The sequence below is a fragment of the Actinocorallia sp. B10E7 genome (assembly GCF_039871655.1).
Lineage (GTDB): Bacteria > Actinomycetota > Actinomycetes > Streptosporangiales > Streptosporangiaceae > Actinocorallia.
On the sequence record NZ_JBDPLZ010000011.1, the window covers coordinates 1 to 54655 of the forward strand.

Genomic DNA, 54655 nt, shown 5'->3' on the forward strand with positions numbered 1-54655 from the left:
TGAAGCATTTCAACACGGCCGGCCGCTGCCGGGAGGAGCTGCACTACATGCTTCCCCCGGAACCCCGGCTGCCCGAGGCGAGGGAGTACATCGAGCGGGGCTTCTACTTCGTTCTTCACGCGCCGCGACAGTCGGGGAAGACCACGGTGCTGGAGACCCTGGCCCGCGCGCTCAACGCCGAGGGCAGGTACGCCGCCGTCTGGTTCTCCTGCGAACAGGTGCGCATCGCGCAGACCGTCGAGGCCGCGGAGAACCAGCTCCTGGAGATCATCGCGGATGCGGCCGAGGAGCAGCTCGCACCGGAGCGCCGACCGCTGCTCCCGTGGCTGGACGCCAGACCCGGCAACCGGCTTCACAGGGCGCTCCAGGCTTGGGCGGTCCACTGTCCGCTCCCGCTGGTGCTGTTCTTCGATGAGATCGACTCCCTGCAGGGCGACGTCCTGGTCAGCGTGCTCAGCCAACTGCGCAACGGCTACCAGAGCGGAGAACGGAACGGGTTCCCGCACTCGGTGGTGCTGTGCGGGATGCGGGACGTCCGCGACTACAAGGCCGCCTCGGGCGGTGACCCGAACCGGCTCGGCACCTCGAGCCCGTTCAACATCAAAGCCGCATCCCTCCGCCTCGACGACTTCACCCACGCACAAGTGGCGGAGCTGTACGAGCAGCACACGCTGGCCACCGGCCAGAAGTTCTCACCCGAAGCGATCCAGCGGGCCTTCGAAGCCAGCCAGGGCCAGCCGTGGCTGGTCAACGCCCTGGCCCGCGAGGTCATCGACGAGATGCGGGTGCCGGTGTCCGAGCCGGTCACCGACGGGCACATGGACGAGGCGGTGGAACGCCTGATCGTCTCCCGGGCGACGCATCTGGACTCCCTGGTCGCCCGCTTGCACGAACCCCGAGTCAAACGCGTCATCGAACCCATGCTCGCCGGCATCGAGACCACGGCCGACCCCGCCTACGAGGAGGACCTGTCCTACGTGCGGGACCTCGGACTGATCGGGCAGGGCCGCTACATCCAGATCGCCAACCCGATCTACCAGGAGGTCATCGCCAGAGTCCTCACCGGCCACGTCGAGAGCAACATCGACGTCGATCCCTGCTCGTTCGTCACCCCGCAGGGCCGCCTGGACTTCCACAAGCTCCTCACGGAGTTCCTCGACTTCTGGCGGCTGAACGGCGAGATCCTCGCCCGACAGCAGACCTATTCCGAGGCGGCCTGCCAGCTGGTGTTCATGGGCTGGCTGCACCGCGTCGTCAATGGCGGCGGCCGCATCGACCGCGAGTACGCCGTCGGCAGCGGCCGCATCGACATCCTGGTGCGCTGGCCGCTTCCTGACCTCACCGAACAGTGGGAGGCCGTCGAACTGAAAGTCCACCGTCCCGGCCGCCCCGACCCCATCCCGCAAGGCCTAGTCCAGTTGGACGGCTACCTCGACCGCCTGGGCCTGAGCCAAGGCACCCTCGTCGTGTTCGACCAGCGCTGCGGGCCCCCGTCCCTCACCGAGACCTCCAGCCCGTCCGGCCGCACCATCGCCCTGCTCCGCATCTGAGTTCGCACCACCGGACGCTGAACGACATCACCACTGTCCGAGCCCCGCACGACACTCCCAAAGCGGTCGGCCTTTGGCGGCCGGTAGCGGCGTCGTCCAGCAGCAGGAGCAGTCTTCTTGCCCCCGCCACGCTCCGCCACAACCCATGATGTTCGGCGAGGCCGAGAGAAGGGACCTCGGCGGCTTAGCGGTGCGCGAGGTGAAGGGCGAGCGTGGTCTTGCGGACACCGGCCATGCCCGAGATCGTCTGGACGCCCGCGCGCCGAGCGCCGGCGGGCGTCGTTCCGTGGACGCGGCCGGGGCGGCCGAGGGGTATCGGCCGCCCCGGTGGGCGTCAGAGGCGCGTGTAGTAGAACTCGGAGGCCAGGGCGCCTTCGGGGCCTTCGGCTTCCATCAGAAGGCCCATGGCCTTGGCGCTGCAGGAGAACTGGGCGTAAACCGGGATGAAGGGGTCGATTTCCCCTTTGCGGTAGTACTTCGCGATCTTGGTGGTGCCCGCGGGGACGCCGTTCAGAGTGGTGGTGAAGGTGGCGTTGCCGGTGGCGGACTTCGGCTTGAGGGACAGGCTGCCCTTCTTCGCGCCGGTCAGCGTGGAGTTGAACGTCACCTTCTTCTTGTAGACGTCCACCATGCGGTATGCCTTGCCGTCGGCCGTCTTGCCCTTGGTGACGACCCGCTCGGAGCGCGCGAAGTCGTAGACGACCGACTTCTTCTTGATCGTCAGCCGGGTGCCTCCGCCGCCCTGGGAGTTGATGATCTCTCCCCCGATGTTGCCGTTCATCTTGTACTTGGTGAGCTTCCACTTGCCGACCAGGCAGGACTTGGGCGCGGCCGAGGCGGAGGCGGGAAGGGAGAGGGCGCCGCCGGTCGCCAGGGCGGCGGCCAGCATCAGACGGGCGGGGACCGAGAACAAGTCAACCTCCGAGAGGGGAAAGATCAACTCAAGGTACCGGTCACCGACAGAGCACGTGGGCGAAAGGGTGAACTTGCGCCCCAAAGTTCCCTGAACCGTTCCACTACGTCCGATCCTCGCGCCGCTTAACGATACGGACGAGCAGCCCGCCGACCCCGGCACGAGCGGATGCCCGGCGAGACGGCGGTGAATTTCGCGAAATTTCCCCCATCTGAGGGCCATCTCCCCTAGATTGGCAAGCCCATTACTGTTGTGAACAGGAGTAACATGCGATCCACTGTGATGTCAGTCATCATGATCGCGATGGTCTTCGGGAGTTCCGGGACCGCTGCCGCCGCGGCCAAGCCGACGCTGAAGTTCACGAAGATCCAGTACGACGCCCCCGGGCCGGACACACGAGACAACGACCAGCTCAACAAGGAGTTCGTCGTCATCAAGAACACCGGGCGCAAGGCCGTCCGGCTCAAGAACTGGACGCTGCGCGACGTGCAGCGACACGTCTACAAGTTCCCGGCCTTCACCCTGAAGCCCGGCAAGAGCGTCAAGATCCACACGGGCAGGGGCAAGAACACCGCGACGCACCTGTACATGAACCGCGGCTGGTACATCTGGAACAACGACCGGGACACCGCGACGCTCCGCGACGCCAGGGGCGTCAAGGTCCTCTCCCGGTCCTGGAAGAAGTCCGCCCCGTCCACTCCCCCGGAGCCCTCGACCGACCCGCGCTTCAGCACCTGCACCGAGGCCAAGTCGAACGGTTACGGCCCCTACTACCAGGGCCAGGACCCGGAGTACTACTGGTACACCGACCGCGACGGCGACGGCGTCGTCTGCGAGTAGGCCCGTGTGACGCCGGTCGGCATCGCCGGGGCATGACGACCGGACCCGGCGCCCATCGACGGTCCGCACCGCGAGGGCGCCGGGCGGCCGGCGAGGAGGGTCAGGGCTTCCTCGCCAGGCCGCAACTCGCGTCGATCTTCTCGGGGATGCCCGAGGAGGGGTCGGGGCGCCACCGTGAGGTGGACACGACGCCCGGCTCGAGGAGGTCCAGGCCGTCGAAGAAGGCGGCGATCTCCTCGGAGGTGCGGGCGGTGTAGGGCGTGGAGCCCTTCTCCACGGCGATCCGGACCGCTTCCTCGCGGCCCTCGCGGTCCACCTCGCCGGTGCCGTCGTTGACCGCCACGAAGCTTCCCGGCGGCAGCGCGTCGACCAGGTGGCGGACGATCGCGGTCGCCTCGTCGTCGTCGATCACGTTGCCCATGATCCCGAAGAGGATCAGCGCGACCGGGCGGGTGAAGTCCAGGACGTCCCGGGCGGCCTCGAGGATCCGGGCGGGCTCCCTGACGTCGTGCTGGAGATAGGAAGTCCTCCCCTCGGGACGGCCTGCCAGCAGGGCCGAGGCGTGCGCGAGCACCATCGGGTCGCTGTCGACATAGACGACCCGGGACTCGGGCGCGATCCGCTGGGCCATCTCGTGGGTGTTGTCGTGGGTCGGAAGACCGGAGCCGATGTCCAGGAACTGCCGGATCCCCTCCTCCTCCGCCAGGTACCGGACCATGCGCCCCAGGCAGGCGCGGGACTGGCGGGCGACCTCGCGGGCGGCCGGGAACGCCGCGATGACCTGGTCGCCGACCTGCCGGTCGATGGGAAAGTTGTCCGTGCCGCCGAGCCAGTAGTTCCACATCCGCGCCGGATGCGGTCGTGTCGTGTCGATCTCCACCTGCGGATCACCCCATCAGTGAATTTCACCATGAAATCGCTAAAGATCATCGTTGATGACGCGCATGCCGTCCGGCAAGCCCCCGCCCGGCCCGTCGCTGGACATACAGCCTGCATGTGGCACATACTGCCTGCATGTCCAGTGGCCGACGCCCTTCCGGGGCGCCCAGAACCACCCGGGCGGCCGACGTCGCCGACCGGGCCGAGGCGACCCGTGCGGCGCTGATCAGCGCCGCACGCCGCCTGTTCGTCGCCAACGGCTACCACGCCACCGGCACCGAGGAGATCGTGGCGGTCTCCGGAGTCGGCACCCGGGGTGCGCTCTACCACCACTTCAAGGACAAGAAGGCGCTGTTCCAGGCCGTGTTCGAGCAGGTGCAGGAGGACATGCTCGCCAACGCCGCGACGGCCGAGAGGCCGGACGACGCGCTGGGACGGCTGCGGGCCGGGCTGTCGGGATTCCTGGACGCCTCGCTCAACGCGGAGGTCCAGCGGATCCTGCTGATCGACGGCCCCGCCGTCCTGGGCTGGCGGACCTGGCGCGCGATGGAGGAACGGTACGGCCTCGGCGCCATCCGCGCCTTCCTCAAAGCCGCGGTCGCGGAGAAGACCCTGCCCGACCGGCCCGTGGACGCCCTCGCGCACATCCTGCTCGCCGCCATCGCCGAGGCCGCCCTCTTCATCGCCAACGCCGACGACCCGGCCGCGGCCAGGCAGGAGACCGCGGCCGCCATGGACCGACTCCTGTCGGGGCTGACCTACCAGAAGGAGAACGATTGAACACGAGCCTGGACCTCACCGAGCCCCGGCCGGTCCACTTCACCGGCGCCGACGGGATCACCCTGGCCGGTGAGGAACGCGGCCCCGCCGACGGGTCACTCGTCGTGATGCTGCACGGAGGCGGACAGAACCGGCACTCCTGGAGACGCGCCGGACAGGCCCTCGCCCGGACCGGGCACCGGGTCGTGGCGCTGGACGCCCGCGGCCACGGCGACAGCCAGTGGGCCGGACCCGGCGGATACCACCCCGACCTGCTGATCGGGGACGTGACCGCGGTCCTCGACCAGCTCGACCGGCCCGCCGTCCTGGTCGGGGCGAGCATGGGCGGGCTCATCGGCATCGCCGCCGCCTCCCACGCCGGACCCGAACAGGTCACCTCCCTGCTGCTGGTCGACGTGGTGCCCCGGATCGAACGGCAGGGCAGCGACCGCATCTTCACCTTCATGTCCGGCCACCCCGAAGGCTTCGCCACCCTGGACGAGGCGGCCGACGCCGTCGCCGCCTACCTGCCTTCCTCCGGCAGGGGCCGCAACCCCGACGGCCTGCGCCGCAACCTGCGTCAGCGCCCCGACGGACGCTGGTACTGGCACTGGGACCCCGCCTTCCTCACCGACGTCTCCAACGCCCTTGACCAGCGTGCCGCCGACCTCGAAGCCGCCGCGGCCCGCCTGCGCATCCCCGTGCTGCTCCTGCACGGCGGACGCTCCGACGTCGTCACCGCCGACAGCGTCCGCGCCTTCGCCGCCCTCCTTCCCACCGCCCAGGTCGTCACCCTCCCCCAGGCGGCCCACACCGCCGCCGGCGACGACAACGACGCCTTCACCCAAGCCGTCCTCGACTTCATCCTCACCTGACCGTCGGACGGAACCCGAAGAAACGGCGAAGCCCGTCCGGTGGACGGAAGTCCACCGGACGGGCTCGAGGGGGTTACCGGGTCACTGGGTGATGGTCACGTTGCCCGCGGCCTCGTAGGCCAGGCGCTCTTCGTCGCCCAGGTGGTTGCCCACGATGTTGGGGCCGAGGAGCCAGCCGGCGGGAGTCGCGTTGTTGGGGTCGTCGAAGCGGCTGGCGACGCCCATCTGGACGCCCGTGCCGGTCGCCTCGTTGAAGTTGTAGAAGAAGGGGCCGCCGCTGGTGCCGGGCGACAGGGCGCTCGGCAGCATGTTGTCGACGTAGAGGGAACCGGTGGTGCTCTGGCCCTTGGCGAAGAACATCCGGCGGCCGTCGTACAGCCGCTGGAGGGCGGGGGCCACCTTGTTCTGGGTCGGCGAGTACCAACTCCGCTCGTTGTTGGCCGGGTATCCGAGCGCGTGCACGTAGGCGTTCTGCGGCCGGGTGAAGGTGATCTGCTGCGCCCCGGTGACGTCCTCGATCCGCTGGGAGTCCCCCGGCCGCTGGACGACCAGCGTCCCGACGTCGTGGCCGAGCACCCAGTTCGGCGAGAAGTTCCATCCCCAGGTGATGTAAGCGCGGGTCGCGACCCAGATGCCGTACGGGGCGATGTCGGCGACGGACCTGGTGGTGCTGCTCCGCCGCAGCACGTCGCCGTCGAAGCCGGGAACGAAGGCCACATTGGTGGCCGTCACGTTGGAGAGCAGCGGGACGTTGACCCGCAGGCAGTGCCCCGCCGTCATGACGACGCTCTTGTTCGCGCTGGTGACGACGTTGGCCGAGCAGGTGGTGACGTAGTCGACGCCGTCCCCCTGCATCCGGACGAACAGCTTGCCCACGGTGCGCGAGGCCAAGCCCTGCGCCTCGGGCCAGGGCCGGCTCAGATCGTCCCAGTCCGCGTTGGGATCCGTCATGTCGGCGTCCGGGACGACGCTGTTGGGGTCGGTGGAGGTGTGGTCGTAGACCACCGCCTCGTTGATCTTCCCGAGGTTGTCGGCCGTCCAGTAGGAGAGGGCGTTCTGCATGGCCTGCTGCTTGCCCGGGCCGTCCGCGATGCTCAGTATCTGCGTCGGGTTCGAGGCCGCGTGGGCCGCCGTCGGCGCCACCAGAAGACCGGTGGCGACGGCGACCGCGAACGCGGCACCGGCGAGACGTTTCATCGAAACTCCTTGCACCTGGGGAGTACGTCGGCACCAAACGCTAGGTCGACGCCACGGCTCCCGGTTGGTGAAGAGTTCCGAATCGGCTTCACATTCTTGTGAGATTCTCTGATCCACGGCCCCGCTCCGCCCGGCGCGCGCCGGAAACGACCTGATCGTCGCCCGGAGTCAGGCGAAGAGGAGTTCGACGTCCTTCTCCACGCAGAACCGTAGGACGACCAGCAGTTGACGGCCGTATTCGATGTGCTGCCGGAGAAGCGGATCATCGGCCTCGTTCCTCCATTGGAGGAAGATCTCCTCCATCCTGGGCAGGAGCGCCGCACACTCGGCGGGCGAGAGCTCACCATCACAGTCCGAGTGGTTGAGAAAGGGCTCCAGCGTGGTGGCGACGTCGCTCCACTGACGTTCTCCACCGAACCCGCACATCTCAGAAAGAACGATCCCTTCCGCCTGGGCCCAACGCTCCCGGAATCTGCCGAAGCCGGTACAGGGCATGGAGAGGTCAGGGCTCGTGACCTCTCCATCATTGGGGCACAGGCACAGTCCCATGAAGCCTCCAAGCTCAGGTCGGCCGCCCGCGACCGGTACGCGGAGACCGGCGCTCACGCCGCACGCGCGTAGCGGCGGGGTCTTCGTCCGGTCGGTCCACGTTCCAGGCGTCCGGCAGCGGCGCTTCACAGACGGCACAGACAAAATGACCGTCTTTGACGATATTGCGCTGGTGACATCGGGGACAGCGGCGGAAGACGATCACGTAGGTGAAGGCGTGTGGGCGCGTGAGACCGGCACGGTCGAGCGCGGCCTCGACAGCCGTCCAGGAAGTGACGTCAGGGCAATAGCCGGTGGATTGGTTGCTGATCTCATGGACCGACCATCGGTCGCCGTCTCGGGTGAAGGCGATTTCGCCGGCGCCCAGGACGGGGTCACCTCCCGCGCAGGCGACGTGCTCGCTTCGCCGCGGTGCGAGCAGAAGCATCCCCCTCACATCGATGACGAAGGTGAACGGATCCTCCCTCTCCTCCTCGGCCTGCACTTTCAGCCAGGCGTCGAGATCGTCGCGAGAAGTGATCAAGAACCCTCGGCTACCGGGCCGAACCTGCTCGCGGATCTCAGCGGGGCCGACGTAGTGGTAATGCCTGTTCATAAAGAAAGCCTGCCCTCTCGGGGAGGGGCTGGAGTGAAGTGCACCGGCCCGGCGAAAGGTCTGGTGCTGGACCGCCCGACGGCACGCCCTCGACCCAGCCGAAGAGGGCGACCCCGACGGCGTGCGCATCCGCCTCCGGCACACGCGCCGCCGACCACTCGACCTCGTCCTCACTGATCTGGAACTTCCACCTGCCCGAACGCAGCACCTGCACCATCCTCGTAGCCTCGCGACCAGAATCTCGCGCTCCATGGGGCCGGGCACGGCCGCCCGCGCGGCTCCTGCGGGGCGTCGCGGCCTCTTTCTTCGCCCCGGCCGCTCCTTTAGGCTGCCGATCATGGCCTGTCGCATTTCCGAGCTGGTGATCGATTGCCGGGACCCGCAGACGCTGGCGGCTTTCTGGTGCCGGGTACTGGGGTTCAGCGTGCTGGACACCGACGACGACGGCGCGGTGGAGATCGGGCCGCCGGAAGGGTTCGGCGGCTTGCAGCCGACCCTGGTCTTCAGCCCCGGCGCCGAGCCCAAGACGGGCAAGCTGCGGCTGCACATCGACGTCAGCGCCACCGACCGCGACCAGGACGCCGAACTCCAGCGCCTGCTGGCCCTCGGCGCACGCCCCGTCGACGTCGGCCAAAGCGGCCAGGAGAGCTGGCATGTCCTGGCCGACCCCGAGGGCAACGAGTTCTGCCTCCTGCGAGCCCGCCTGACCTGAGCACGACCGCCGAAGACGAGCAAGGTGACGAGGGTCGGCAAGGCCAAGGCGGTTCTACCCGCTCGCGGCTTATGCCGACCTGGCCTCCGAAGGCTCCGCGGCGTCGCCGAGCGGGTCATGCGGTCTCGGCCACCCGCGGTGTAGCAGGCCGGGAAGGCCTCCGGACCAGCCGGTGACCTTCGACCGGCCGGGATCGCCGATCCTGAGGAGATCGCCCGCAACGACGAGGTCGGCGGTCAGACCCGCGTGGAACTCCATCAGGTGCTCCTGGGCCAGGACGACTTCGGCACGGGCGTCGCCCCTGACCACCGTCCGTCCGCGGCCCCGGATACCGGCGATCGTCTGCGACGCTTCCAGGCCGCCTTCGATCCAGACCTCGCTGCCCGCGGCGGCGAAGTTCCGCACCCGGACATCACCGCGCACCCACAGGAACGGGCCGGAGTCCCGTTCTCCGTTGATGATCCAGTTCGAGACGGTGAGGTCTCCGTAGACGGCCACGCCCAGGAACGCGTCCGGCTTCGTCTTCGAGATCCCCGTCCAGGCGTCGAGGGCGGAGAAATCCAGCACCAGGTTCTCCAGCCTGGTGTCGCCCACGCAGACGATGACCGCCGCGTCGTCGGCGGCCTCGTCCAGAGAGAACAACGACCGTAGACCGAAATCCCGATCGGCGTCGCGCAGTGCGACGACTCTGATGTCGTTCATGGCAACCGGTACTCCTTTCGTTTCGTCGATGACGGACCTGCCAGCGGCCAGGTCAGTCCCACCAGCGGGACAGGCGGAAGACGGCGCCAGTGCGCTTCACCTCGGCGACGGCGCACTCACCGTCTTCGGCACGGGCTTGCAGGCGGTACAGGCGGACCCCGCCGGGGGCCTGCCAGACGTCCAGGACGCGGACGCGGTAGCGGCGGCCTCGGCGGACGATGCGTCTGGGCGTCCCGGACGGGTCGGTCTCTGCGGTGATCGGTTCGTCTCTCAGCACGCCCGGGAACCTACCCAACGAACTCGATCACATGTTCGAATGACACAGGACATGCCGCACCCTTACCCGATCCTTACCTGCGGACGGCCGCCGAAGGCGGACATCCGGTTATTCCCATCGCGTTCATCGGATTACTCAAAAAGGCACTGAGGGGCCAATGTCTCTCGCTTTTCACGGCATGTGTAAAGTGGTCGGAGGGAAACAAAGAATGACCTGAAAGGCGGATCGGTGAGCTCCACGCCCGGAGCGGAACTCCAGGAGCCGGACTACCGTTTCTCGCTCGCCAACGAGCGGACCTTCCTCGCGTACGTGCGCACGGCGCTGGCGATGGAGGCCGGGGCCCTGGCGGTCGTGCAGCTCCTGCCCGACGTGGCGAACGAGCAGTGGCGGCGGGCCGCCGCCGTGGTGCTGGCGATCCTGGGCCTAGTGGTCGTCGTCTCGGGATACAGGCGGTGGGCGTTGAACCAGCGCGCCATGCGCCGCGGTCAGCCGCTTCCCGACACCTGGCTGATACCGATCCTCACCACCGCCGTCACCATCGCCTCCGCGGTGGTCATCCTGCTGGTGAGCCGGTGACCTCCCGATCCGAACCTCCCGGCATCTCCGATCCGGGGGCCCCGTTCGAACGCACCGCGCTGGCCTGGCAGCGGACGGCCCTGCTGATCGCGGTGAACGGGGCGCTGCTCGCCAGGGCGACGCCGGCCCTGGGCGCCCAGGCGATCGTCCTCGGCGGCGCCACAGTCGCCGCCGCCGTGCTGATCTGGGTCCTGGCCTCCCTGAGCTACCGCCGGGGCCGGGGCAAGCCGACCTCCAGCGTGCTGACCGCGCACGCCCGCGCCACCAGGGCCCTGACCGTCCTCATCGTCGCGATCGCCGTCTGCGATCTCCTCGCCATCCTGCTCTACCGCTGAGCCCCCGGCGGGCGGCGGCTTTCCCCGGCGCGGACCCGCAAGCGATCCCGCGCGGCCTTCGTCCGGGTTCGGAGCATCCGGGAGACGCCGGGAGGTGTCGTAGGGTGCGCGCATGAGGCTTCGGCAGCTGGAGTACGTGATCGCCGTGGCCGACGAGGGCTCGTTCACGGAGGCGGCGCGGTCGGCGCGGGTGTCGCAGCCCGCGTTGTCCCACCAGGTCAAAGCGCTGGAGGTGGAGCTGGGGAACGCGCTCTTCGCGCGGCTGCCCGGGGAGGTGCGGCTGACCGGGCACGGGGAGCGGTTCCTGCCCCACGCGCGGGCGGCCGTCGCCTCGGCCCGGGCCGCCGCGGAGGCGGCGCGGGACACCGCGCGGCTGAAGGGCGGGGAGCTCCGGGTGGCCGCGCTGCACTCGATGGCCATGGGCATCGTGCCGCCCGCGATCGGGGCGTGGCGGCGCGCCCATCCCGCCGTGCACGTGGAGCTGACCGAGTTCTCCCACATGGACCTGCTGGCCGAGGCCATGGAACGCGGGGAGGCCGACATCGCGGTAGGGACGGAGCCGCACGGCTGGGCGGGGCCGCAGCAGGTGCTGGGCGAGGAGGAGCTGCTGGTCGTGCTGCCGGTGGACGATCCGCTGATCGAGCGGTACCGGCGGGACGGGATTCCCCTGGACGCGCTGGCGGACCGGCCCTGGGTGCTGTACGCCTCGGACTTCGGGCTGGCCCCGCTGGTCGTCCAGGCCTGCGCGAAGGCCGGGTTCGCGCCCCGGGCCGCGGCGCGGGTGCACCACACGGCGACCGCCGTCGAACTCGCCGCCGCCGGGCTCGGCCCGGCCCTGGTGCCCGGCGACGTGATCGTGCCGCGCTATGCCGGGTGCGCGTTGAGACCGGCCACCCCGATCCGGCGGCGGATCGTGGCGTTCACCCGCTCCGGCCCTCCGCCTTCCGCGCTCGTCTTCACCGGTCTGCTCGCCGAGCACGCCGCGCCCGGCGCTCGAGCCACGGACCTCCTGCACGGCAAGGTCACGGCGAAGCCCGACGCCGCCGGCGAAAACGGATCGCCCGGATAGGCCGATGGGGCGGACCCCGCCGCACGGTCCGGCGCGCGGTCGCGGCGCTCGTCCGCTTCGGCGCTCAGTCCGCGGACGTCCAGCGGCGCAGGGCGGTGATGAAACCCGACACCGCGGGTGAGGGCGGGCCGGCCAGGTAGGCGGCCAGCATCCGGCGGATGGGAGGGTCGGGGCGCAGGACCGTCACCGGCAGACCCGGCTCCAGGACGCTCTCGGGGATCAGGGCGGGGCCCAGGCCCGCCGCCGCGAGTTGCAGGGCGGTCGCGGCGTGCCGGGTGCGGACCGCCGCGCGGGGCGTGAACCCGGCCTTCGCGCAGGCCTGGACGACCAGCGGGGCCAGCGCGTTGCGCTCGTCGTACAGCACCCAGGGACGGCCGGAGAGTTCTCCCAGGTCGAGGGAGACGCGCTCCTCCACGGCGAGCGGATCGCCCTCGGGGAGCACCAGTACGAGGTTCTCCTCGCCGAGTTCGTACACCGGGCCGTCCCAGCGGCCGGGCATCGGGCCCACTCCCAGGTCTGCCGAACCCGCCGCCACGTGGTTCTCCAGGTCGCCGCTCGAGACGAACTCCGAGACCTCCACCTCGGCTCCGGGCTCGGACGCCAGCCAGGCCCGGACCGCCGGGGGCACGATGCCCAGGGCGAGCGAGTACATGGTCCCGACCCGCAGCGGCACCGGGCTCCCGGCTCCGGCGCCGGCGCGGCGGGCGCTCCGCGCGCTGCGCAGGGCCGCCTCGGCGTGGGGCAGGTACTCCCGTCCCATCGGGGTGAGCAGGACCCGTCCGGACGCCCGTTCCAGCAGCGGCACCCCGACGTCCCGTTCCAGGACGCGGATCTGGTGGGACAGCGTCGGCTGGGTGACCCCGAGGCGCTGGGCGGCCGCGGTGAACGACCCCTCCTCCACCACCGCGACGAGGTACTCCATCTGCCGGAAGCTCATCCCGTCATCCTAAATCCGGCCTCATGCATGTCTTCTATGGGAAGAAGTCAAGTTATGTCTTTGACGAATAGTCCCAGCCAGGTTCATCTTTGAGACATGACGGCCTTCTCCGACAGCCTCCAAGCCCGGACCGGACGGCTGCGCACCATGGCGCTGCCGATCGTCCAGTGCGCGCTCGCCGCGGCACTCGCCTGGATCGTCGCGACGCAGGTCCTCGGCCACGCGCGGCCCTTCTTCGCACCCATCGCCGTGGTGCTGTGCATCGGCGTGGGGCTCGGCCGCAGGTGGCGCCGGGTCCTGGAACTCGTCGCCGGGGTCGGCGTCGGCGTGGGCGTGGGAGATCTGCTGGTCTCGGCGATCGGCGGCGGCCCCTGGCAGATCGCCCTCGTCGTCGCCCTCGCGATGACGGTCTCGGTGCTGCTCGACGGCGGCACGCTGACCTCCCTGCAGGCGGGCTCCTCGGCCGTCCTGGTGGCCACGCTGCTCCCGCCCGGGGACGGCGCCGGATTCGACCGGATGGTCGACGCACTCACCGGCGGGCTGATCGGCCTGACCGCGATCGCCCTTCTGCCCGCCAACCCGTCCGGGCTGGCCGCCAAGCACGTCCGGGGGCTCCTGGAGGAACTGTCCGCGGCACTCGAAACGGCCGCCGCCGCGCTGCGCGACCACGACCCTTCCCTCGCGGCCGCCGCCCTGGAACGCGCCCGGGGCTCCCAAGGCACCGTCGACGGCTACCGGGACGCACTCCAGACCGCCCGCGAGATCACCTCGCTGTCCCCCGTGCACCGCCACCGCCGCGACCGGCTCGACGCCTACCTCACCGCGACCGAGCCCCTCGACCACGCCCTGCGCAACACCCGGGTCCTGCTACGGCACACCGCCGCCGTGATCGAGAAGAACGAGCCCGTCCCCGCCCTCCTCTCCGAGGCCATGGAGGACCTCGCCCGCTCGGTGACCCGGCTGCGCGAGGAGCTCTCCGAAGGACACGACCCCGCCCTGACCCGCAAGGCCCTCCGCCGCACCGCCGCCCGCCTCGACCCCGCCGTCCTCCCCGCCCTCGGCTTCTCCGCCCACGTCGTCCTCGCCCAGCTCCGCTCCCTCACCGTCGACCTTCTGGAAGCCACCGGCACCTCCCACACCCAGGCCCTGGCGTTCCTCCCTCCGTCCCCGACGAGCCACGCCGCCCCTTCCGGCCACGACCAGGCGGCCTGACCGGGTCTCCGGGCAGAACCGGAACGCGGCGTCGACGCGAGCGCGAGGCGTTCCAAGGCTCCGCCGCCCTGAACCCGGACGGGGGCGGTGATCCGGTGTGGATCGCCGCCCCCGTCCCGTACCGCCGGTTACCGCTCGGCCGGACGGTAGGTGCAGACGTTCACACCCGTGGGGCTGGTGACGGTGGAGACGAGTTCGAGGACGTGCTTCGCTCCGTCGGTGGGGAAGATGGACTTTCCGCCGCCCAGGAGGACCGGACTCACGATGAGGCGGAGCTCGTCCACGAGGCCCTCGTGCAGGAGGGTCCGGGCGAGGGTGGGGCTGCCCATGACGACCAGGTCGCCGCCGTCGGCGTCATGCAGTTCCCGGATACGGGCGACCGCCCCGGCCGGGGGGATGAGCGTGGTGTTCCAGGTCAGGTCGGACTCGGACAGAGTGCCGGAGACGACGTGCTTGGGGATGGCGTTCATGTGGTCGGCGAAGGGGTCCCCGGCGCGCTCGGGCCAGGCCTGGGCCATCACCTGCCAAGTGCGGCGGCCGAACAGGAGCGCCTCGGCGCCGTTGAGAGCGGAGTCGAAGGCGCCCCCGGCGATCTCCGGGTCGAAGAACTGGTTGGACCAGCCGCCGTGGGCGAAGCCGCCGTCGGTGTCCTCCTGAGGGCCGCCGGGAGCCTGCACGACGCCGTCCAGGCTGATGAACTCGATGATGACGATACGCATGGAGGTTCTCCTTCGAAATTCGTGCGGCGGTCAGGCGAAGTGCTCGGTGGTCCAGGACTCCCAGGCGGACTGCTCGTCTCGTCCCGCGAAGTTCTGGTGGCCGAGGACGAGGACGTCGCCGCGGTCGATGCCGGAGTGGATGAAGCGGTACAGGCCCTCGGAGGTGCGGACACCCAGGTTGACGGGCAGGTTCGCGTAGTAGACGACGCCGGCGGAGCCGTCGGGGAGGCGGACTTCGTCGCCCTCGGAGACGTCGGGGGTGGTGCCCAGTGACTCGGTGACGGTCTTCCAGAGTGCTTCGGGGCCGCCGACGCCGGGGCGGAAGACCGTGGTGACCGACGGGGTCCGGCCCGCGAAGCGCGCGAGGTACTGCCTGAGGGTCTCCAGGTAGATGGGCCAGCCGGCCTTCATCGCCTCGAACTCGGTCTCCCAGTCGTCGCCGAGCATGCCGCTCTGCACGATCCGCAGCACGGTGGCGCCTCCGTCGCGGCCCTCGACGAGGTACTCGATCGCCATGAACCGGCCGTCAGCGGCTTCCTCGCTGCGGGTCGCGAGGCGGGCGCCCGGCTCGTAGCCGGTGATCACGGCCTGTTCGGTGTGGCCCGGCATCGTCAAGGAGGCGGGGCCGCCGACGGACGCGCCCAGCTCGGTGCGGCCCATGAACCAGGAGTCGACTCCCGGTCCGGTCGCGATCGCCTCCCAGACCTGCTCGGGGGTGGCGGCGAGCTCGATCTCCTGGTTCAGCTCGAACGGGTGTGTCATCGGTTCTCCTTCACGCTCGGGTGGACGGCGACGACGATCCGGTGGTCGCGGCCCTTCTCGGCGGACTCGTCGTGGTATTTGGAGACCAGGGCGGTGACGGCCCCGGCGAGCTCCTCGGCGAACGCGGCGCGGTCGGCGGCCGAGGCGAAGCGCACCTCGCCGTCGATCGCGAAGGTCGCGACGCGTTTGCGGGCCCGTTCGGCCCCGGTGATGAGCGTCCCGACGTCGCGGACCAGCCGGGCCGCGACGGCCAGCAGCCAGCTCGCCGACAGCCGGTCGGGGGAACGGCCCGGGTCGGGCGCGACCGAGGCCAGCGCCGCCGGGGAGATCACGTAGGACGCCGCGGTGGCCCGCATGATGCGTTCGTTGACGTTGCCCTTGCGCCGCTCCTCGACCATTTCGACGAGTCCGTGCGCTTCGAGCGTCTTCAGGTGGTAGTTGACCTTCTGCCGGGGCAGCCCGACCTTGGCGGCCAGCATGGCCGCGGAGCCGGGCTCGCTCAGCTCGGCCAGCAGCCGGGCCCTGATGGGGTCCAGCGAGACCTCGGCCGCGGCCGGGTCCTCGATCACGACGACGTCCTGCATGCCTCGAAACTAGGACCGACAACTTTTTTTGTCAAGGCCATCTTATTTGTCGGAGGTTGGACATGAAGGACCCCGGGCACCTTGGAACCGGAGGGATGGGCCGCGCCCGGGCGTCAGAGAGCCGGCGGCTCGTAGTACCCCTCGGCGTACCGCCGCGCCACCACATCCGCCTTCGCATTCGCGGCCTCGACCAGGTCGACGCCGAGCACGTCCGCGAGTTCCAGCAGGTAACTGAAGACGTCCGCCAGCTCCGAACGCACCGCTTCGGCCTTCCGGGGCGAACCCATGACCTGGAACGACTCCTCGGGCGTCAACCACTGGAATTCCGCCAGCAGCTCCCCGACCTCTCCCGCCAACGCCATCGCGAGGTTCTTGGGCGTGTGGAACGACGTCCAGCCCCGTTCCTCCGCTGCCCTCCGCAACCGTTCGATCAGCTCGTCCAGCTCCGTCGCCATCCGACGATTCAAACATCCCGTCTACCGCAGGGAAGACCGATCGTCATGGTCGCCACGTGCGCTTCGTGAGCCTTCCAGAACACGAGCATGGCCGCCTGTACGGCGCGTTCAGGGGTGGGCGAGAGGGGTGGTGAGCGGGGTGTCCGTCAGGGAGTGGCCGGTGTGGAGGAGGTAGTCGCCGGGGATCGGATGCCAGGCGTCGTCGTGCCAGATGGCGAAGGCGCGGTCCGGGATGTCCAGGGTGACGGTGGCGGATTCGCCGGGGGCGGCTTCGGCCACGGCGAAGGCCGCCAGCCAGCGGGACGGGCGGTTCTCGTCGCGGCGAGCGGGGGCCAGATACGTCTGGACGATCTCGCGGCCGGGGCGGGGGCCGGTGTTGCGGAGGGTCACGGTCAGGACGCCGTCGGCGTAGGAGGCGTTCTCATAGGACCAGGTGGTGTAGCCGAGGCCGGAGCCGAACTCGTAGGCCGGCGGGATGTTCGTGCGCTGCCAGGCGCGGTAGCCGATGAAGACGCCCTCGTCGTAGCGCATGACGCCGTCGACCGGGGTCACCTCGGTGACGGGGCAGTCCTCCAGCCTCGCGGGCCAGGTGGTGGGGAGGCGTCCGCCGGGCTCGGCGGTGCCGGTGAGGACGTCGGCGAGGGCGTGGCCGGCCTCCTGGCCGGGGAACCAGGTGAGCAGGACGGCGGAGACGTCCTCGCGCCACGGCATCTCGACGGGCGAACCGGCGTTGACCACGACGATCGTGCGCGGGTTGGCGGCGGCGACGCGACGGACCAGCTCGTCCTGGCGGCCGGGCAGCTTCAGGGAGGTGCGGTCGAAGCCCTCGCTCTCGACCTCCTTGGACGTGCCGACGACCACGACCGCCACGTCCGCGGCGGTGGCGACGGCTTCCGCCTCGGACAGCAGTGTGTCGGGGTCGGCGGTCGGTTCGCGGTGCATCAGGCCGAAGCCGACGAACGGCAGGGGCATCCCGTCCTTCACAAGGCGGTGCACCAGCTCGACCTCGACCTCCATGCCTTGCTTCAGGTCGACGGGGAAGACCGTCTGGGGTGCGAAGAAGAACGCGGCGAACGGGTCGTCGCTCTCGGGGGCGACGGTCCCGTCGAACAGGACGTCGTCGCCGACCGTGAGCTTGAAGGCGCCGACGCCTTCGATCGCGATCCGGTGTTCGCCGCTCGTCTGAGGGACGAAGGTGCCGCGTATCGCGACGGATCCGAGTTCGCCGTAGTCGACGCCTTCGGGCATCTGGCCGATCCACTGCAATGAGCCGTCGGGCTGGGCGTACTCGCCGAGAAGCCTCCCTTCGGTGTCGTAGGCGATGGCCCGCAGCGGGAAGGCGGCGGGGTTGAGGCGTCGGCTCGGGTCGGCTCCACGCGCGTACACCACGTCGAGACCGGCGCTCTCCAGTCCCTCCAGCGGGGAGACGACGTGGGACGGGAAGACCCGGGCGCTGCCTCCGCCCATCACGCGCGCTTCCTTGGCCAGGCCGCCGATCAAGGCGACGCGGGGAGTGCCGGTGAGCGGCAGGACGCCGTCGTTGCGCAGCAGGGTGAACGAGCGGGACGCCACTTCGCGGGCGAGCGCCCGCCCGTCCACGGGCGGGGTCTCGGCCGGGGACGACGTGCGCCGCGCCAGCTCCAGGACTCGCCGGACGTGCTCATCGAGCACCTTCTCCGGCACCGCGCCCTCGCGTACGGCCTCGGCCAGCGCCGGACCGTAGACCGTCGTGGGGCCGGGCATCGCGACGTCCAGGCCGCCGAGCGCCGCCCTGACGGTGTCGCGCGCACCGAACCAGTCGGACACGACGAATCCGTCGAATCCCCACTCGTCCCGCAGGACGCCGTTGAGCAGTTCGCCGTGCTCGCTCATGGCGGTGCCGTTGACCCCGTTGTAGGCGGCCATGATCCCGTAGGGGGCGGCCTCGCGGACGACGATCTCGAACGGCAGCAGGTACAGCTCGCGCAGCGCGCGTTCCGACACCACGACGTCCGCCGTCATGCGCTCGGTCTCGAAATCGTTGGCGACGAAGTGCTTGACGGTCACCGCCACACCGCCCGACTGCACGCCCTGGACGTAGGCCGCGGCCAGTTCGCCGGTGAGCAGCGGGTCTTCGGAGAAGCACTCGAAGTGCCGCCCTCCGAGGGGTGAACGGTGCAGGTTGACGGTCGGGGCCAGCAGCACGTGCACCCCTTTGCGGCGGGCCTCCTGGGCCAGGAGGCTCCCGACGCGGCGGGCGAGGCCGGCGTCCCAGGTGGCGGCCAGGGCGGTGGGGCTGGGCAGCGCGATCGACGGGTCGCCGGACGTCCACCGGGTGCCGCGTACGCCGATGGGCCCGTCGGACATGACGAGGCCGTGGAAGCCGAGTTCCGGCACGGCGGGCAGGGTCCACATGTCCTGTCCGGCCAGCAGGCGGGCTCTGGCTTCGACCGGGGCGTGCTGGTCCATCGGCGGGCTCCTCGTCGATGTCGTCTCTCCCAGACCATACAGGCGGCCCCTCCGCGCCGGGCGTGCCGTCGGCCCGAGGCCCTGACCGTGCCCGAGGCTCCGGTTTTCTCGTGAATCCCCTGTGAACAAAGGTGATTCCCCACTAGGCTCCCGTCGCCCAGCAGAAGCGCCGAGGATTCCGGAGTACCCGGCGCTCCTGCCGATCACTCCGCGCAGGAAGAAGAGCGCCATGAACCGACGCAAGCTGATCGGCACCATCACCGCCGCCGGAGTGGGGTTGGTCGCCGGGGTGGCGCCCGGCCTGTGGCGCTCCGCCGCCGAGGGCCGTCCGGGACCGCCTCTCGGTCCGCATTGGAGGCCGACTCCGAAGCCCACGAAGAAACCGACCAAGAAGCCGACCAAGAAGCCGACTCCGGCGGTTCCCCGGGATCCCGGCTACGTCCCCGCGGACCAGCTGAGGGCCCGCACCAACCCGATCGACTCGTTGCGCGACCTGACCCCGGCGGCGCCCGCCACCGCGGTGGCGCTCACCATCGACGACGGACCAGACCCCTACTGGACGCCGATGGTGCTGGACGTGCTCGCCGAGTTCGGCGTCCCCGCCACCTTCAACATGATCGGCTCGCAGGTGTCGCAGCACGCCGGGCTCGTCCGGCGGATCGTGGCGGCCGGGCACCAGATCGCCGACCACACCATGACCCACCCGATGAACCTGCCCGACCTGTCCGCCCGGGAGATCGAGCGGGAGATCGCCGAGGCCCACGACCGGATCGCCCAGGCCTGCTCGGTGGCGCCCCGCTTCTTCCGCGCCCCCGGAGGCGCCTGGTCGCAGCGGATCGTGGACACCGCCTCCGCCCACCGGATGATCTGCGTCGACTGGAACGTCGACCCCCGCGACTGGGCGCGCCCCGGCGTCCCCCAGATCACCGCCACCCTGGAGAGCGCCGGGCCCGGCGACATCCTCCTCGTCCACGACGGCGGCGGCGACCGCGCCCAGACGGTCGCGGCCCTGCGCGCTGCCCTCCCCGCCCTCAAACGACGCGGCATCACCTTCGTCGCGCTCTGACCCGTCGGTCTCCCTTACGCCTCCATTCGCTCCGATCTTTCTTCCGGGCGGCGGCGTCGTATCCGGAAACGAGGTATCACCGCTTGTCTCGCCCAGGAGAGCTCCATGGACCGCCGCCAACTGCTCAGCACGATCGTCGCCGCCGGGCTGGGGGTGGCCGCCGGGGTCGTGCCCGACGTGTGGCATTCCGTCTCCGGGAACCTGCCCGGTAAGCCCTCCGAGCCGATGGCGGCGCCCACTCCGACGCCTCCGCCGGACCCCGGTTACGTCCCCGCGGACCAGCTGAAGGCCGCCGTCAACCCGATCAAGTCCCTGCGCGACCTGACCCCGGCGGCGCCTCCCAACGCGGTGGCGCTCACCATCGACGACGGGCCGCACCCCTACTGGACGCCGATGGTGCTGGACGTGCTCGCCGAGTTCGAGATCCCGGCCACCTTCAACATGATCGGCGAGCAGGTGCCCGAGAACACCCAGGTCGTCCAGCGGATCGTCGCGGCCGGGCACCAGATCGCCAACCACACCATGACCCATCCGCTGAACCTGCCGAACCTGTCCGCCCAGGAGATCGAGCGGGAGATCACCGAGACGCACGACCGGATCGCCCAGGCCTGCTCGGTGGCGCCCCGCTTCTTCCGCGCCCCCGGAGGCGCCTGGTCGCAGCAGGTCGTGGACATAGCCGCCGCCCACAAGATGATCTGCGTCCACTGGGGCGTCGACCCCCGCGACTGGGCGCGCCCCGGAGCCGCCCAGATCACCGGCGCCCTCCAGCAGGCGCAGGCCGGCGACATCCTCCTCATCCACGACGGCGGCGGCGACCGCGCCCAGACCGTCGAGGCCCTGCGCACCGTCCTTCCGACCCTCAAACAGCGCGGCTTCTCCTTCGTCGCGCTCTGACTCCCCGGACGGAAGCGGCTTGTGGGTCTACCGTGGAGAGACTCTCCCGGGAAGAAGGGGTCACGTGAAGCCGTCCGGTGGTGGGAAGAAGAGCGCCCAGTCGATCATGGGAAGGCCGCGGGTGACGTCGCGGGCGGCGTTGGAGCGGCTGGCCTTCGAACTGTTCGCGCGCCAGGGGTTCGACGCCACCACCGTCGACGACATCGCGGGGGCCGCGGGGATCGGGCGGCGGACGTTCTTCCGGTACTTCGCGTCCAAGAACGATCTGGTGTGGGGGGACTTCGAAGGACACCTGCTGAGGCTGCGGGAGCTGCTGGCCGGGGCCGATCCGCGCACGCCGATGATGGAGGCGCTGCGCGAGGCCGTCGTGGAGTTCAACCGGTTCGACCCCGAGGACGTCCCGTGGCACCGGCAGCGGCTGGAGCTCATCCTGCGGGTGCCGACCCTGCAGGCCGACTCGACCCTGCGCTACGCGTCGTGGCGGCAGATCATCACGGATTTCGTGGCCGAGCGCACGGGGCAGCCGCCGACCGCGCTCTTCCCCCGGCTCGCCGGGCACGGTGTGCTGGCAGCCGCGATCGCGGCGTACGAGCACTGGCTGGCCGGCGATCCGGAAGGCGGCCTGTCGGATCTGCTCGACGAGACCATACGGCAGGTGGGCGCCGGGTTCGCGGTGATGGAGCGCCGCTCGGACGCCATGCCCGGGACGTGAGGCCGTTCAGCCCGGTTCGTGGCGGATGGCGTGGGCGATGAGCTCGCCGACGAGGACGGCGGTCGCCGCGGGGCCGCGCAGCGGTGCCGTGGGGAGGATCGAGGTGTCGGCGACACGGAGGCCGCTCAGTCCGTGCACCCTGCCGTAGGCGTCGACGGCCGACCCCAGGGGGACGGTGCCGCAGGTGTGCTGGGACGTGCCGAGACGGGAGTGGATCCACCGGTCGAGGGCGTGGTCGTCGCCGAGGGTCTCCGGGCCGGGTTCCAGCAGGCCGGAGGAGATCTCGCCGAAGGCGTCGGTGGCGGCCAGCGCGGCGGTCGCCCGGACCGCCTCCCTCAGACGGCGGCGGTCGTCGGGTGTCTCCAGGTAGCCGTAGTCGATGCGCGGCGGCACTTCAGGGTCGGCCGACTCGGTGCGCAGGCCGCCGCTCCTCCGGGGGGTCTGGACCGAGGCGAGGAAGGCCAGGGGCGCGCCGGGAGCCGTCGTCGTCCCGGCGACCAGCGCGGACAGCGGGAGGAGTGACTGCAGGATCTCCAGGTCGCCTTCGTGTTCCCCGCCGGACGAGGACAGGTGCAGGGCGCCGCCGAGCCAGGAGCCGGACGGCCCGTCCATCGGCCGGCGGGGCGTGCACTCCAGGACGATCTGCGGATGGTCGCCGATGGCCGCCCCGACGGAGGGAAGGCCCTGGACGACGGGGATGCCGAGACGCTCCAGGTCCTTCGCCGGCCCGATACCCGACAGGTGCAGCAGGTGCGGGGAGGCGAAGGAGCCGGCGCACAGGACGATCTCACCCGCCTCCACCGTGCTGCGCCGTCCGCCGCGTTCGACCACCACTCCGGTCGCGCGGCCTCGGCTGACCGTCACCGCGCGCACCGTGCGGCCGCCCAGCACCGTGAGGTTGGGGCGGTCGAGCACGTCGAGCAGATAGGCGAGCCCGGTGTTGATCCGTTCTCCGTCGACGGCGTTCGACGGCACCGGCCCGAAACCGGGGGCGTCCTGGGCGTTCTTGTCCGCCTCCTCGGGGAAGCCCAGTTCCTCGGCGGCGGCGCGGAACGCCTCGGCGGCGGGGTGCCGCAGGTCGGTGCGGCGGATCCGGACCGGTCCCCGGTCGCCGTGCAGGGGACCGGAGCCCAGGTCGAGATCGTTCTCCAGGGAGCGCAGGAACGGGAGCACCCGTTCGTAGGACCAGAACGGGTCATCGGCTTCGGCGGCCCACCGGTCGAAGTCCTCGCGTCGCGCCCGGATGAAGTAGCCGCCGTTCACGGTGGTCGAACCGCCGAGTATCCGCCCCCGGGGCACCGAGTAGGGCCGCTCGGGAGTCAGGTGCACGGCATAGGACCGGACGAACGCGTGCCCGGGTCGCGCGCCCGGGACGAGCCGCGCGTCCAGCAGTCCGGGCGGGAATCCGGACGGGTGCCGGGGCACCGGCCCGGCCTCCAGGACCAGTACCTCCCGGTCCTCGTCCTCGCTGAGCCTGGCCGCCAGAGCGGCTCCGCCGCCGCCCGCTCCGACCACGAGGACATCGGGACGTCTCATCCGGGGCCTTCCTTTCGGCACTCGATGCATTTAGTATCCCCCATGGCGAGAACGCGCATCGCGTCTCACCGGACATCCGCCCCCTACCCGCGAAGAAGGAGACCTTCATGAGCGCAGTCCCCGCCGAGCAGACCGAGGACACCGTCGTCGAGTCGCTGATCGAGGAAGTCTCGATCGACGGCATGTGCGGCGTCTACTAAGTCCATGCCCGATCTCGACCTCGACCGCGCCTGGGACCTGCACCCGCAGGTCTCGGTGCGGCCCGAGCCCTTCGGGGCGCTGCTCTACCACTTCGGCACCCGCAAGCTGTCGTTCCTCAAGGACCGGATGCTGCTGGAGGTCGTGCGCTCCCTCAAGGACTCGCCCTCGGCCCGTGCCGCCTGCGCGGCGGCCGGCGTCCCCGACCCGGACCTGCCCCGCTACAACGCCGCGCTGGCGGCGCTCGTCCAGTCGTCCATGGTCGTCGAAAGGACCACTCCATGACCGTCGCCCCCGAGCGGACCCCCGGAACCCGGCTGGTCGACCTGTTCGAGCACGGGCTGAACTCCCCGATCTGCCTGACCTGGGAGCTCACCTACGCCTGCAACCTGGCGTGCGAGCACTGCCTGTCCAGCTCGGGACGGCGCGACCCGCGCGAGCTGAGCACCGACGAGTGCAAGGCGGTCATCGACGAGCTCCAGGCGATGCAGGTCTTCTACGTCAACATCGGCGGCGGCGAGCCGACCGTGCGCCCCGACTTCTGGGAACTGCTGGACTACGCCACCTCCCACGACGTGGGCGTGAAGTTCTCCACCAACGGCGTGCGCATCACCCCCGAGGCCGCCCGCCGCCTGGCCGCCAACGACTACGTGGACGTCCAGATCTCCCTCGACGGCGCCACCCCCGAGGTCAACGACGCGGTGCGCGGCCCCGGCTCCTACGACACGGCGATCCGCGCCATGCAGAACCTGCACGACGCGGGCATGAAGAACTTCAAGCTCTCCGTCGTGTGCACCCGCCACAACATTCCGCAGATGGACGAGTTCAAGGCGATCGCCGACCGCTACGGCGCGCAGCTCCGCCTGACCCGCCTGCGCCCGTCGGGCCGCGGAGCCGACGTGTGGGACGAACTGCACCCCCTGCCCGGCCAGCAGCGCGAACTGTACGACTGGCTGCTCGCCCACGGCGACCAGGTCCTGACCGGGGACTCCTTCTTCCACCTGTCGGCCTACGGGCAGTCCCTGCCCGGCCTGAACCTGTGCGGAGCCGGACGCGTCGTCTGCCTCATCGACCCCGTCGGCGACGTCTACGCCTGCCCGTTCGCCATCCACGACGAGTTCCTCGCCGGGAACGTCCGCGGGCCGGGCGGTTTCGCCGGAGTGTGGCGTGAGTCCGAACTGTTCCTCGGGCTGCGCGAGCCCCAGACGGGCGGCGCCTGCTCGTCCTGCTCCTTCTACGACACCTGCAAAGGCGGCTGCATGGCCGCCAAGTTCTTCACCGGCCTGCCCCTGGACGGCCCCGACCCCGAATGCGTCCAGGGCCACGGTGAGACCCTGCTCGCCCAGCGGCCCGAGGACCGGGCGGACATCCCCAAGCCGTCCGCCGACCACTCCCGCCGCGCGCCCCGCAAGGCCCGGCCGGTGCCCGTCCAGATCAGCACCCGCCGCCCGGACCCCGAGCGCCCGCCGGTGAGCGCCTGCGCCGAGGACCCCTTGGCCGGGCTCAGCCTTTCCTGAACCCTCCTTCCTTAAGAGAGCCCCATGAGCAACCCCTGGTTCGAGACCGTCGCCGAGGCCCAGCGGCGGGCCAAGAAGCGCCTGCCCGGCATGGTCTACGGCGCGCTGGTGGCCGGATCCGAGCGCGGCCGCACCATCGACGACAACATGCAGGCGTTCGGCGACCTGGGCTTCGCGCCCCGCGTCGTCGGGCACCACGCCGAGCGTGACCTGTCCACCACGATCATGGGGGTGGAGTCGTCTTTCCCCGTCCTGATCTCCCCCACCGGGGTGCAGGCCGTGGACCCCGAGGGCGAGGTCGCCGTGGCCCGCGCGGCCGCGAACAGGGGCGTGATCATGGGGTTGAGCTCGTTCGCGAGCCGGTCCGTCGAGGACGTCTGCGCCGTCAACCCCAACGTCTTCTACCAGATGTACTGGATGGGCGACCGGGACGCGATGTCCCAGCGCATGGAGCGGGCGAAGAAGGCCGGGGCCAAGGCGCTCATCGCCACCCTGGACTGGTCGTTCTCCAACGGCCGTGACTGGGGCAGCCCCGCCATCCCCGAGAAGGTCGACCTCAAGACGATGGTGAGGCTGGCCCCCAAGGTCGTGAACCGGCCCGGCTGGTTGTGGCGGTTCGGCAAGACCGGCAAGATCCCGGACCTGACCGCGCCCAACCTCCAGCCGCCCGGCGGCCAGGCCCCCACGTTCTTCGGCGCCTACTACGAGTGGATGCAGACCCCTCCCCCCACCTGGGAGGACGTGAAGTGGCTGCGTGAGGAGTGGGGCGGCCCCTTCCTGCTCAAGGGCGTCACCCGCGTCGACGACGCCAGGCGGGCCGCCGACATCGGGGTGACCGCGCTGTCGGTCTCCAACCACGGCGGCAACAACCTCGACACCACCCCCGCCACCATCCGGCTGCTGCCGGCCATCGCCGAGGCCGTCGGCGACCAGGTCGAGGTCCTCCTCGACGGAGGCGTGCGGCGCGGCGGCGACGTCGCCAAGGCGCTGGCCCTGGGCGCGCGCGCCGTCCTCATCGGCCGCGCCTACCTGTGGGGCCTGGCCGCCAACGGCCAGGCCGGCGTGGAGAACGTCCTGGACGTCATTCGCGGAGGCCTGGACTCCGCCGTCCTGGGCCTGGGCCACTCCTCCGTCCACGAACTCTCCCCCGCCGACCTCCACATCCCCCGCGACTTCAAGGTCACCCTGGGCGGCGGTTCCGTCGCCGACTCGGCGGGCTGAGATGCCAGAGACCGGAGAGAACCCCGTGCGGCTGGCGGAGAACACCTGGCCGTCGGTCCCGGTGGGCGGGCTGGTGCTCGTGCCGGTCGGCTCGACCGAGCAGCACGGGCCGCACCTGCCGCTCTCCACCGACACCGTGATCGCGCGGTGCGTCGCGGAACGGGCGGCGGCCGTGCTGGCGCCGGAGACGGCGGGGCCGGTGCTGGTCGCACCCGCGATCGAGTACGGGGCCAGCGGCGAGCACGGGGGTTTCCCCGGGACGATCTCCATCGGGCACGAGGCGCTGCACCTGCTCCTGGTCGAGCTGGTGCGCTCGCTCACCCCGTGGGCCTGGCGGGTGGTCTTCGTCAACGGGCACGGCGGGAACCTGCGCGCGCTCGGCTCCGCCGTCGGGCAGCTCCGCGGTGAGGGCCAGGACGCCGGATGGGTCTCCTGCGAGGCTCCGGGAGGCGACGCCCACGCCGGGTTCACCGAGACCTCGGTGATGCTGCACCTGGCGCCCGAGCTGGTGCGGATGGCCGAGGCCGTCCCGGGCGACACCCGGCCGCTCGCCTCGCTCATGCCGGAGCTGGTCGCCCGCGGGGTGCGCGGGGTCTCCCCGACGGGCGTGCTCGGGGATCCTTCCGGGGCCGACGCCGAGCGGGGCCGCGAGCTCGTACGGACGATGGTCGCCTCCGTCGTCCGCCGGATCGACGCGAACCGGGCCGACGCCCGGGGCCACCTCCTGGAGCCCGCCGACCGGCGGCTCTGACCACCGCACCGCCCTCCACACCGGCCGTTCTCTTCGTCAGGGGATCTCATGTCCACGAGCACCGGCGGGAACTCCATGCCGCCCGAGGGGTTCCCCGTCGTCCTGGACTCCGGGACGTCCTTCTGGGGCGACGGTCTGGTGGCCGCGGGCGGGGCGCCCTGGAAGGTCGTGCGGTTCAAAGAACCCGCCAGACCGCATCTCGCGGAGCTGCGGCGGGCGGGTCCCGGCGGAGTGGCGGCCGCATCCGCCACCGGGCGGGCGCTGGCCCGCCAGCTGCTCGACCAGGGGTTCGCCCATCCGGTGCCGCCGGCCCGGCCCGGGCCTCACGAGGTGACGGTCGTCGTTCCGGCGTTCGGCCGGGCCGACGAGCTGGAACGCTGCCTCTCGGCCGTCAAGGGCGTGCCGGTGATCGTCGTGGACGACGGGTCGCCCGACCCCGAAGCACTGCGGCGGGCGGCGGACGCCCACGGGGCCCGTCTGGTGCGGCATCCGGTCAACCGGGGGCCCGCCGCGGCGCGCAACACGGGGCTGCGGGCGGCGCGGACGCCGTTCGTCGCGTTCGTGGACTCCGACTGCCGGCCCGAGGAGGGCTGGCTGGACGTGCTCATGCCGCACTTCGACGACCCCAAGGTGGCGGCCGTGGCTCCGCGGGTCGTGCCGGACACCGGGGACTCCCGGCTGCTGGCCCGGTATGAGGAGACGCGGTCCGCGCTCGACATGGGAACGCGGGCCGCGCTGGTCCGCCCCGGGGCGAGGCTCGGCTTCGTGCCGACCGCGACCCTGGTCGTCCGCAGGGACGCGGTCGAAGACCTCCCCTTCGACGAGGGGATGCGGCTGGGCGAGGACGTCGACTTCGTCTGGCGGCTCGCCGACCGCGGGCTGCACGTCCGGTACCAGCCCCGGACGCGGGTCGTGCACACCCCGCGTCTGGAACCGCTGGACTGGGCGCGGCGCCGTCACGAGTACGGCACGTCGGCCGCCGCGCTGGCCGAGCGCCACCCGGGACGGCTGGCACCGGCCCACCTGTCGGGCTGGAACCTGGCGGCCCTGTCCCTCCTGGCCGCCGGCCGCCCGCTGCCCGCCGCCGCCTCCGCCGCCCTCGCCACCGCCCTCCTCAACCGGGGGTTGACCGGTATGCCGGGGAGCTGGACGTTGAGCGCGGCGATCGTCGCCAAGGGCGTCGCGGCCGACGCCGCCGCGACCGGTCACGCGCTGCGCCGGGAGGCGTGGCCTCTCGGGCTGCTCTGCCTGGCCGCGAGCGGGCGCAGCCGTCTGGCCCGGGGGGCGGCCGTCGCCATGCTCGCCCCTCTGGCCCTGGAATGGCTCACCCACCGGCCCGCCGTCGACCCCGTCCGGTACACGGGGTTGAGGCTCCTGGAGGACGCGGCCTACGGGTCGGGGGTCATCCGGTCGGCCTGGAGGCACCGGTCCCTCGCGCCGCTGCTGCCGCGGGTCCGGCTTCCCCGCCCCGGAAAAGGCCGGTGAGACGTCCCCTCTGAACGGGTGGGGCCCGGGAGGCGGCTCGACTGCCGCCTCCCGGGACCGCGGGGTGGGAGGAAGATCAGGCGCTCCGGGAGTGGCGGAGCAGTTCCCCGGTCCCGAACAGTTCGATGACCTCGCCCCGGCCGGGTTCGGCGGCGGCCTCCAGCGCCTGGGCCTTGAACGCCCGCGCGGCGGCGCTCAGCCGGTGCCGCACCGCGTCGGCGCCGCCCTCGGCGTCCGCAGCCCACCGTTCGCCCCAGAGCCTGACCTCGGTCCGCCCCTCGCCGAGCACCTCGAGCACCCTGCGCCGGATGCGCTCGTCGGCGCCGTACAGGTCCGCGTCGATCGCGATGGCCTGGGGCCGGGGGCCCCTGATCTCGCAGTTCAGCGCGGTCTCCAGGTCCAGGGGCTGGACTCCGAGGATGCGCAGCGGGCGGGAGTCGCCCTGGTCGGGGGTGAGGACCATGACCTCCCATCCCGCCATCACCCGGTCGAACAGCCATCCGCCGGCGAACCGCACCACCTCGGCCTTGTTCGGTGCCGCCACCGCCAGCATGGGCCTCAGCGAGTTGAGGGCCCGGCGAGCTGCCCGGCGAGAGAACGGGTGTACTCCCTGAACACCTCGGTCAGTGGAATCGAAGAGTCGAGCAGCCATGATGCCTCTATCCCGTTGAGAAAGGCGATGATCTCCACGGCCTTGACGGCCGGGTCGAGGTCGGCGCGGTACCGTCCCGCGCGTTGACCCCGGCGGATGCTCTCGGCGACCAGGTCGACCGAGAAGCGGTATCTGCTGAGGAAACGTTCGTGCAGCGGGGATTCGGGGTCGAGGTTCTCCATCCGGAGGACGGCGAACGTACCGACCAGTTCGGGAGCCTCCCGGAACCGCTCGGCGACCCCTTCCAGCTGCTCGATGATGTCGCCCGTCAGCTCGGCGTGGGCGTCGTCGTAAGAGTCACGCGCGTCCAGTACGGCATGGAGCAGGTGCTCCTTGGACTCGAAGTGGTGCAGCAGGCCGGCGGGGGTCACTCCCGCCTCCTTGGCGATCTGCCCGAGCGTCGTGTTGCGCCACCCGTTGCGGGTCAGCAGCCGCTGGGCGACGGCCAGGATCCGCTGCCTCCGGTCCTCTCCCTTGGCGAGGAGGGACGCGTACGGCCGCTGGTCGGACATCCACCCTCCTTTCCAGAACCTACTGAACCCACATTAAGTCGGTTGCCCCACCGTGACAAGCGTCACATGGACGTAATTTTCCACTTACGGCTCATCGTTCAGAACGCAGGCGGGCTTCCGGTCGAACCGACCGGAAGCCCGCCTGCCGCGCCTCTTGGACGACCTCGCATCACCAGCCCAGACGTCCCTTGCCCGACACCAGGGACTTGGCGATCACCAGGCGCTGGACGTCGTTGGTCCCCTCGCCGATGGCCATCAGCGGCGCGTCCCTGTACAGCCGTTCGACGACGAACTCCGCCGAGTAGCCGTAGCCCCCGTGGATGCGCATCGACTCCAGCGAGCACTTGATGGCGGTCTCGGAGGCGTACATCTTCGCCATGCCCGCCTCCATGTCCACCCGCCCCCCGCCGGCCTGGGACCGGGACGCGGCCCAGTACGTCAGCAGCCGCGCGGCCTGGATCTCGGTGGCCATGTCGGCGAGCTTCAACTGGATCGCCTGGAAGTCGGAGATCGGCCTGCCGAAGGCCTCCCGCTCGCGCGAGTAGCCCAGCGCCGCGTCGTAGGCCGCCTGCGCCACGCCGACCGCCCGCGCCGCGATGTTGATCCGCCCGATCTCCAGCCCGCCCAGCACCTGCTGGAGACCGCACCCCTCGACCCCGCCCAGGAGGTTCCCGACCGGCACCCGCACCCGGTCCAGGACGAGCTCGCAGCTCTCCGGCCCCTTGTAGCCCATCTTGGGCAGGTCCTTGGTGACGGTGAAACCCGGCGAGGACGTATCGATCAGCAGCACCGACATCGCCTCGTGCCCGCCGTCGGCCTTCCCCGTCTTCACCAGGACGGGGAACATGCCGGCGACCCGCGCGTTGGTGATCCAGGTCTTGCTGCCCGACACCACGTAGTGGTCGCCGTCCCGGACCGCCGTCGTCCTGATGCCCTGCAGGTCGGTGCCCGCGCCCGGCTCGGTCAGGCAGATGCCCGACCGCACCTCGCCGGTCGCCATCCTCGGCAGCCAGTACGCCTTCTGCTCCGGCGTGCCGTTGCGGGAGACGATCCAGCAGGCGACGGAGTGCGGCCCGAAGAGCCCGGCCGCGCCCAGCCACGCGCGGGCGATCTCCTCGAACGCCAGGGCGTAGGAGACGCGGTCGGCCTCGAGCCCGCCGTACTCCTCGGGCACGTTCAGGCCGTAGAGCCCGAACTCCTTGAAGCTCTCGACGATCTCCGCCGGGTACCGTCCGGTCCGCTCCCACTCGGGCGCGACCGGCATGATCTCCTTCTCCGCGTAGTCGCGGAGCGTCTGCCGGAACAGCCTCTGTTCTTCATTCAGCTCGAAGTCCATCGTGAGCTACCTTCCCGTCCATACCGGCGGCCTGCGTTCGGCGAACGCCCGCGCGCCCTCCTTGGCGTCCGCGCTCCTGAAGACCTCGTCGACCTCCGCAGGAGTACACCACCGCCGCTCGCGCATCAGCTTCTTGGTCATGGCGACGCCGAGCGGGCCGTTCTCCGCGATCCGCTCGGCCAGCCCCAGGGCCTCGGCCAGCACCCGGTCGGCCGGGACCACCCGGTTCACCAGCCCCGCCTGCAGGGCCCGCTCGGCGGTGACCGGGTCCCCGGTCAGCCCCATCTCCAACGCCAGGGCCGTCGGCACTCGGGCGGAGAGCGTCGTGCCGCCGCCCGCCGCGAACAGGCCGCGCTTGACCTCGGCGATGCCGAGCTTCGCACCCTCGGCCGCGACGACCAGGTCGCAGGCGAGCATCAACTCGAAACCCCCGCCCAGCGCGGAGCCGTTCAGCGCCGCGACGACCGGGGTCGCGACACTGCGGTGGTAGAACCACACCAGCGCCTTGATACTCCCCCCGGCCGCGAACGCCTTCAGGTCCAGACCGGAGCAGAAGACCGTGCCCGAGCCCGTCAGGACGATCGCCCGGACCTCGGGGTCGGCCTCGGCCTCACGCAGCACCGCCGAGAGCCCCTCCATCAGCTCGGGGTCGAGCGCGTTGCGCACCTCGGGCCGGTTCAGCGTCACCACCAGCACGTTGCCGACCCGTTCGGTCAGCACCACGCCGTTCACCGGTTCACGCATGGACGCTCCCCTTCAGTCCGAGGCGGGCAGCGGCTTGGCCGCCTTGATGGTCATCGGGACGCCGTCACAGCTCAGTTCCCCCGCACCGGAGGAGGTGCAGAGCACTTCGAGCGTGTCGTCGGCGTTCACGTAGCGCTTGCCGATAAGTGTGGCGGCCTCTCCGCCCGGGGCGGAGGCGGCGGGCTGAGCGGAGGCGGCGGGGACCATCGGGCTCCCCCCGCAGCCGAGCACCGCGCCCCCGCCCTCGGGGGCGCGCACGACGACCACCCGCGTGGCGCAGACGGTGCTGGCGTACTGCTCCCCCGCACGCAGAATCGATGTGGTCACGTCAGGTTCTCCTTTTCCAGAAGGCGATCGGCGAGAACGGACAAATCGTGGGACTGGCGGGCCATCCAGAAGCGCAGGAAGCCGGTCAGCGAGTACCGCAGGAAGAGCGCCGCGCCGACGACGCTCGCGCAGACCCCGCCCAGGCCGAGGGCGAGCGCGTCCCGCTGGGCGAGCGGGTCGGTGGTGCCGTGCGACATGAGGTACGCCGCCGCTCCCAGCGCCAGGCCCGCCGCCATCAGGGCCACGCCCACGCGCAGCCACAGGGCCGGCCTCCCGGCGGCGGGGTCGGCGATCCTCAGTTCCGCCAGTTCGCGGACGAAGCGGTCCGCACGCGTCTCGGTCGAGCTCATCGGGCACTCCCCAGGTAGAGGTCGGAAAGTTCGGCACGCAGCGCCTCGTCGGGTTCGCCGTGCCGCTCGATCCGGCCGCGCACCAGCACGGCCGCGTGATCGGCGATGTCGAGGACCGCCGCCGCGAACTGCTCGACGACCAGGACCGCCACGCCCTGCCGGGCGATCTCGGCGACCTGCTCGTACAGCTCGGCGACGACGAGGGGGGCCAGCCCCATGGACAGCTCGTCCAGCAGCAGGACCGCCGGATCGGTGGCCAGGCCCCGGGCGAGGGCGAGCATCTGCTGCTCGCCGCCGGACATGGTCCCGGCCGCCTGCGAGGCGCGTCTGGCCAGGACGGGGAAGCGCGTGAACGCGACCTCCTCGACCTCCTCGCGGCTGCGGCCGGTGAAGGTCATCATCAGCAGGTTGTCGCGGACCGAGAGGTTCGGGAACACGCCCCGGCCCTCGGGGATCAGGCAGACCCCGGCGCGGGCCAGGTCGCGGGGGTCCGCCCCGGTCGCGTCCCGGCCGCCCAGCAGCAGCCGTCCGGCCTCGACCGGGTGGACGCCCGCGGCGACCTTCAGCGTGGTCGTCTTGCCCGCGCCGTTGGGGCCGAGCAGCGCCACCACCCGACCGGCGGCGACGCTCAGGTCCACGCCGTGCAGGGCGGTGATGCCGCCGTAGCCCGCGCGGACCCCGCGCAGTTCGAGCAGGGCGCTCATGACTCCCCCAGGTAGGCGGCCAGGACCGTCTCGTCCCGTCGGACCTCCTCCGGCGGGCCGGAGGCGATGATCTTGCCGAGGTCGAGCACGTAAAGGTGGTCGCACACGCTCATGACCAGGCTCATGTCGTGCTCGACGAGGACGACGGCCGTCCCGTCGTCCGCCAGCGAGCGCAGCAGGGCGGCGAACCGCTCGGTCTCCTCGCCGTCCTGACCCGCCGCGGGCTCGTCCAGCAGGAGGAGCTTGGGCCGGACGGCCAGGGCCCGGCCCACCTCCACCAGGCGGGCGACGCCGGTGGACAGCTCGTCTGCGGGAGTGTCGGCGACCTCGTGCAGGCCGAGCCGCTCGAGGATCCTCGTGACGGCGTGGCCCGCCAGCCGCCGGTCGGGCCCGAGTTCCGCGGCGACGAGCAGGTTGTCGCGGACGGTCAGCCGGCCGAAGAGCTCCAGCCGCTGGAACGTGCGGGCCAGCCCGTGCCGGGAACGGCGGGTGGGACCCATCCGGGTGACGTCCCTGCCGTCGAGCACCACCCTTCCCGACGAGGGCCTGCGCAGCCCCGAAACGACGTCGAACAGGGTGCTCTTCCCGGCTCCGTTGGGCCCGATCAGGCCGGTGACCCTGCCGGGCTCGGCGGTCAGGCCCACCCCGTCCAGCGCCCGGTGGCCGCCGAAGGAGACGGTCACCTCGCTAACCTCGAGTGATCCCACGGGCCAGCACCTCCTCGTCCTCCGCACGCCAGGGACGCCGCACGCCCCACCACTCGACCGGGATCCCGGACCCGACGTCCGCCGCCTCCCGCGACCGCGCCCAGGCCCGCAGGGCGAGCGCCAGGACCACCGTGCCGAGCAGGAGGACCGCGTTGCCGACGACGTCCCCGATCCGCAGGGACCACAGCACCGCGAAACCGCCGAGCAGCGCGGACAGGGCGGCGCGGTCGCGGGCCAGCGGCTCCCAGCCGTGCCGCATCCCCGGCACGATGCCCTCGGGATGGCGGGCGAAGCCCAGCCCCGCCAGGGCCGGCAGCAGCTGGACGATGTTGTGCGACCAGGGCGCCACGGCGTTCAGCAGATGCACCGGGCCCAGGTAGGCGGTCCCGGTGAACAGGCCGTTGCCGACCGCGCCGAGGCCGCCGATCACCGCGATCAGGAAGACCGGGAGGCCCGCCACGAAGGTGAACTGCTCGGCGGTCACCGACTGCAGCTGCATCCCGTACAGCACCCCGCCGAGCCCCGCGATCCCGGCGCTCAGCGCGAACACCAGGGCCCGGGCGACCAGCAGGCTGCCGCCGAGCGTCGCGTAGGCCGCCTCGCTGTCGCGCAGCGCGATCAGCCTGCGCCCGAACCTGCTGAGGCGCAGCGCCGCCACCCCCAGGGAGCCCAGGGCGAGGCAGACCGCGGCGAACACCATCAGCTCCGCCGGCTCGTCCAGCCGGAACCCGAAGAAGTCGGGCCCGGCCATCTCCACCGAGCCCTGGTTGAACACCGAGACGTCCACGCCGAACACCTCGAACGACGGCAGGGTGAAGATCCACCGGTCGAGGACGACGGCGAAGGCCGCGGTCGCCAGCGCCAGGTAGACCCCGGACAGGCGCAGCGCGGGCACCGCGATCAGCGCCCCGGCCAGCGCCGAGACCGCGAACGCCGCCACCAGCGCCCACGGCTGCCCGTCGGGCGCCAGCTGGCCCCAGACGACCGCGCCGATGCCCGCCATGCTCAGCTGGCACAACGAGATCTGGCCCGCGAAGCCCGACAGCGGCACGAACGACAGCGCCACCATGCCGAGCGCGAACATCGGCCCGTAGGAGATGACGTCGACCTCGTCCAGTACCGTCGCCAGCACCACCGCGAAGAAGACGATCGCTCCGGCGAAGACGAACGTCCCGCGCATCGTCGGCGCCGGGACCGGGCGCAGCTTCCGGTCCCGGCCGCGCAGCCTCCCGTGGGGGAACAGCAGCAGCGCCAGGAACAGCAGCAGCGCCGGCGCGGCGAGCCGCAGCCCAGGCAGGTACTGGTTCTGCGGCAGGTAGCCGGTCAGGTAGCTCTCCAGGCAGCCGACGACGATCGCGCCGAGGAAGGTCAGCGGCAGGCTCCGCAGCCGGCCGAAGATGGCGGCGGTGTAGGCGCTGACGATCAGCAGGGAGAGCTGGGCTGGGCTGCGTCCAGGGCCACGGTCGGCGCGATGAGGATGCCGCCGAGCGCCGCGAGCTGGGTGCCCAGGACCCACGCGACCCGGTTGGCCTTGACCGGGTCGGCGCCGGTGAGCCCGACCAGGGCCCGGTCGTCGACCGCGGCCCGCATCTCCGCCCCGGTGCGGGTGCGGTTCAGCAGGACCCACAGGCCCAGCGCGACCAGCACCGCGACGGCCATGGTCAGCGCCTGGTGCCAGGTGATCGTGGCCGGGCCCAGGTGGAGGGGCTCTCGCTCGGAGAAGAAGGTGGTGAGCGGCCGGGGGAGGTTGGGATCCCAGATCCACCGGGCGGCGGCGATGAGGCCGCTCAGCAGAGCGACCGTCATCACCAGCCGCTCGGCCTCGCCGAGGTTCTGGACCGGCCGCAGCACCACCTTCTCGACCAGGAGCCCGAAGGCGGGGGCGAGAACGAGCAGTACCGCGGCCAGCGCCAGCGGAACCGGCCATCCCCACCCGACGGCGAGCTGCCAGTAGGCGAATGCCGACAGCATGCCCGCCGCCCCGTGCGCGAAGTTGAACACGCCGGTCGTGGTGTAGGTGAGCACCAGCCCGCTGCCGATGACGGCGTAGATGGCTGCGGTGCTCAGGCCTACGACCCCGAAGATGAGGAACTGTTCCATTACTTGAAGTCGCTCATGCTCTTGCCGACGTCGGCGAGGGTCATGGGCTTGCCGTAATCGGCCTTGAACTTGTAGGCGGGGGCGTCGCAGCGGTAGGCGCCGGTGTCGGGCTTGAAGTCCGCGGGCTTCCAGCCGTCGGGGGTCGCCCGCTCGATGTTGAAGCACTCGGCCGGGGCGTCGGGCTGCGACAGGTCGAGCGGGGCCTGCAGGCCGCCTCCCGTCCACGCGGTCTCCTTCAGGGCCGCCTCGTAGACGCACTTGCGGGTGAGGTCGTCGCCGCAGCTCGCGGCCGACTTGGCGAACAGCGTCCAGGCCACGAAGGCGCGGACCACCTGCAGGGTCACCTGCTTGTCCGGCGCGTACTTCTTGAACAGGTCGACGACCTGCTGTGTGGCCGGGTTCTGGGAGGCGTTCTCCAGCGGGAAGACCCCGCCGAGGTCGGCCAGGTTGTTCTGCGCGGCGACCGCCGGGCCCGCGAGCTGCAGGAACGCCGGGCCGTAGGCGTTGCTGTTGGCGTCGATCCAGTCGAGCTTGTAGTCGATGTTGGTGAGGACCTGCTCGAGCTTGGCGAGGCTGCCGAAGTCGCCGAGGAACACCAGGCCCTTGACGCCCTTGCTCTTGATGGCCTGGGCGTAGGGGGTCCAGTCCGAGACGCCCTGCGCCGGGTACAGCTCGCTGTAGGAGATCTTCGCGCCCGCGGCGGTCAGCATCTCCTTCGTCTGGCCCTCGAGGGCCTTGGTGACCGGGGAGTCGCCGGAGATGACGCCGACGTGCTCGGCCGAGCCGGGGTAGCCCTCCTTGACGATCCAGTTGTAGTAACCGCTGTAGGGGCTGTAGGAGGCGCCGCCGGCCACCGTCTCGATCTGCAGTTCCGAGCCGGTGTTCTGCATCTGGCTCGCCTGCGCGGGGAAGGCGGGCAGCAGGCAGGACAGCCGGTCCTTGACGCCCAGCCCGTCCAGGGCGGAGCCGCCGCCGACGATGAAGAAGTCCTCGCGGCAGGACTCCAGCATGCGCTGGCGGACCTCCATCAGCTTGGAGTCCCGGGTCTTGGCGACGAGCTTGCGGCCGTTGATGCCGCCGGCCTCGTTGCACCAGGAGGTGAACACCTCCGCGGCGTCCACGAACTCCGTCTTCTTGCTGAAACCGACGTCGGTGAAGACGCCGAGCTGGATCTCCTCGCCGACGCCCTGGGCGGACTTGCTCTTGGCGTCACCGGCCTGGCAGATGTTCTTCAGATCGCCGAAGTCTCCCGAGACGGTCTGCGTGGTGTCGCCGGAGGTCTCTTCACCGCCGGAGCCGCTGCGGCCGCACCCGGCGGCCAGAAGGGAGACCGCCAGAAGGGCGGCCAGGGTTTTCTTCGTTTTCATGGGGGTCCTCCTCGATGCTGTCCCCCGACCAGCTGATGGGTGCGGGCCTGAAGCCCGCGGTGTCGGACGGGAGAGCCGGCGGCGAACCGGGGATCCGGCCTCAGATCCCGTCTGGCCTCCTCCTCTCGGTGAGAGGAAACTAGCTTCTCGTCAGCAGAGAATCAACCATGCATTTTCCGGAACACCTTGATTCGCCCTGCTCCGGAGGGGGTCGCGACCCGGAGGTTTCGCCCGACTTCGCCGCCGACGTTGACGGAACCGCCCTCCCCGTGAAAACCTTCGGCTCATAAATGAGAATGACATTCTCTTAGGTGAGAGGGGGTCGCATGACCGTGCGAACCACGGACCCGGGAAGGGGGAGCCTCTGATGCGCCTGCCCCCGCTCCCGGACGACCAGTGGGACGAGCAGGTGGACGCCGCCCTGGCGGGCATGCTCCCCGCCGCGCGGCGCAACCTGGAAGGCGCGGGCAACGCCCTGGGCACGCTCGTCCGCCACCCCGCCCTGGCCAGGTCCTTCCTCGGCTTCAACATCCACCTGCTGTTCCGCTCCACGCTGCCGCCCCGCCTGCGCGAACTGGCGATCCTGCGGGTCTCCCGGCGCCGCGGCTGCGACTACGAGTGGATCCACCACCTGAAGCTCGGCGCGGACGCGGGACTGTCCGAGGCCGAGATGCGGGCGGCCGGAGAGGGCGAGGCCACCGGCCCGCTCGAGCGGGCCGTCCTGCGCGCCGTCGACGAACTCGACGACGACTCCAACCTGTCCGACCACACCTGGGCCGAGCTCGGCGAGCACCTCGACGAGCGCCAGCGCATGGACCTGGTCTTCACGATCGGCGCCTACTGCCTGCTGGCCATGGCCTTCAACACCTTCGGCGTCGAGCCCGAACACGAAAGGTAGACCCGTGCCCCATTTCGCCAAGCCGCCGGCGGGCAGCTGGACCGAGCAGTACCCCGAACTCGGCACCGGACCCGTCGACTACACCGACTCCATCGACCCCTCCTACTACGAGGCCGAGCGGGAGGCCGTCTTCAAGAAGACCTGGCTGAACGTGGGCCGGGTGGAGCTGCTGCCCAAGACCGGCAGCTACTTCACCAAGGAGCTGCCCGTCGCGAACACCTCGCTGATCCTGGTGCGCGGCAAGGACAAGGTCATCCGCGCCTTCCACAACGTGTGCCGGCACCGCGGCAACAAGCTGGTGTGGAACGACTACCCCCAGGAAGAGGTCAAGGGCACCTGCCGCCAGTTCACCTGCAAGTACCACGCCTGGCGTTACGACCTCGAAGGCCAGTTGACGTTCGTCCAGCAGGAAGAGGAGTTCTTCGACCTGGACAAGAACGAATACGGCCTCGTCGGGGTCCGCTGCGAGGTGTGGGAGGGGTTCATCTTCGTCAACCTCGACCCCGACGCCGAGCCGTTGACGGAGTACCTGGGCGAGATGGCCAAGGGCCTGGAGGGCTACCCCTTCCATGAGATGACCGAGGTCTACACCTACAAGGCCGAGATCGGCAGCAACTGGAAGCTGTTCATCGACGCCTTCGCCGAGTTCTACCACGCCCCCGTCCTGCACCAGAAGCAGGCGGTGAAGGAGGAAGCCGACAAGCTCATGGGCTACGGCTTCGAGGCCCTGCACTACCAGCTGTTCAGCCCCCACTCCATGATCTCCTCCTGGGGCGGCATGGCGCCGCCGAAGGACCCGAGCATGGTCAAGCCGATCGAGCGGGTGCTGCGCAGCGGCCTGTTCGGCCCCTGGGACCGGCCCGACATCGAGGGCCTGGACACCCTGCCGCCCGGGATCAACCCCGCCCGCCACAAGTCGTGGGGCACCGACTCGTTCGAGTTCTTCCCGAACTTCACCCTGTTGTTCTGGGCGCCGGGCTGGTACCTGACCTACCACTACTGGCCGACCGCGGTGGACAAGCACATCTTCGAGGCGAACCTCTACTTCGTGCCGCCGAAGAACGCCCGCGAACGCCTGGCCCAGGAACTCGCCGCGGTCACCTTCAAGGAGTACGCGCTCCAGGACGCCAACACCCTGGAAGCCACCCAGACCATGATCGCCGCCAAGGCGGTCACCGAGTTCCCCCTGTGCGACCAGGAGCTCCTCCTGCGTCACCTGCACAAGGTCGTCGGCGACTACGTCAAGGAGAACGCCAATGCCGCTGCCCGCTGAATTCGCCGCCCTCGAGCCCCACCTCGGCTGGGACCTGGCCACCGAGCCGGAGCGTTACGCCAAGCGCCTCGCCTCCTCCATGCAGGAGCTGCAGGACTTCTACGAAGTCGCCTTCCCCCTTCTGGAAGACGCCATCGCCTACTGCGACAAGTTCCCCATCGACGAACTGCCCGAGGACGCCAGGACCCTGATGCACCTCATGCAGTCACTGGTCACGGTCTCCTTCCCCGTCGAGGTCTGGAAGCAGGCCCGCGTCCCCGACAGCGGTGCCGCCATGGTCCACCTCCTCGTGGAACCCGTGGTCTGAGAATGCTGACGCTCAAGGCGGCCGGACTGCTCGACCTCGACACGGGGGACGTCGTCCGGCCGGGCATCCTGCGCATCGAGGGCGACCGGATCGTCGGGGTCGGCGGCACACCGGAGGCATCCGAAGGTGAGGTCGTCGACCTCGGCGAGCTGATCCTGCTGCCGGGGCTGATGGACATGGAGGTCAACCTGCTGATGGGCGGGCGCGGCGAGACCGCCGCGTTCTCGCCCGTCCAGGACGACCCGGCGCTGCGCATGCTGCGTGCGGTGGGCAACGCCCGCCGCACGCTGCGGGCCGGGTTCACGACCGTCCGCAACCTGGGGCTGTTCGTGAAGACCGGCGGCTACCTGCTGGACGTCGCCCTCGCCAAGGCGATCGACGCCGGCTGGATCGACGGCCCCCGCGTCATCCCGGCCGGGCACGCCATCACCCCGACGGGCGGGCACCTCGACCCGACGATGTTCGCGGCGTTCGCGCCGGGCGTGCTCCCCCTGACGCTGGAGGAGGGCATCGCCAACGGAGTCGACGAGGTCCGCAAGTCCGTCCGGTACCAGATCAAGCACGGCGCGCAGCTGATCAAGGTGTGCTGCTCGGGCGGGGTCATGTCGCACACCGGCCTGCCCGGCGCGCAGCACTACTCCGACGACGAACTGCGCGCGATCGTCGACGAGGCGCACCGGCGCGGCCTGAAGGTCGCGGCGCACACCCACGGCGCCGACGCGGTGAAGGCGGCCGTCGAGGCGGGCATCGACTGCATCGAGCACGGCTTCCTCATCGACGACGAGACCATCGAGCTGATGCTCGAGCGCGGGACCTGGCTGGTGCCGACCACCTTCCTGGCCGACGGCATGGACGTCTCCAAGGCCGCGCCCGAACTTCAGGCCAAGGCCGCCGAGATGTTCCCGCGCGCCCGCGAGTCGGTGCGCAAGGCCATCGAGGCCGGGGTGAAGATCGCGGTCGGCACCGACGCCCCGGCCATCCCGCACGGCAGGAACGCCAACGAGCTCGTCGCCCTGGTCGAACGCGGGATGAGCCCGCTGGAGGTGCTGCGCGCGGCGACCGTCAGGGCCGCCGAGCTGATCAGCGTCACCGACCGGGGCCGGCTCGCCGAGGGGCTGCTCGCCGACGTCATCGGCGTCCCCGGCGACCCCCTGGAGGACATCACCGTCACGCAGAACGTGCGGTTCGTCATGAAAGGCGGAAAGATCTTTGCGAACTGACGACCTCATCGAGATCGAGCAGCTGCTCGCCAAGTACGCGGTGACCATCACCAAGGGCGACATCGACGGGCTGGTCTCGGTCTTCACCCCGGACGGCACCTACAGCGCCTTCGGCGACACCTACCCCCTGGACGAGTTCCCCGAGCTGGTCGAGGCCGCCCCCAAGGGGCTGTTCATGACCGGTACCCCGCTCGTGGAGTTCGCCGAGGACGGCGAGAGCGCGACCGGCACCCAGCCGCTGTGCTTCGTGGACCAGACCAACCACCACATGCGCATCGGCTACTACAGCGACACCTATGTGCGCGCCGACGGCGGCTGGCGGCTGCGCACGAGGTCCATGACGTTCCTGCGCCGCAGCGGGACCCACGACTCGGGGATCCCGCACGCCCACAAGCGTTCGGACGCCTGAACCCCCATGGACGTCACGGAATTCCGGGCCGGTCTTCGGGCCTGGCTCTCGGAGAACGACCTGTCCCCCGGGCCCGACCACTCGCTGGACGGGCAGGTCGCCCAACTGGCGCGGGTGCGGCGCGCCCTCCACGACGCGGGCTGGATGCGCTACGGCTGGCCCGCCGAGGTGGGCGGGCTCGGGGGGCCGGCCGTGCTGCGGGCGGTGCTCGGCGAGGAGGTCGCCACCCGCGGCCTCGCCGAACCGGGGATCTACTCGATGGTCGAGGTCCTGACCCCGACGATGATCTCCTACGCCCGCCCGGAACTGGCCGCCGAGATGGTCCCGCTGCTGCTCAGCGGGCGCGAGCAGTGGTGCCAGGGCTTCTCCGAGCCCGGCTCCGGCAGCGACCTGGCGTCCCTGGCCACCAGGGCCGTCCAGCGCGAGGACGGTTCCTGGACGGTCAGCGGCCAGAAGGTCTGGACGAGCCTCGCCCAGTACTCGGCCCGCTGCGTCCTGCTCACCCGCACCGCGCCCGGCCACGACGGGATCACCGCGTTCTTCGTCGACATGGACACCCCCGGCATCACCGTCAGGCCGTTGCGCACCATGCACGGCGTCGACGAGTTCGCCGAGGTGTTCTTCGACGACGTGGTGGTGCCCGCCGACCGGATGCTCGGCGGCCCCGGCGACGGCTGGCGGCTGGCGATGGACCTGCTCCCGCACGAACGCTCCACCTGTTTCTGGCACCGCATCGCCTACCTGTTCGCGCGCTTGGACCAGCTCGTCGACGAGACGGAGATCCCCGACGACGCCGCCCTCGGCTCGGCCTACCTGGCCCTGCACACCGCCCGCTGCCGCTCCCACGGGACCCAGAGGCGGCTGGCCGAAGGCGCCCGGCTGGGCCCGGAGACCTCGATCGACAAGGTGCTGCTGGCCACCGCCGAGCAGCGGCTGTTCGACACCGTCCGGGACCTGCTGCCGGGGACGCTGGAGCTCACCGACTCGCCGTGGCGCCCGGAATACCTGTACTCGCGGGCGGCGACCATCTACGGCGGCACGGCCGAGATCCAGCGCAACATCATCGCCCGCCGCCTGCTCGACCTCGGAAGGGAGTGACGGCGTGACCGACCTGACCATGGACGCCGACGAGCGGGCGCTGCTCGCCGAGGCGCTGCGCGGGACCATGGCGGCCACCGCGCCCGGGCGGGACCTCGATGAGGCCCTGGCCGGGCTGGGCTGGCCCGATCTGCTCGCCGAGATACCGCAGGTCGCCGTCCCGCTGGTCTTCCGGCTGCTCGGAGAGACCGGCGCCCACGCCCCGGTGCTCAACGACGTGCTGCTGGACGCCGCGGAGCTGCCCCTCGGCGGGACCCTCCCGCTCCCCTACGCGGGCGGGTCCTGGATCGTGTGGGAGCGCGACGCCCTCGGAGACGGCACCGCGCTGGACGGCGACCTGCCGCTGCGGCCCGTCACCGCCGGGGATGCTCCCTGCGTGGCCGCGCTGGCGGCGGGACGGCGGGCGCTCGGCTGGTGGCTGCTCGGCACCGGGCGGGCCATGCTCGCCCTGGCCCGCTCGCACGCCCTGGACCGCGCCCAGTTCGGCAGGCCCATCGCCTCCTTCCAGGCGGTCCGGCACCGACTCGCCGAGACCCTCGTCGCCCTCGAAGGCGCGGAGGCGACACTGCTGGCGGCCGAGGACGAACTGGGCTCGCTGCTGGCCAAGGCCGCGGCGGGGCAGGCCGCGCTGACCGCGGCGAAGCACTGCCAGCAGGTCCTGGGCGGCATCGGCTTCACCGCCGAGCACGACCTCCACCGCCACGTCCGCCGGGCCCTCGTCCTGGACGGGCTGCTCGGCAGCGCCCGCGAGCTGACCCGCGAGGCCGGGGCCCTCCTGCGCGAGCGGGGCTCCGCCCCCCGGCTCGTCCATCTCTGATCCATCCGCTCCGCGGGCCGCCGTGAACATGCGAAGGCCGGGCTGGTCTCAGCCCGGCCTTCGCATGTCGTACGCCTACTTGAGTTTGGCCTTCATCTCGTCGAGTTTGACCAGGATCGGGTAGCCGCCGACGCTCAGGGCGTTGCCGTGACCGGTCTGGTGGATGTCGAACACCGACTGGATCGCGGCGTAGAAACCCTGCACGTCCTGGGTCTGGTTCACCGCCCGCTTGGCCTGACGGAGACCGAACGCCGGCATCTCGGCGATCTGCGCCGCCAGCTCACGCGTCGCGGCGTCCAGCTCCTCCCGCGCCACCACCCGGTTGACCATGCCGACCTTCTCGGCCTCCTCCGCCGTCAGAGGACGACCGGTGAACAGGATCTCCTTGGCCTTGCGAGGACCCAGCTCCCAGGTGTGGCCGTGGTACTCCACCCCGCCGATGCCCATCGTGACCACCGGGTCGGAGAACAGGGCGTCCTCGGAGGCCACGATCAGGTCGCACGGCCAGCACAGCAGCAGGCCGCCCGCGATGCAGCGGCCCTGGACGGCGGCGATGGACGGCTTGGGGACGTTGCGCCAGCGCAGGGAGTAGTCCAGGTAGCGGCGGGTCTCCGCGTTGTAGATCCACTCCAGGGTGATCTCGTCGGGGGACGGCCAGCGGTCGTTCAGGTCGTGGCCGGCGGAGAAGTGCCTGCCTTCGGCGCGCAGCACGATCACGGCGGCGTCCTCGTCCTGCGCCGCCCTCGTCCACGCGGCGTCGAGCTCGTCGAGGAGCTGCATGTTCTGGGCGTTGGCCGCTTCGGGGCGGTTGAGGGTGATGGTCGCGATCCTGTCGGCGACCTCGTAGTCGATGTACAAGTCCGGCTCCTCAGCTTCGGGGCAGGCCGAGCACCCGCTCGGCGATGATGGTGCGCTGGATCTCGGAGGTGCCGCCGGCGATGGTGCCGGAGAAGCTCCGCGCGTAGCGTTCGAACCAGCCGGCGTAGAAGTCCGTCAGGGTCATGGGGTTGAACGGCGCCGTCCTCGCGGGGTGGGCGAGCGCGTCGGGACCGGCGGCTTCCAGCGCCGCCTCCGTGGCGCTCTGCACCGCTTCGGAGCCGAACAGCTTGAGCACGGACAGCGCGGCGACGTCCTGCTCGCCGCGGGCCGCGCGGGCCAGGGCCGCCGAGCCCATGAGGCGCAGGGCCTGGAGGTCCATGACGAGGGTGGCGTACCGGTCGCGGTCCAGCGCCCCGGCCGGGCGGAAGTCCTGGGTGAGGTCCTCCAGCCGCTCGGCGAAGCTCAGCCACAGCAGAGTGCGCTCGTGGCCGAGGGAGCCGTTGGCGACCGTCCAGCCCTGGTTCAGCCCTCCGACGAGGTTCTCGGCGGGCACCTTGACGTCCTCGAAGAAGACCTCGTTGAAGTCCAGGTCGTCGGGGCCGATGAGCGAGCCGAACGGGCGGCGGGTCACGCCCGGCGTGTCCGTAGGGATGATCAACGTGCTGATGCCCTTGTGCTTGGGCGCGTCGGGGTCGGTGCGCACGAAGGCGAGGATGAAGTCGGCGTCGTGCGCGCCCGACGTCCACACCTTCTGCCCGTTCACCGTGAAGTTGCCGCCCTCCAGCACCGCGCGGGTGCGCAGCGAGGCCAGGTCCGAGCCCGCTCCCGGCTCGCTCATGCCCAGCGCGGCCGTCTTCTCCGCACGCAGGACCGGGACCGCCCAGCGGTGCTTCTGCTCCTCGGTCCCGAACGACAACAACGAGGCCGCGATGATGCCCAGGCCTTGGGGGTTGAAGCTGTGATAGATCCGCCGCCGCGCCAATTCCTCCAGATGCACGTACTGCTGCAGGAGACTCGCGTTACGCCCGCCGAACTCCGGCGGATTGCCCGGCAGCAGCCATCCCTCGTCGAACAGCAGCCGCTGCCAGCGGCGCGCCCACTCGGGGATGTGGGCGGTGGAGCGCGGCCGCTCGGAGGACTCCGTCTCCTTGGGCAGGTGCTCGTCGAGGAACGCCGCGAACTCGGCGCGGAAGGACTCGACCTCGGCGTCGAAGGTCAACTGCACAGGTACTCCTCTGCGATCAGCGCCCGGTGCTCGGCGGCGCCGCCGAGCAGCAGCTCACCGGCCTTGGCGCGCTTGAGCGCGAACTGAAGGTCGTTCTCCCACGTGTAGCCCATGCCTCCGAACAGTTGGAGACCGCTCTGGAACACCAGGGACTGGCACTCCCCCGCCGACGCTTTGGCCATCGAGGCCGCCAGGGCACGGCGAGGGTCGTCGGCGGCGATCGTCAACGCCGCGTAGTAGGCCAGGACGCGGGCGCGTTCGATCGCCACGTGCATGTCGGCGGCCTTGTGCTTGACGGCCTGGAACGAGCCGATCGGCGCCCCGAACTGGTGGCGGGTGCGCACGTGTTCCAGGGTCAGGTCGAGGATCCGCTGGCAGGCTCCGACCGTCGTCAGGGCCAGACCGGTGAGAGCGAGGTGGCGGGCCCGCTCCACGTCGGCGTCGCTCCGGTCGTGTTCGGCGACCCAGACCTCCCGGAACGAGACCTCGGCGACGTGCAGGACGGGATCGAAGACGGAGGTGCGCGTGATGTCGGCCTCTTCGGCGGGAACGGTGAAGACGCCTTCGTCGGTGACGACGGCCAGCCAGTCCGCGCGGTCGCCGTCCAGGATGTGGCGGGCGGTGCCGTCCAGCAGCCAGCCTCCGTCGTGGCGGCGCGCGGTCACCCCTTCCAGGACCGCGGCTCCGGTCTGTCCCTGCTGGGCGGCTCCCGGCGCGAGGGGCGCGAACTGGGTCATCGTCGCCAGGTAGGGGGTGGGGTCGACGGCCCGGCCCAGCTCCTCCAGGAGGATCGCCAGCTCCACGGTCTCGGAGGGTTCGGTCAGCTCGGTCCAGCCGAGGTTGTCGTAGGTCCGCCAGAGGGGGGCCGGATCGGCTCCGCCGTCGGCGACCCCGCGGACCAGCGCGGGCGGGCACTCCTTGGCGAGGACCTCACGGACGGTGTCCTGCCACAGCCGTTGGTCGGCGTCGAATTCAAAGAGCATCCCGGTCTCCTGGATGCGGCAGCCCGCGCGGGGTGCTCTGGAAGTCCCAAGCCACGAAAAGTCTCCTCAGCCCAGGTTTAGGTGCACAGTGGTGCGAGAATAGCATTCTCGTGAATTGAAAGTAAGGGTCTCAATCTTGTGAGGCGACACACGACCAAGGCACAGGCGGCCTATCGGTACTGTGCAGTAAGGTTTACCTATGGCGCAGAAGACGGATCCGCCCGCTAACAAGATGAGCGAAGAGCCGGCCTGGAAGCAGCGCGCGATCGAGCGCTCCACCAAGGCCGCCAAACTCCGCGCCGAGCAGAGAGTGGAGCGGTTCCTCGACGCGGCCCAGGCCATCATCACGGAGAAGGGCACCACCGACTTCACCGTGCAGGAGGTGGTGGACCGCTCCCGCCAGTCCCTTCGCAGCTTCTACCAGCACTTCGACGGCAAGCACGAGCTCCTGCTCGCCCTGTTCGAGGACGCCCTGCGCCGGTCGGCCGACCAGATCCACGCCGCCGCGGCGGGCCAGTCCGAGCCGATGGAACGGCTCAGGGTCGCCGCCCAGCTGCTGTTCGAGCTCTGCCGCCCCGACCCCGCGGCCCAGCGCCCGCTGTTCACCGACTTCGCCCCGCAGCTGCTGCTCTCCCACCCCGCCGAGGTGAAGGTCGCGCACTCCCCGCTCCTGACGCTCTTCACCGAGCTGATGACGCAGGCCGAGGCCGCGGGCGAGCTGCACCCCGGCGCCAAGCCCCGCCGCCTGGCCGCCCTGACGATGCAGACGGTCATGTTCAACGCCCAGGCCGGCGGCGGCGCCGACGGCGACGAGGCCCACACCCTCACCGCCGAAGAGGTCTGGGACTTCTGCTCCCGGGGCTTCGCCCGCCGCTGACAGAGAACCCCGTTCTCAAACAGGCCGCGCCGTCACCCATGTGGTGGTTCAGGGGGTTCCGTTGTCGGGACGCCCAGGATGGACAGGAAGGCCGCGGCGGCGGGTGAGGGCTGGAAGCGGCTCCAGATGAGGTGCTCCGCGCGGGCCGGGGCGTCGCGGACGCGGATGACGGACAGGTCGGGAAGCTCGGGCGCGAAGGTGGCGGGCATCATCCCGATTCCCAGGTTCTGGCGGATCAGCCGGGCCATGAAGTCCGCGGTGGTCACTTCGAAGGCCACCTCGCGCCGGACTCCGGCCGCCGCGAACGCCTCGTCCGACTGGGCTCGGCCGGCGGTGCCCGGGGGGAAGTCGACGAACGGCTCCTCCGACAGGCGGTGCAGGTCCGTGTGCTCCTCGCCCGCCAGCGGGTGGTCGGGCGCGACCATGGCGACCAGGTCGCCGCGCGCGAGTTCTCGGCCGCGGACGCCTTTGGGGCGTGCGCCCACCGGTATCCCCAGGAAGGCGACGTCCAGGTCTCCCTGCCGCACCCGTTCGGCCAACGCGTCGCTGCCGTCCGAGCGGAGGCTGATCCGCACCTGCCGGTGACGCAGGTGGAAACGTTTCAGGACGGTCGGCAGGTCGACCGCGGTGACGGTGGGGATGGCGCCGACGGCGAGGCGGCCGCGGATCTCACCGCCGGCGGCCGCCACCTCGGCGCGGGCCCGTTCGGCGGCGTCGAGGGCCTGTCGGGCCGCGGGGAGGAACGCCTCGCCTGCGGGGGTCAGCCGGACACTGCGGCTGGTGCGGTCGAACAGCCTGGCGCCCAGTTCGCGTTCCAGCCGGGCGATCTGGTGGCTCAGCGCGGACTGGACGACCAGGCACCGCTCGGCGGCGCGGGTGAAGTTCCCCGCCTCCGCGACGGCGACGACGTAACGCATCTGCTGGAGCTCCATGGATCAATCGTGATCCACGATCGCTGTGATGACAAGCATGTGTTGGACTCATTGATCGTTCTCGTCGACGCTGGGGGCATGACGACGAAGCCCTCTACGAACGGCCTGTCGCGCGGGCTGCTCCTGCTCATGTCGACGGCGACCGGACTCGCGGTCTCAGGCAACTACTTCGCGCAGCCGCTGCTCGACCTGATCGGCCGGGAGTTCGGCACCGGCCCCTCCTCGACGGCACTGGTGGTGACGGCCGCGCAGTGCGGGTACGCGCTGGGCCTGATCCTGCTGGTGCCGCTCGGCGACCTGGTGGACCGGCGGAGGCTGGCGGTGTCCCTCTACGCGGCGACCGCGGTGTTCCTACTGGTATCGGCCCTCGCCTCCGATGGCACGGTGCTCCTGGCGGGCACGGCCCTGACCGCGCTGACCTCGGTGGGAGCCCAGGTCGTGGTGCCGTTCGCCGCGACGCTGGCGGCGCCGGAGGAGCGCGGCCGCGTGGTCGGCACGGTGATGACCGGGCTGATGTTCGGCCTCCTGCTGGCGCGGACCGCGTCCGGAGCGTTGTCGGAGCTGGCCGGCTGGCGGACGGTCTACTGGGCGGGCGCGGCGCTGATGGCGCTGATGGCCGTGCTGCTGCGCGTCTTCCTGCCCCGGATCGACGGCGACGACGGTGGCGGCGGTGGCGACGACGGGCGGCGCATGTCCTACCCCGGGCTGCTGCGCTCGACGGTGGCGATGTTCCGGTACGAGCCGCTGCTGCGGTGGCGGGCGGTCATCGCCGCCCTGAGCCTGGCCTCGTTCAGCGTGCTGTGGACGGCGCTGACCCTCCTGCTGGTGCGGCCGCCGTACGGCTGGTCGGAATCGGCCATCGGCCTCGTCGGCCTGGTCGGCCTCGTGGGCGCGTTGACCGCCACGGTGGCGGGGCGGCTGGCCGACCGCGGATACGTGCAGGCCGTGAGCGGCGCCGGAACGATCCTGCTGGTGGCCTCCTGGGCGGCCCTCGCCGCCGGAGCGCACTCGCTGGTCTGGCTGCTCGTCGGCGTGATCGCGCTGGACCTGGCACATCAGGCGGTGCTCAACAGCAGCCAGAACGTCGTCTACGCGCTCCGGCCCGAGGCACGCAACCGGATCAACTCCGCCTTCATGACCACTTTCTTCGTCGGCGGCGCGGTGGGCTCCGCGCTGACCTCGGTGGTCTGGGCGCACGGCGGCTGGACCGGCGTGTGCGTCCTGGGCGCCGTCTTCGCGGCCGGAACCGCCATGCTCTGGGCCCTGGAACGCGTCACCGCCGGCCGGACGACAGTGAAGCCCCCGGCGGCCCCGATCCAGAGCCATGACGCCGAGCCGGCCATTTCAGCCAACTGACCAGAAAGAGAGAACGACCATGTCTCGCACCGTGCTGATCACCGGAGCCACCGGAACCGTCTCCACCGCGTTGACGCACGTGCTGAAAGGAGCCGGCGCGGACCTCCGCGCTCTCGTCCGCGACGCGTCCAAAGCGGACGGTCTACGCGAGCAAGGCGTGGAGGTCTTCGTCGGGGACCTCGATGACGCCCGGTCGCTGCCGCCGACCTTCGAGGGCGTGCAGGACCTGTGGCTGCTCACTCCGAACGGCCCGCGCGCTCCGGAGAACAACATGAACGCCGTGTGGGCCGCACGCCAGGCCGACGTGGAGCGCGTCGTGCGGCTGTCCGTCGTCGGCGCGGCGCACGACGCGCCGAACCGCAGCGGCAGACTGCACGCGCTGTCCGACCGGGAGACCGAACGGTGCGGCATGCGCTGGACGATCCTGCGTCCGCACTGGTTCATGCAGAACCTGCTGAACGAGGCGGACGACATCTCCGCCACCGGGACGTTCTCGCTGAACACGGCCTCGGCGCGGATCGGCATGATCGACGTACGCGACATCGCCGAGTGCGCCGCCCGCGTGCTCCTCGACCACCCGGACCGCCACCACGGCGAGACGTACGTCCTCACCGGCCCGCGTTCGCTGACGTTCGACGAGGTCGCCGACCGGTTGGGTCTCGTTCTCGGCAGATCCATCACGTACCTGCCGGTCGGCGACGACGCTAAACGCAGGACACTGCTCGGCTACGGCGTTCCCGAATGGATCGTCGACATGCTCGAGGAGTACGCGCAGGCGTATGCCTCCGGCTGGGGTGACTTCACCACCGATACCGTCGCCGACCTTCTCGGCCGTCCCCCGCGTGACATCGCCGACTTCGTCCGCGACCACGCCGCGGCGTTCACCCCAGCCGAGAACCCAATTCTCAAATTTCGGTAGCCATGCTTACAATCGGGGCATGTCTGCTGCCAGCGTGCCCGAATCCCCCCCGTCCGAGCTCTGGAGCGATCTCCTCTCCTGCCTGGAACTGCGCGCCCCGGACGGGGAGGCCACGCCCCCGGCCTTCGAAGGACGCAACCAGCGGTTGAAGTACCACCGGTTGTTCGGCGGCCAACTCCTGGCCCAGTTCACCCGGGCCGCCTCCCTCACCTGCCCGGACAAGGCCGTCAAGTCCCTGCACGTCCTCTTCCCCCGGGCAGGAGGCTCCGAGGAGCCCGTCCGCTACGAAGTGGAGCGCCACCACGAGGGCCGCGCCTTCACCACGCTGACGATCATCGCCCGCCAGTCCCGTGGCATCGTGGCCACCGCCTCGGTCTCCCTGCACGCCGCCGAGGATGGGCCCGACCACCAGACGACCGGGCCCGTCCCCTCCGTCCCCGGGGCGGAGCACCGGACGGACCTCGAGCTCATCCCCTGGGAGACCCGGACGACCACCGACCTGGACTCCCCCGAGCCGGGGGCACCCGAACTCGAACTGTGGATGCGCACCCCGGAGGTCGACGCGGCCCTGGCTCCCGCCCTCACCGCCTACGCCACCGACCTGACCCTCATCGGCACCGCTCTGCGCCCCGTCGAAGGCGTCAGCCAACGAGACTCGGGCACGGCGTTCGCCTCCGCCGTCACCTCCCACACCCTCTGGTTCCACCGCCCCTTCCGCACCGACGGCTGGCTCCTCCTCCGTCAGCACAGCCCGATCCTGGCCCACGGCCGCTGCTTCGGCCGCGGCGACGTCCTCACCACCGACGGCGCCCTCGTCGCCTCCTACGCCCAGGAAGCCCTGCTGCGTTTTCAGGGCTGAGGCCCGGGAGACGGGGTCTCGCCCGGCTTCGACTTCGCCGACTTCACAACCGGGTGAGCCGTTCCCGATGAGCGAGGCCGCGGGGCGATGAACTGTAGATTCTGGAGAATGAGCGAGATCTCGGAGATTTCGGATGAGTACGTGGCGGAACTGGCGCGGGTCGACCCGTCGCTGGCGGCGTTGTGCGGGATCTCCGGAGAAGACGAGGCGCTCACCGACTACGGGCCGGAGGGGTACGCGGCTCGGGCGGATCTGACACGGCGGACGTTCGCCCGGCTGGCGGGCGCGGTGGCGCGGGACGACGCGGACCGGCGGAGCGCGGCCGTGTTGCGGGAGAAGCTGGAGACGTTCGCGCTGCTGGACGAGGCGGACGTTCACGTGCTGGACTTCTCGAACGTCGACGGGCCGTTTCAGCGGTTGCGCCAGTCCGTTGAGGTGCTCGACGAAGGGGGCGCCGAGAGCGGGGAGGCGCTGAGGGCGCGGATCGAGGCGTTCTCCGGGGCGCTCGCGAGGCTGCGGACCTCTCTGGAACGGGGGCGGCAGCGAGGGAGGGTCGCCGAACGGCGGATGATCCTGGCGACCGCCGCCCAGACGGGGCCGACGGCCGCCTATTTCCGCGAGCTCGCGGGAAGGGCCGGGCTGGAGCGTGGGGCGCGTGCGGCGGCCGCGGCCTGTCGGGAGTTCGGGACCTACCTGACCGAGGAGCTCGCGCCGTACGCGCCCGAGCGGGACGGGGTGGGGCGCGAACGGTACATGCTGGGCGTCCGGAACTTCCTGGGCACCGAACTCGACCTGGCGGAGACGTACACCTGGGGATGGGAGGAGCTGGCGGCCCTGCAGCGGGATCTCGCGCGCACGGCCGAGCAGATCCTCCCAGGGGCGTCGTTGCCGGAGGTGCGGGCGGAACTGGACGCCCGTCACCGGATGCCGTCGGGAGAGCCGTTCCGCGCCTGGATCCAGGAGCTCGCCGACCGGGCGATCTCCGACCTGGACGGTGTGCACTTCGACATCCCCGGGCCGCTGCGGCGGATCGAGTGCCGGACCCCGCCGACCGGCGACGCCATCTACTACCTGGCGCCCTCGGAGGACCTGAGCCGCCCCGGCCGCGTCTGGTACGCGACCCAGGGCGAGGAGACACCGACCTGGACCGTTCCGGCGATCATGTTCCACGAGGGGGTGCCAGGCCACCACCTCCAGCTCGGCGCGACCGTGCTGGAGCCGTCACTGCACCGGTTCCAGCGGGTCGGCAGCGAGCTGCACCCCGGCTGGGGCGAGGGCTGGGGCCTGTACGCCGAGCGGCTCATGGACGAGCTGGGCCGCTACCCGGATCCCGCGCACCGGTTCGGGATGCTCGACGGGGGGCGTCTGCTCCGCACGATCCGCGTCATCCTCGACATCGGCCTGCACCTCGGCCTGCGGATCCCGGCGGACTCGGCGTTCCATCCCGGCGAGCGCTGGACCCGCGACCTGGCGGTCGCGTTCCTGCGCGAGCACAGCCCCGACCACGACGACGTGGTGGCCTGGGAGGTCGACCGCTACCTGGGCCTGCCCGCCCAGGCGATCTCCTACCGGCTGGGAGAGCGGGTCTGGCTGGCCGGCCGCGAGGCCGCCCGCACCCGCCACGGCGCCGGCTTCGACCTGAAGGGCTTCCACACCGCCGCGCTGCGCCTGGGCCCCATGGGCCTCGGCCTCCTCACCCGGGAACTGGCGTCCCTCTGACTCGGCTCGGGGTATTTCCGAGAGAGTACGCATGCGACTCACTCCATACGGTGGAGCATGCCCGCCGGGAAAGGGGTCGCGATCTCTCATTTCCGTTGTGTTTCCGATCCATCACCCGGGAGACGGACTTTTAACAACGGAAGAGATTGACGGCCTTCGCAGATCATGTGACTGTTGCCCTGCAGGTCGGAAAGCCGCTTCCGCGCGGCATTCGAATGGGCGGAGGCATAAAAGGAATATGGGTGGGCTCGTTGGCTGGGTCGATTTCTCCGCCGATCTCGAGGAACGGCGGGAAATCCTTGACCGGATGACCGGGACCATGCGCGACCGGGGCCCCGACTCCGGCGGAACGTGGATTTCCCGCAGTGCCGGGCTGGGCCGCCGTGCTCTCTTCACCGGAAAGGCGCGCGGCTCCGGAGCCCCCGCCCGGGTGAAGACCTCCGCCGGAGAGGTCGTGGCGGTCCTCACGGGCGAACTCCACGAGCCTTCTGAGCCGGGAGCCGGGGATCCTGCCGAGGCCCTCATCCACGCCTACCTGCGCTGGGGTCCCGCCTTCGTCGAGCGGATGAGCGGCGCGTTCGGCTTCGCCCTCTGGGACGGCCGGGAGCGCAGGCTGGTCCTCGGCCGCGACCGGATGGGGGTGAAGCCCCTCTACTACCACGCCTACCGGGACGGGATCCTGTTCGCCTCGGAGCCCAAGGGCATCATGGCCCACCCCCGCTTCAAGGCCAGGCTCGACCTGTCCAAGCTGCCGATCGTCCTGCAGCCGCGGCTCGCGCTGCCGGGCGAGACCCCCCTGGCCGGCCTGCACGAGGTACCGCCCGCGCACCTCCTCGTCTTCACCGAGGAGGGGCTCACCGCCCGCCGGTACTGGCGGCTGACGAGCGCCCCCCACGAGGACTCCTTCGACAAGACCGCCCGGCGCGTGCGGGAACTGCTCGAGGACGCCGTCGCACGGCAGGTCACGGCCGACGCGCCGATGGGTGCGATGCTCTCCGGCGGCGTGGACTCCACTTCGGTGGCCGCGCTGTCGGCGCGGCTCCTGGCCCCCGACGCGAAGCTCCGCACGTTCTGCCTCAGGTTCGCCGGCGACACCGAGCACTTCACGGCCTCGGAACTGCGCCCCGACATCGACGCGCCGTTCGCCGAGGCGGCCGCCGCCGAACTGGGCACCGACCACACCACGCTGACCGCGTCCGTGGCGGACCTCCTGGCGACGGTGCCCGCCACGCGGACCGCCCGCGACCTGCCCGGATGGGGCCAGTTCGACGCCTCGATGCGCCTGCTGTTCCAGCACATGAGCGCCACCTGCCGGGTGGTGATGACGGGCGAGGCCGCCGACGAGGTGTTCGGCGGCTACCCGTACTTCTTCCGCCGGGACGTCCTGGACAAGGACGGCTTCCCCTGGATGTTCGGCGGCCCGAAGCTCGTCGACCACCTGGCGCCCGATCTGGCCGCCGAGCTCGATCCCGCCGCCGACGAGCGCGCCCGCTACGAGACGCTGCTGGCGCGGGTGCCGCGGCTGCCCGGCGAGGACCCGGCCGAGGCCCGGATCCGGGAGCTGTTCTTCTTCGGGCTGTCCGGCCCGCTCTCGGTGATCCTCGACCGCAAGGAGCGCATGAGCGCCTCCCTCGGCCTGGACGTGCGCGTGCCGTTCTGCGACCACCGGCTCGTGGAGTACGTGTGGAACGTCCCATGGTCGATGAAATCGGCCGGGGGCGTGAAGGGCCTGCTCAAGGCGGCGATGGCCGACGTGCTGCCGGCGGCGGTGGCCAACCGCCGGAAGAGCGCCTACCCGCACGTCCAGAACCCCGACTACG

General features: G+C 70.9%; 60 protein-coding genes (1 of these 60 cut by a window edge). 31 read left to right on the top strand and 29 right to left on the bottom strand.

Translation table 11 applies throughout. The features are described from left to right. Nucleotides 1-1550: AAA family ATPase (locus ABGB12_RS28960; RefSeq protein WP_347682652.1), on the top strand; the 1550-nt coding region annotated here is incomplete at its 5' end. 334 nt (nt 1551-1884) lie between these two features. On the opposite strand, the gene ABGB12_RS28965 is transcribed toward ABGB12_RS28960, so the two are convergent. Then, nucleotides 1885-2463, bottom strand: a complete 579-nt coding sequence (locus ABGB12_RS28965) for a hypothetical protein (RefSeq protein ID WP_347682653.1) — start codon at nt 2461-2463, stop codon at nt 1885-1887. Between the two features lie 282 nt (nt 2464-2745). Between ABGB12_RS28965 and ABGB12_RS28970 the strand changes: the two genes are divergently transcribed. Then, nucleotides 2746-3303 (top strand): lamin tail domain-containing protein, encoded by a 558-nt coding sequence (locus ABGB12_RS28970; RefSeq protein WP_347682654.1) that lies wholly within the window; start codon nt 2746-2748, stop codon nt 3301-3303. A 100-nt stretch (nt 3304-3403) separates the two neighbouring features. Here the strand turns inward: ABGB12_RS28970 and ABGB12_RS28975 are convergent, their stop codons facing one another. Beyond that, nucleotides 3404-4183 carry an SAM-dependent methyltransferase gene (locus ABGB12_RS28975; RefSeq protein WP_347682655.1) on the bottom strand — a complete coding sequence of 260 codons (780 nt, stop codon included), beginning with the start codon at nt 4181-4183 and terminating at the stop codon, nt 3404-3406. A 134-nt stretch (nt 4184-4317) separates the two neighbouring features. On the opposite strand from ABGB12_RS28975, the gene ABGB12_RS28980 reads away from it, so the two are divergent. Beyond that, nucleotides 4318-4962, top strand: a complete 645-nt coding sequence (locus tag ABGB12_RS28980) for a TetR/AcrR family transcriptional regulator (RefSeq protein WP_347682656.1) — start codon at nt 4318-4320, stop codon at nt 4960-4962. Beyond that, nucleotides 4959-5816 carry an alpha/beta hydrolase gene (locus ABGB12_RS28985; RefSeq protein WP_347682657.1) on the top strand — a complete coding sequence of 286 codons (858 nt, stop codon included), beginning with the start codon at nt 4959-4961 and terminating at the stop codon, nt 5814-5816. Before ABGB12_RS28980 ends, ABGB12_RS28985 begins: the two co-directional genes overlap by 4 nt. Nucleotides 5817-5897: 81 nt before the next feature. On the opposite strand, the gene ABGB12_RS28990 is transcribed toward ABGB12_RS28985, so the two are convergent. The 3 genes from ABGB12_RS28990 to ABGB12_RS29000 all read right to left on the bottom strand — a co-directional run bounded on the left by ABGB12_RS28990 (nt 5898) and on the right by ABGB12_RS29000 (nt 8157). After that, nucleotides 5898-7013: a hypothetical protein gene (locus tag ABGB12_RS28990; protein ID WP_347682658.1), complete on the bottom strand. Its 1116-nt coding sequence runs from the start codon at nt 7011-7013 to the stop codon at nt 5898-5900. A 168-nt stretch (nt 7014-7181) separates the two neighbouring features. Then, nucleotides 7182-7562 (bottom strand): hypothetical protein, encoded by a 381-nt coding sequence (locus ABGB12_RS28995; RefSeq protein WP_347682659.1) that lies wholly within the window; start codon nt 7560-7562, stop codon nt 7182-7184. Between the two features lie 13 nt (nt 7563-7575). Further along, nucleotides 7576-8157 (bottom strand): hypothetical protein, encoded by a 582-nt coding sequence (locus ABGB12_RS29000; RefSeq protein WP_347682660.1) that lies wholly within the window; start codon nt 8155-8157, stop codon nt 7576-7578. Between the two features lie 337 nt (nt 8158-8494). Between ABGB12_RS29000 and ABGB12_RS29005 the strand changes: the two genes are divergently transcribed. Further along, on the top strand, nt 8495-8869 hold the full coding sequence (locus ABGB12_RS29005) for a VOC family protein (RefSeq protein WP_347682661.1): 375 nt from the start codon (nt 8495-8497) through the stop codon (nt 8867-8869). 69 nt (nt 8870-8938) lie between these two features. Here ABGB12_RS29005 and ABGB12_RS29010 read toward each other — a convergent pair whose 3' ends face one another. Both ABGB12_RS29010 and ABGB12_RS29015 read right to left on the bottom strand, forming a co-directional pair. Continuing rightward, nucleotides 8939-9571 (bottom strand): hypothetical protein, encoded by a 633-nt coding sequence (locus ABGB12_RS29010; protein WP_347682662.1) that lies wholly within the window; start codon nt 9569-9571, stop codon nt 8939-8941. A gap of 52 nt (nt 9572-9623) precedes the next feature. Then, the gene (locus tag ABGB12_RS29015) at nt 9624-9848 is read right to left on the bottom strand and encodes a hypothetical protein (protein WP_347682663.1); all 225 of its coding nucleotides are present in this window, start codon (nt 9846-9848) and stop codon (nt 9624-9626) included. A gap of 228 nt (nt 9849-10076) precedes the next feature. Here ABGB12_RS29015 and ABGB12_RS29020 point away from each other — a divergent pair, with 228 nt between their 5' ends. From ABGB12_RS29020 to ABGB12_RS29030, 3 genes are all read left to right on the top strand, one after another. Beyond that, entirely contained in the window at nt 10077-10424 is a 348-nt protein-coding gene (locus tag ABGB12_RS29020) for a DUF202 domain-containing protein (RefSeq protein WP_347682664.1), read from the top strand. After that, entirely contained in the window at nt 10421-10759 is a 339-nt protein-coding gene (locus ABGB12_RS29025) for a DUF202 domain-containing protein (protein ID WP_347682665.1), read from the top strand. Before ABGB12_RS29020 ends, ABGB12_RS29025 begins: the two co-directional genes overlap by 4 nt. Before the next feature lie 112 nt (nt 10760-10871). After that, the gene (locus ABGB12_RS29030; RefSeq protein ID WP_347682666.1) at nt 10872-11828 is read left to right on the top strand and encodes a LysR family transcriptional regulator; all 957 of its coding nucleotides are present in this window, start codon (nt 10872-10874) and stop codon (nt 11826-11828) included. A 64-nt stretch (nt 11829-11892) separates the two neighbouring features. Here the strand turns inward: ABGB12_RS29030 and ABGB12_RS29035 are convergent, their stop codons facing one another. Next, nucleotides 11893-12765, bottom strand: a complete 873-nt coding sequence (locus ABGB12_RS29035) for a LysR family transcriptional regulator (protein ID WP_347682667.1) — start codon at nt 12763-12765, stop codon at nt 11893-11895. A gap of 96 nt (nt 12766-12861) precedes the next feature. Between ABGB12_RS29035 and ABGB12_RS29040 the strand changes: the two genes are divergently transcribed. Continuing rightward, nucleotides 12862-13977: an FUSC family protein gene (locus tag ABGB12_RS29040; protein ID WP_347682668.1), complete on the top strand. Its 1116-nt coding sequence runs from the start codon at nt 12862-12864 to the stop codon at nt 13975-13977. 128 nt (nt 13978-14105) lie between these two features. Here ABGB12_RS29040 and ABGB12_RS29045 read toward each other — a convergent pair whose 3' ends face one another. The 5 genes from ABGB12_RS29045 to ABGB12_RS29065 all read right to left on the bottom strand — a co-directional run bounded on the left by ABGB12_RS29045 (nt 14106) and on the right by ABGB12_RS29065 (nt 18945). Further along, nucleotides 14106-14696, bottom strand: a complete 591-nt coding sequence (locus tag ABGB12_RS29045; protein WP_347682669.1) for a dihydrofolate reductase family protein — start codon at nt 14694-14696, stop codon at nt 14106-14108. A 30-nt stretch (nt 14697-14726) separates the two neighbouring features. After that, nucleotides 14727-15458: an SRPBCC domain-containing protein gene (locus tag ABGB12_RS29050; RefSeq protein WP_347682670.1), complete on the bottom strand. Its 732-nt coding sequence runs from the start codon at nt 15456-15458 to the stop codon at nt 14727-14729. Beyond that, complete coding sequence (locus ABGB12_RS29055) at nt 15455-16042, bottom strand: helix-turn-helix domain-containing protein (RefSeq protein WP_347682671.1); 588 nt, start codon at nt 16040-16042, stop codon at nt 15455-15457. The genes ABGB12_RS29050 and ABGB12_RS29055 overlap by 4 nt, the downstream gene beginning before the upstream one ends. Nucleotides 16043-16155: 113 nt before the next feature. Continuing rightward, on the bottom strand, nt 16156-16497 hold the full coding sequence (locus ABGB12_RS29060; protein WP_347682672.1) for a nucleotide pyrophosphohydrolase: 342 nt from the start codon (nt 16495-16497) through the stop codon (nt 16156-16158). Nucleotides 16498-16605: 108 nt separating this feature from the next. After that, the gene (locus tag ABGB12_RS29065) at nt 16606-18945 is read right to left on the bottom strand and encodes a glycoside hydrolase family 3 C-terminal domain-containing protein (protein WP_347682673.1); all 2340 of its coding nucleotides are present in this window, start codon (nt 18943-18945) and stop codon (nt 16606-16608) included. A 229-nt stretch (nt 18946-19174) separates the two neighbouring features. Here ABGB12_RS29065 and ABGB12_RS29070 point away from each other — a divergent pair, with 229 nt between their 5' ends. The 3 genes from ABGB12_RS29070 to mftR all read left to right on the top strand — a co-directional run bounded on the left by ABGB12_RS29070 (nt 19175) and on the right by mftR (nt 21617). After that, nucleotides 19175-20011, top strand: coding sequence for a polysaccharide deacetylase family protein (locus ABGB12_RS29070; protein WP_347682674.1), 837 nt, complete (start codon nt 19175-19177; stop codon nt 20009-20011). A gap of 105 nt (nt 20012-20116) precedes the next feature. Beyond that, nucleotides 20117-20905, top strand: a complete 789-nt coding sequence (locus tag ABGB12_RS29075) for a polysaccharide deacetylase family protein (RefSeq protein ID WP_347682675.1) — start codon at nt 20117-20119, stop codon at nt 20903-20905. A 64-nt stretch (nt 20906-20969) separates the two neighbouring features. Next, nucleotides 20970-21617, top strand: a complete 648-nt coding sequence (gene mftR, locus ABGB12_RS29080) for a mycofactocin system transcriptional regulator (protein WP_347682676.1) — start codon at nt 20970-20972, stop codon at nt 21615-21617. 6 nt (nt 21618-21623) lie between these two features. Here the strand turns inward: mftR and mftG are convergent, their stop codons facing one another. After that, a complete protein-coding gene (gene mftG / locus ABGB12_RS29085) occupies nt 21624-23153 on the bottom strand; it encodes a mycofactocin system GMC family oxidoreductase MftG (RefSeq protein ID WP_347682677.1) in 1530 nt (509 codons plus the stop codon). Nucleotides 23154-23260: 107 nt separating this feature from the next. On the opposite strand from mftG, the gene mftA reads away from it, so the two are divergent. The 6 genes from mftA to mftF are packed head-to-tail and all read left to right on the top strand — an operon-like array spanning nt 23261 to nt 28325. Next, on the top strand, nt 23261-23353 hold the full coding sequence (gene mftA / locus ABGB12_RS29090) for a mycofactocin precursor MftA (protein WP_347682678.1): 93 nt from the start codon (nt 23261-23263) through the stop codon (nt 23351-23353). Nucleotides 23354-23357: 4 nt separating this feature from the next. After that, entirely contained in the window at nt 23358-23636 is a 279-nt protein-coding gene (mftB, locus tag ABGB12_RS29095; RefSeq protein WP_347682679.1) for a mycofactocin biosynthesis chaperone MftB, read from the top strand. Then, nucleotides 23633-24868, top strand: a complete 1236-nt coding sequence (gene mftC, locus ABGB12_RS29100) for a mycofactocin radical SAM maturase (RefSeq protein ID WP_347682680.1) — start codon at nt 23633-23635, stop codon at nt 24866-24868. The genes mftB and mftC overlap by 4 nt, the downstream gene beginning before the upstream one ends. Nucleotides 24869-24892: 24 nt before the next feature. Continuing rightward, nucleotides 24893-26089 (top strand): pre-mycofactocin synthase MftD, encoded by a 1197-nt coding sequence (mftD, locus tag ABGB12_RS29105; protein WP_347682681.1) that lies wholly within the window; start codon nt 24893-24895, stop codon nt 26087-26089. A gap of 1 nt (nt 26090) precedes the next feature. Beyond that, nucleotides 26091-26840 carry a mycofactocin biosynthesis peptidyl-dipeptidase MftE gene (gene mftE / locus ABGB12_RS29110; RefSeq protein ID WP_347682682.1) on the top strand — a complete coding sequence of 250 codons (750 nt, stop codon included), beginning with the start codon at nt 26091-26093 and terminating at the stop codon, nt 26838-26840. 48 nt (nt 26841-26888) lie between these two features. Further along, nucleotides 26889-28325, top strand: coding sequence for a mycofactocin biosynthesis glycosyltransferase MftF (mftF, locus tag ABGB12_RS29115; RefSeq protein WP_347682683.1), 1437 nt, complete (start codon nt 26889-26891; stop codon nt 28323-28325). Between the two features lie 76 nt (nt 28326-28401). On the opposite strand, the gene ABGB12_RS29120 is transcribed toward mftF, so the two are convergent. The 11 genes from ABGB12_RS29120 to ABGB12_RS29170 all read right to left on the bottom strand — a co-directional run bounded on the left by ABGB12_RS29120 (nt 28402) and on the right by ABGB12_RS29170 (nt 37124). After that, nucleotides 28402-28878: a hypothetical protein gene (locus tag ABGB12_RS29120; RefSeq protein WP_347682684.1), complete on the bottom strand. Its 477-nt coding sequence runs from the start codon at nt 28876-28878 to the stop codon at nt 28402-28404. 5 nt (nt 28879-28883) lie between these two features. Continuing rightward, entirely contained in the window at nt 28884-29489 is a 606-nt protein-coding gene (locus ABGB12_RS29125; RefSeq protein ID WP_347682685.1) for a helix-turn-helix domain-containing protein, read from the bottom strand. Nucleotides 29490-29658: 169 nt separating this feature from the next. After that, complete coding sequence (locus ABGB12_RS29130; protein ID WP_347682686.1) at nt 29659-30825, bottom strand: acyl-CoA dehydrogenase family protein; 1167 nt, start codon at nt 30823-30825, stop codon at nt 29659-29661. A 6-nt stretch (nt 30826-30831) separates the two neighbouring features. Then, the gene (locus ABGB12_RS29135; protein ID WP_347682687.1) at nt 30832-31569 is read right to left on the bottom strand and encodes an enoyl-CoA hydratase-related protein; all 738 of its coding nucleotides are present in this window, start codon (nt 31567-31569) and stop codon (nt 30832-30834) included. A gap of 12 nt (nt 31570-31581) precedes the next feature. After that, nucleotides 31582-31896: a hypothetical protein gene (locus ABGB12_RS29140; RefSeq protein ID WP_347682688.1), complete on the bottom strand. Its 315-nt coding sequence runs from the start codon at nt 31894-31896 to the stop codon at nt 31582-31584. Next, nucleotides 31893-32246: a hypothetical protein gene (locus ABGB12_RS29145; RefSeq protein WP_347682689.1), complete on the bottom strand. Its 354-nt coding sequence runs from the start codon at nt 32244-32246 to the stop codon at nt 31893-31895. Before ABGB12_RS29145 ends, ABGB12_RS29140 begins: the two co-directional genes overlap by 4 nt. After that, nucleotides 32243-32950, bottom strand: coding sequence for an ABC transporter ATP-binding protein (locus ABGB12_RS29150; RefSeq protein ID WP_347682690.1), 708 nt, complete (start codon nt 32948-32950; stop codon nt 32243-32245). The genes ABGB12_RS29145 and ABGB12_RS29150 overlap by 4 nt, the downstream gene beginning before the upstream one ends. Next, nucleotides 32947-33657 (bottom strand): ABC transporter ATP-binding protein, encoded by a 711-nt coding sequence (locus ABGB12_RS29155; protein ID WP_347682691.1) that lies wholly within the window; start codon nt 33655-33657, stop codon nt 32947-32949. Before ABGB12_RS29155 ends, ABGB12_RS29150 begins: the two co-directional genes overlap by 4 nt. Beyond that, complete coding sequence (locus tag ABGB12_RS29160) at nt 33638-35173, bottom strand: branched-chain amino acid ABC transporter permease (RefSeq protein WP_347682692.1); 1536 nt, start codon at nt 35171-35173, stop codon at nt 33638-33640. The genes ABGB12_RS29155 and ABGB12_RS29160 overlap by 20 nt, the downstream gene beginning before the upstream one ends. Then, entirely contained in the window at nt 35080-35757 is a 678-nt protein-coding gene (locus ABGB12_RS29165; protein WP_347682693.1) for a branched-chain amino acid ABC transporter permease, read from the bottom strand. The genes ABGB12_RS29160 and ABGB12_RS29165 overlap by 94 nt, the downstream gene beginning before the upstream one ends. Next, nucleotides 35757-37124, bottom strand: a complete 1368-nt coding sequence (locus tag ABGB12_RS29170; protein WP_347682694.1) for an ABC transporter substrate-binding protein — start codon at nt 37122-37124, stop codon at nt 35757-35759. Before ABGB12_RS29170 ends, ABGB12_RS29165 begins: the two co-directional genes overlap by 1 nt. 367 nt (nt 37125-37491) lie before the next feature. On the opposite strand from ABGB12_RS29170, the gene ABGB12_RS29175 reads away from it, so the two are divergent. The 7 genes from ABGB12_RS29175 to ABGB12_RS29205 are packed head-to-tail and all read left to right on the top strand — an operon-like array spanning nt 37492 to nt 43146. Then, a complete protein-coding gene (locus ABGB12_RS29175) occupies nt 37492-38022 on the top strand; it encodes a carboxymuconolactone decarboxylase family protein (RefSeq protein ID WP_347682695.1) in 531 nt (176 codons plus the stop codon). Between the two features lie 4 nt (nt 38023-38026). Beyond that, nucleotides 38027-39295: an aromatic ring-hydroxylating dioxygenase subunit alpha gene (locus ABGB12_RS29180; protein ID WP_347682696.1), complete on the top strand. Its 1269-nt coding sequence runs from the start codon at nt 38027-38029 to the stop codon at nt 39293-39295. Then, a complete protein-coding gene (locus tag ABGB12_RS29185) occupies nt 39279-39602 on the top strand; it encodes a hypothetical protein (RefSeq protein ID WP_347682697.1) in 324 nt (107 codons plus the stop codon). The genes ABGB12_RS29180 and ABGB12_RS29185 overlap by 17 nt, the downstream gene beginning before the upstream one ends. A 2-nt stretch (nt 39603-39604) precedes the next feature. Continuing rightward, nucleotides 39605-40822: an amidohydrolase family protein gene (locus ABGB12_RS29190; protein WP_347682698.1), complete on the top strand. Its 1218-nt coding sequence runs from the start codon at nt 39605-39607 to the stop codon at nt 40820-40822. Then, nucleotides 40812-41231 (top strand): nuclear transport factor 2 family protein, encoded by a 420-nt coding sequence (locus ABGB12_RS29195; protein WP_347682699.1) that lies wholly within the window; start codon nt 40812-40814, stop codon nt 41229-41231. Before ABGB12_RS29190 ends, ABGB12_RS29195 begins: the two co-directional genes overlap by 11 nt. A gap of 6 nt (nt 41232-41237) precedes the next feature. Then, complete coding sequence (locus ABGB12_RS29200) at nt 41238-42329, top strand: acyl-CoA dehydrogenase family protein (protein WP_347682700.1); 1092 nt, start codon at nt 41238-41240, stop codon at nt 42327-42329. A 4-nt stretch (nt 42330-42333) separates the two neighbouring features. Continuing rightward, nucleotides 42334-43146, top strand: a complete 813-nt coding sequence (locus ABGB12_RS29205; RefSeq protein ID WP_347682701.1) for an acyl-CoA dehydrogenase family protein — start codon at nt 42334-42336, stop codon at nt 43144-43146. Between the two features lie 75 nt (nt 43147-43221). Here the strand turns inward: ABGB12_RS29205 and ABGB12_RS29210 are convergent, their stop codons facing one another. The 3 genes from ABGB12_RS29210 to ABGB12_RS29220 are packed head-to-tail and all read right to left on the bottom strand — an operon-like array spanning nt 43222 to nt 46173. Continuing rightward, nucleotides 43222-44004: an enoyl-CoA hydratase gene (locus tag ABGB12_RS29210; RefSeq protein WP_347682702.1), complete on the bottom strand. Its 783-nt coding sequence runs from the start codon at nt 44002-44004 to the stop codon at nt 43222-43224. 10 nt (nt 44005-44014) lie between these two features. Continuing rightward, nucleotides 44015-45190, bottom strand: a complete 1176-nt coding sequence (locus tag ABGB12_RS29215) for an acyl-CoA dehydrogenase family protein (RefSeq protein ID WP_347682703.1) — start codon at nt 45188-45190, stop codon at nt 44015-44017. Next, a complete protein-coding gene (locus tag ABGB12_RS29220; protein ID WP_347682704.1) occupies nt 45181-46173 on the bottom strand; it encodes an acyl-CoA dehydrogenase family protein in 993 nt (330 codons plus the stop codon). The genes ABGB12_RS29215 and ABGB12_RS29220 overlap by 10 nt, the downstream gene beginning before the upstream one ends. 232 nt (nt 46174-46405) lie before the next feature. On the opposite strand from ABGB12_RS29220, the gene ABGB12_RS29225 reads away from it, so the two are divergent. Further along, complete coding sequence (locus tag ABGB12_RS29225; protein ID WP_347682705.1) at nt 46406-47050, top strand: TetR/AcrR family transcriptional regulator; 645 nt, start codon at nt 46406-46408, stop codon at nt 47048-47050. Between the two features lie 32 nt (nt 47051-47082). Here the strand turns inward: ABGB12_RS29225 and ABGB12_RS29230 are convergent, their stop codons facing one another. Next, nucleotides 47083-47982 (bottom strand): LysR family transcriptional regulator, encoded by a 900-nt coding sequence (locus ABGB12_RS29230; protein WP_347682706.1) that lies wholly within the window; start codon nt 47980-47982, stop codon nt 47083-47085. 78 nt (nt 47983-48060) lie between these two features. Here ABGB12_RS29230 and ABGB12_RS29235 point away from each other — a divergent pair, with 78 nt between their 5' ends. From ABGB12_RS29235 to asnB, 5 genes are all read left to right on the top strand, one after another. Beyond that, nucleotides 48061-49338, top strand: coding sequence for an MFS transporter (locus tag ABGB12_RS29235; RefSeq protein WP_347682707.1), 1278 nt, complete (start codon nt 48061-48063; stop codon nt 49336-49338). Nucleotides 49339-49357: 19 nt separating this feature from the next. Then, entirely contained in the window at nt 49358-50257 is a 900-nt protein-coding gene (locus tag ABGB12_RS29240) for an SDR family oxidoreductase (RefSeq protein WP_347682708.1), read from the top strand. Between the two features lie 19 nt (nt 50258-50276). Further along, a complete protein-coding gene (locus ABGB12_RS29245; RefSeq protein ID WP_347682709.1) occupies nt 50277-51116 on the top strand; it encodes an acyl-CoA thioesterase domain-containing protein in 840 nt (279 codons plus the stop codon). Nucleotides 51117-51224: 108 nt separating this feature from the next. Beyond that, on the top strand, nt 51225-52835 hold the full coding sequence (locus tag ABGB12_RS29250; RefSeq protein ID WP_347682710.1) for a DUF885 domain-containing protein: 1611 nt from the start codon (nt 51225-51227) through the stop codon (nt 52833-52835). Between the two features lie 238 nt (nt 52836-53073). Further along, nucleotides 53074-54655 carry the 5' portion of an asparagine synthase (glutamine-hydrolyzing) gene (gene asnB / locus ABGB12_RS29255; protein ID WP_347682711.1) on the top strand. 221 nt of this gene lie beyond the right edge of the window, so only the first 1582 of its 1803 coding nucleotides appear in the window; its start codon is at nt 53074-53076; the stop codon falls past the right edge of the window.

Coding starts and splice junctions, on each gene's coding strand:
- ABGB12_RS28970 (WP_347682654.1), top strand. CDS start 2,746: ATGTCAGTCATCATGATCGCGATGGTCTTCGGGAGTTCCGGGACCGCT.
- ABGB12_RS28980 (WP_347682656.1), top strand. CDS start 4,318: ATGTCCAGTGGCCGACGCCCTTCCGGGGCGCCCAGAACCACCCGGGCG.
- ABGB12_RS28990 (WP_347682658.1), bottom strand. CDS start 7,013: ATGAAACGTCTCGCCGGTGCCGCGTTCGCGGTCGCCGTCGCCACCGGT.
- ABGB12_RS28995 (WP_347682659.1), bottom strand. CDS start 7,562: ATGGGACTGTGCCTGTGCCCCAATGATGGAGAGGTCACGAGCCCTGAC.
- ABGB12_RS29000 (WP_347682660.1), bottom strand. CDS start 8,157: ATGAACAGGCATTACCACTACGTCGGCCCCGCTGAGATCCGCGAGCAG.
- ABGB12_RS29005 (WP_347682661.1), top strand. CDS start 8,495: ATGGCCTGTCGCATTTCCGAGCTGGTGATCGATTGCCGGGACCCGCAG.
- ABGB12_RS29010 (WP_347682662.1), bottom strand. CDS start 9,571: ATGAACGACATCAGAGTCGTCGCACTGCGCGACGCCGATCGGGATTTC.
- ABGB12_RS29030 (WP_347682666.1), top strand. CDS start 10,872: ATGAGGCTTCGGCAGCTGGAGTACGTGATCGCCGTGGCCGACGAGGGC.
- ABGB12_RS29035 (WP_347682667.1), bottom strand. CDS start 12,765: ATGAGCTTCCGGCAGATGGAGTACCTCGTCGCGGTGGTGGAGGAGGGG.
- ABGB12_RS29040 (WP_347682668.1), top strand. CDS start 12,862: ATGACGGCCTTCTCCGACAGCCTCCAAGCCCGGACCGGACGGCTGCGC.
- ABGB12_RS29045 (WP_347682669.1), bottom strand. CDS start 14,696: ATGCGTATCGTCATCATCGAGTTCATCAGCCTGGACGGCGTCGTGCAG.
- ABGB12_RS29050 (WP_347682670.1), bottom strand. CDS start 15,458: ATGACACACCCGTTCGAGCTGAACCAGGAGATCGAGCTCGCCGCCACC.
- ABGB12_RS29055 (WP_347682671.1), bottom strand. CDS start 16,042: ATGCAGGACGTCGTCGTGATCGAGGACCCGGCCGCGGCCGAGGTCTCG.
- ABGB12_RS29060 (WP_347682672.1), bottom strand. CDS start 16,497: ATGGCGACGGAGCTGGACGAGCTGATCGAACGGTTGCGGAGGGCAGCG.
- ABGB12_RS29065 (WP_347682673.1), bottom strand. CDS start 18,945: ATGGACCAGCACGCCCCGGTCGAAGCCAGAGCCCGCCTGCTGGCCGGA.
- ABGB12_RS29070 (WP_347682674.1), top strand. CDS start 19,175: ATGAACCGACGCAAGCTGATCGGCACCATCACCGCCGCCGGAGTGGGG.
- ABGB12_RS29075 (WP_347682675.1), top strand. CDS start 20,117: ATGGACCGCCGCCAACTGCTCAGCACGATCGTCGCCGCCGGGCTGGGG.
- mftG (WP_347682677.1), bottom strand. CDS start 23,153: ATGAGACGTCCCGATGTCCTCGTGGTCGGAGCGGGCGGCGGCGGAGCC.
- mftA (WP_347682678.1), top strand. CDS start 23,261: ATGAGCGCAGTCCCCGCCGAGCAGACCGAGGACACCGTCGTCGAGTCG.
- mftB (WP_347682679.1), top strand. CDS start 23,358: ATGCCCGATCTCGACCTCGACCGCGCCTGGGACCTGCACCCGCAGGTC.
- mftC (WP_347682680.1), top strand. CDS start 23,633: ATGACCGTCGCCCCCGAGCGGACCCCCGGAACCCGGCTGGTCGACCTG.
- mftD (WP_347682681.1), top strand. CDS start 24,893: ATGAGCAACCCCTGGTTCGAGACCGTCGCCGAGGCCCAGCGGCGGGCC.
- mftE (WP_347682682.1), top strand. CDS start 26,091: ATGCCAGAGACCGGAGAGAACCCCGTGCGGCTGGCGGAGAACACCTGG.
- mftF (WP_347682683.1), top strand. CDS start 26,889: ATGTCCACGAGCACCGGCGGGAACTCCATGCCGCCCGAGGGGTTCCCC.
- ABGB12_RS29120 (WP_347682684.1), bottom strand. CDS start 28,878: ATGCTGGCGGTGGCGGCACCGAACAAGGCCGAGGTGGTGCGGTTCGCC.
- ABGB12_RS29125 (WP_347682685.1), bottom strand. CDS start 29,489: ATGTCCGACCAGCGGCCGTACGCGTCCCTCCTCGCCAAGGGAGAGGAC.
- ABGB12_RS29130 (WP_347682686.1), bottom strand. CDS start 30,825: ATGGACTTCGAGCTGAATGAAGAACAGAGGCTGTTCCGGCAGACGCTC.
- ABGB12_RS29135 (WP_347682687.1), bottom strand. CDS start 31,569: ATGCGTGAACCGGTGAACGGCGTGGTGCTGACCGAACGGGTCGGCAAC.
- ABGB12_RS29145 (WP_347682689.1), bottom strand. CDS start 32,246: ATGAGCTCGACCGAGACGCGTGCGGACCGCTTCGTCCGCGAACTGGCG.
- ABGB12_RS29150 (WP_347682690.1), bottom strand. CDS start 32,950: ATGAGCGCCCTGCTCGAACTGCGCGGGGTCCGCGCGGGCTACGGCGGC.
- ABGB12_RS29165 (WP_347682693.1), bottom strand. CDS start 35,757: ATGGAACAGTTCCTCATCTTCGGGGTCGTAGGCCTGAGCACCGCAGCC.
- ABGB12_RS29170 (WP_347682694.1), bottom strand. CDS start 37,124: ATGAAAACGAAGAAAACCCTGGCCGCCCTTCTGGCGGTCTCCCTTCTG.
- ABGB12_RS29175 (WP_347682695.1), top strand. CDS start 37,492: ATGCGCCTGCCCCCGCTCCCGGACGACCAGTGGGACGAGCAGGTGGAC.
- ABGB12_RS29185 (WP_347682697.1), top strand. CDS start 39,279: ATGCCGCTGCCCGCTGAATTCGCCGCCCTCGAGCCCCACCTCGGCTGG.
- ABGB12_RS29190 (WP_347682698.1), top strand. CDS start 39,605: ATGCTGACGCTCAAGGCGGCCGGACTGCTCGACCTCGACACGGGGGAC.
- ABGB12_RS29200 (WP_347682700.1), top strand. CDS start 41,238: ATGGACGTCACGGAATTCCGGGCCGGTCTTCGGGCCTGGCTCTCGGAG.
- ABGB12_RS29220 (WP_347682704.1), bottom strand. CDS start 46,173: ATGCTCTTTGAATTCGACGCCGACCAACGGCTGTGGCAGGACACCGTC.
- ABGB12_RS29225 (WP_347682705.1), top strand. CDS start 46,406: ATGAGCGAAGAGCCGGCCTGGAAGCAGCGCGCGATCGAGCGCTCCACC.
- ABGB12_RS29230 (WP_347682706.1), bottom strand. CDS start 47,982: ATGGAGCTCCAGCAGATGCGTTACGTCGTCGCCGTCGCGGAGGCGGGG.
- ABGB12_RS29235 (WP_347682707.1), top strand. CDS start 48,061: ATGACGACGAAGCCCTCTACGAACGGCCTGTCGCGCGGGCTGCTCCTG.
- ABGB12_RS29240 (WP_347682708.1), top strand. CDS start 49,358: ATGTCTCGCACCGTGCTGATCACCGGAGCCACCGGAACCGTCTCCACC.
- ABGB12_RS29245 (WP_347682709.1), top strand. CDS start 50,277: ATGTCTGCTGCCAGCGTGCCCGAATCCCCCCCGTCCGAGCTCTGGAGC.
- ABGB12_RS29250 (WP_347682710.1), top strand. CDS start 51,225: ATGAGCGAGATCTCGGAGATTTCGGATGAGTACGTGGCGGAACTGGCG.